The following is a 57,671-nucleotide window of genomic DNA, read 5'->3' on the forward strand; positions in this document are numbered from 1 at the left end:
AGAACGTGTTATTGTTAGTAATATTGCAGGGACAACACGTGATGCGATTGATACGCCTTATGCATATGATGGACAGGAATATGTCATTATTGATACGGCGGGTATGCGTAAAAAAGGAAAGATCTATGAAACAACCGAGAAATATTCTGTGTTACGTGCGCTACGTGCTATTGAACGCTCAGACGTTGTTTTAGTAGTGCTGAATGCAGAAGAAGGTATTCAAGAGCAAGATAAAAAAATCGCTGGCTATGCACATGAGGCTGGAAAAGCTGTGATCATTGTTGTGAATAAATGGGATGCCATTGAAAAAGATGAAAAAACAATGAATGTCTTTACACAGCAAATTCGTGAGCATTTCCTATTTTTAGATTATGCCCCAATTATTTTTGTATCGGCGAATACAAAACAGCGTGTGCATCAAATTTTACCGATTATCCAACGTGTCAGCGAGAATCATGCGATGCGTATTCAGTCCTCTATTTTAAATGAAGTGATTGAGGACTCAGTGGCTCGTAATCCTGCACCGACAGATAAAGGTCGTCGTTTACGTATTTACTATGCTACTCAGGTAGCGATTAAGCCACCAACATTCGTTATTTTTGTGAATGAACCTGAGCTTATGCATTTCTCATACGAACGCTTCTTAGAAAATCGTATTCGCGAAACATTTGACTTTGAAGGGACGCCAATTCGTTTAATTACACGTGCGCGTGCTTAAGGCAATAGCTATACACATACAATACGCCAACCCGACATTATTGTTGGGTGGCGTCTTTTTACAAGAAAGAACTTACTTAATAGACAACCCAGCAAAGGGAGGATTTTGTTATGGAAAAAGTTTGTGTGTTAGGGGCAGGCTCATGGGGTACTGCACTGGCAATGGTACTAGCGGAAAATGGACATGATACGCTTGTATGGACACATAGAGCTGAGCAGGCAGAAGAAATCAATCAACTGCATACGAATAAAAAATATTTACCAGAAACCATTCTACCTGTAAATTTACATGCGACGAGTGATATGGCGAAGGTAGCTACTCATGCAGAAACCATTGTTGTGGCTGTTCCAACCAAAGCGATTCGTGAAGTATGCGAGAAACTAACGGCTGAATTAACAAAAAAAGTGTTGTTTGTCCATGTTTCGAAAGGAATTGAGCCTGACTCATTAAAACGAATATCTGAAATTTTAGCAGAGAGCTTACCAGCTATGTATGTGGAAGAAATTGTTGTTCTTTCTGGGCCAAGTCATGCAGAAGAAGTGGTGCTGCATCATCCTACTACGGTTACGGCAGCTTGTGCCAATATTGATGCTGCTGAAAAGGTACAGGATTTATTTATGAATCAGTTCTTTCGCGTCTATACAAATGAAGATATCATTGGTGTGGAAATAGGAGGAGCGTTGAAAAACGTTATCGCTTTAGCGGCAGGTATTACTGATGGCTTAAATTATGGAGACAATGCGAAAGCAGCACTTATCACGCGAGGTCTTGCAGAAATTTCACGGTTAGGTGTAAAAATGGGTGGTAATCCATTTACGTTCTCAGGGCTTACAGGTATGGGGGATTTAATTGTAACCTGTACAAGTGTTCACTCGCGGAACTGGCGTGCAGGAAATATGTTAGGGCAAGGTATGAAGCTACAAGAAGTGCTGGATCAAATGGGCATGGTCGTTGAAGGTGTCCGTACTACGAAGGCAGCCTATCAATTAGCAGAGAAATATGGTGTCGCCATGCCGATTTCCACAGAGCTCTATAGTGTGCTATTTAATGATGTTGAACCGAAAGTGGCAGTAGATGCCTTAATGATGCGTATGAAAAAACGAGAAATAGACGATATGAAGCATTAATATTAATTTTTTGATTAGACTTGTCATAAAATGGACATAAATAAGGTGTCTCAACGAATCTGTTGAGACGCCTTATTGTGTGCCACTAGTTGAATAGAAATACATGCTAAAAGAGTTGTCCATTTCTTGATAGTTATAGGACAACTATTTCTTTTTAGCAAAAGCACATAGTATAATATACTTTGATTGTGTCTTGACATTCAAAGAAAGGTGGTTTTTTGAAATGGGCCCGTTAGCTCATATGCCTGCGCTTGATGTAATGTGGGTGTCGTTTTATTGCATCGCATTTATGATTATATCAGTCGGCTTAATTTATTTAGCGCGAAATAAGATTTCAAATGTATTTTTACGAACAGTCGTAAATTTATGTGCATACATACTGTTTGGACTTGGCACATTTTTAATGGTACTTGTAGTTGCCACTTGGCCAGCATAAAAAATAATGAGGTGTCAGTAACATGAAAAAACTAAGTGCTTTGCTGTTGGTATTTGCAACCGCCATACTGTTAGTAGGATGTGCGTACCCAGAAGACGAAAAAAGGGCTAAGGTCACACCTGATGTCGATCAACTAGCTGCAGTTCAACGTGCCGTGGATGAATATCGTGAAACAACAGGTGGACTAGTACCAATTAAAAATAGCGAGCTAGATACGGATATCTATATCAAATATTTAATCGATTTTGAAAAACTTATGCCGAAGTATTTGGCGACAATCCCTGGAAATGCCTATGAAAAAGGTGGTATATATCAATATATCATTTGGGACCCTGAAAATGAGGCAACCGTCAAATTAGTAGATTTAAATGCGGCAGAGCGTATACGTGAAATAGGTATTCGTAAACTATCTACACAGTATTTACCAATAAAAGGGTCAATTTCAGATAATGTTTATCAGATCAACTATAAAGATTTGGGTTATAAAACAGAGGTAACTGTAAAAAGTCCCTATTCTGGCGTCGAGTTACCACTTTTCATGACTGGTGATGGTGAATTACATGTAGACTATGCTGTGGATTTAGGACAGCTATTAAAAGAAGATAAGCCAAATGTAAAGCCAGGCGATGATATTCGCCAACTGCTTGTCGACAAATTTCCAGTGGTCCCTGCCTATTCTATTCCCTATACAGTGGACGAGAATGGAGAGCCTATCTATGATATGAAAACATATAATGCGGATGTCAAAAAGGCGAAAGAACAACAAAAACAAGAGGCAGAAGCCGCCGAGAAAAAAGAAAAATAGCAAACAAGCTCCTTACATTTGTGAGGGGCTTTTTCATATTTGTCTACAGGCTCGCATATAGTGAAAAAGCGTAGATAAAGGAGGCAGAAACCTTGAGTGAAGCAGTATTTAGAGAAATTGCAGAGCGCACAAATGGCGATGTTTATATTGGTGTTGTCGGTCCAGTACGTGTAGGTAAATCAACATTTGTAAAAAAGGTAATGGAATCAGTCGTGTTACCAAACATTGTGGATGAAACGGAAAGAATGCGAGCACAAGATGAGTTGCCACAAAGTTCTCCGGGGCCAGTCATTATGACTGCTGAGCCGAAGTTTGTGCCTGCCCAAGCAACCCGTATTGTGGTCGGTGACGATGAAATGCCATTTCAAATTCGATTAGCAGATTGTGTGGGTTATATTATTGATGGGACAAAAGGCTATGAAGATGAAAATGGACCTAAATTTGTTCATACTCCTTGGCATACGGAGCCAATTCCATTTCAGGAAGCCGCTAAAATTGGCACAGATAAGGTGATTCGCGATCATGCGAATATTGGTATTGTCGTAACGACTGATGGTACAGTGAACGGAATCAGTCGACGAGCAGCAGAGAAGGCAGAAGAGGAAATTGTAGAGCAATTAAAAGAAATCGGCAAACCATTTGTCATCTTACTCAATTGCCAAATGCCTGCGAGAGAAGAAACGGTTCAGCTTCGAAATGAATTGTTTGAACGTTACAATGTACCTGTTATTGCAATGTCCATTGATCAAATGAGAGAAGCGGATATTCAATATATTTTACAAGAGGCGTTATTTGAATTCCCAATTCGTACCATTGAAGTGGAAAAACCAGACTGGCTGGATGTATTAGATGCTACACATCCATTAAATGTTGCATTGATTGATTCGATGGAGGAAGTCCTATCTTCTGTGATGAAAATTCGAGATGTGCAACAGGCGTCAGATGCCTTCAAAGCGATTGACTTTATTGACCAAAGTGAGGTTGTTCATGTAGATGCAGGTGTAGGAACAGCTGTAATCCGGGTATCCCTACAGGGTGAATTGTATAAATCAGTTTGTAATGAATGGCTAGAAGAACCAATTGAAACGAAAAAAGATTGGTTACTCTTTATCAAAGAGGCGGCAGAGGCAAAAGAGGCCCAAAAACGCTTTAAAAGTGCTATTCACGATGCTGATACGACAGGATATGGGGTGACATTGCCAATGATGCAGGAATTTGAGCCAACAGCCCCAGAGCTCATTAAACAGAATAATTTCTTTGGTGTACGAATGAAGGCAAAAGCACCATCCTATCATATTATCCGGGTTGATATGGAGTCAGAATTTGCACCGTTAATTGGCTCAGAGTTCCATAGTCAGCAACTTTTAAAAGATTTAAATCATGCTTATTTACATGATCGTGATGCCTTATGGAATACACAATTATTTGGCACACCATTGCACGAAGTATTAAAAGAGGGAATTCGCTATAAAATGGATGCAGTTCCACATACTGCTAAAAAACGTATGCGTCAGACGATTGAACGTATGGTTAATGAAGGGGATCGTGGTTTAGTAACATTTATTTTATAGTGATAAAATTCAGAAAAAATGCAAAAAATATACGCAGGGCTTTTCGTTTTTATGCGAAAAGTCCTTTTATTTTTGTTTTTTGGGTGAAAAACTGATTTTTTGGTTATAATCATGTATGAATACAGTTGCGTAGCGGTTTTCTATGTGTTACTCTTTTTACAGAATTGGTTCATGACCCTTTGAGAGGAGGTGAATGGTGTGAATAAAACAGAATTAGTAAACTCTGTTGCTGAAGCTGCAGGTCTTTCTAAGAAAGACGCTTCTAAAGCAGTTGAAGCTGTATTTGATACAATTCAAGATGCTCTTGCAAAGGGTGACAAAGTACAATTAATTGGTTTTGGTAACTTTGAAGTACGTGAACGTGCGGCTCGTAAAGGTCGTAACCCACAAACTGGTAAAGAAATCGAAATCGCTGCTAGCAAGGTGCCTGCTTTCAAACCAGGTAAAGCGCTTAAAGACGCGGTAAAATAATACACGTCTAGTAGTTACATAGAGCAGTCTTCATGTTAACGAACATGAAGACTGCTCTTTTTAGCTTCAAAATTTGTATTTTACATAATAATATACAGTGATTTGCTTATCTAGAAGCGAATTTCTGATGAATCAGGTAAGTCATTTTGCGCTTACCTTTTGGATGTGCTACGATGCATAGGGAAATGTGTAATGTTTTGATATGCAGGAGGTTTTTTTGATGTCGAATATTGATTTATTGAAAATAGAGGAAGCGGTAAAAATGATTTTAGAAGCGGTAGGTGAAGATGTTAATCGTGAAGGTTTATTGGATACGCCGAAGCGTGTAGCAAAAATGTATGCAGAAATGTTCAGCGGCTTGCATGAGGATGCTAAAGATTACTTTAAAACGGTGTTTCATGAAGATCATGAAGAACTGGTGCTTGTCAAAGATATACCTTTTTATTCGATGTGTGAGCATCATCTAGTACCTTTCTATGGCAAAGCACATGTTGCATACATACCAAATGACGGCGTTGTTGCAGGACTGAGTAAGTTAGGACGTGCAGTGGAGACGATTGCCCGCAGACCACAACTACAAGAGCGTATTACCTCTTCAGTAGCGGACACAATTATGGAGATGCTTTCGCCAAAAGGTGTTTATGTTGTGATCGAGGCAGAGCATATGTGTATGACAATGCGTGGATTGAAAAAACCTGGTTCCAAAACGGTGACATCTGTTGCACGTGGTATTTATGAGGAAGATGAAGTGAAACGTAGAGAAGTGCTGTCATTTATTCAAATGTCTTAAATTGCGTGTCTAATTATGTTATGATGAACTAAGAATTTGTCGGATTTAAGGAGTGTACAAAGATGTCACAAGATTATATTGTTATTCAAGCAGAAGAAGATGGTGTACATGTCATTGGATTAACACGTGGAACAGATACGAAATTCCATCATTCAGAGAAATTAGATGCCGGCGAAGTAATGATTGCTCAATTTACAGAACACACATCTGCAATGAAAATACGCGGTAAAGCGCAAATTCATACAGCACATGGCGTGATTAATAGCGAAGCGAAAAAATAAGAGACTTTGTTTCTGACGATAGGTTTTAATGCTGTTCAACGTTCTACAGCACATATAAAAACACTAGATGTGAAAAACTGAGTATAAGGTCTATGGGCAGTTAGCATTCCAACATTCAATTTTGGGAGAGCTTTACTGCCTGTGCTATGAAGAAAGCAAATTTTTTTTATTCCGCATCGTTGCGTATGCTATAATGACTCAGTAAGCAAGCGTTTAGCCTTGTACAGGGCTAACGTATCTGAAAGTGAAATGGAGTAAGGTCTATGAATGCAACATACATTCAAAATTCAATTGCACAGTTAAAAACAGAGATTTTCATGGATGTTCGTCATAGAACTTTGCAAAAATACACAGGTGTACCTGTGCTAGATGAAAATCAACTGTTTTATTTGTTAATCCCGTTTTTGAATGGTGAAGAGTGGCAACAAGAGCAACAAGAGGCTGCAATTACTGTTGGCATAGTGTACGCAGCATTAGCGGCTCACGATCATATAAAAGAATTAGACGCAACATCAAAAGAACAGCAGCTTACCGTTTTAGCTGGGGATTTTTATAGTGGTCGTTATTATGAAATATTAGCAATGTCAGGGAATGTCGCATTGATTCGAAACTTGTCACAAGGTATTGTGGCACGATGTGAAAACCAAATTAAAGTTTATGAAAATAAACAACGAACAATGGAACAGTGGTATACGTCGATGAGTACGATAGAATCAGGGTTAATTGCTCAATTTTTTGATCTTTATTCTTTCGGTGAATATATACCACTTATAGAAAAAAGCTTATTAATCTTGCGTTTAGAAAAAGAATGGACAGCTTATCAACGTGGGCAAATGTCTTTAATGGGTAAGGCACTAGAAGAAAGTGTCAGACGTAATGGCGCAACCTTTAATAGCGTCATCCAAGGGAAAATTGTGCATTTAAAAACAGAGCTATCACAGATCATTAATCAGGCATCCTTTTTACAAAGTGATATCAAACAAGCTTTACATGCACATGTAGAGGCATCCATTGCTTCTACTAACGGATAAGAGAGGTTTTTCAAAATGGCTAAAACGAAAGAAGAACACGTTCACGAAGTATTTGAAAGTATTTCGGAAAACTACGATAAAATGAATGGTGTAATTAGTTTCCAGATGCATGTTGGCTGGCGTAACGATACGATGAAGCACATGGCTGTAAAACCTGGATCAAAAGCACTTGATGTATGCTGTGGCACCGCAGACTGGACAATCGCATTGGCAGAGGCTGTTGGTGAAAGTGGAGAAGTAAAAGGGCTAGACTTTAGTCAAAACATGCTGAAAGTTGGCGAAAAAAAGGTAGAGCCATACCCACAAATTGAACTAGTTCATGGAAATGCGATGGAGTTGCCTTTTCCAGATGATACGTTTGATTATGTGACAATCGGCTTTGGTCTTCGCAATGTACCTGATTATTTACAAGTTTTGAAGGAAATGCATCGTGTTGTTAAACCAGGTGGAATGGTGGTTTGTTTAGAAACATCTCAATCTGAAATTCCTGGTTATCGTCAGTTGTTCCGTTTTTATTTTAAATATATAATGCCGATATTTGGTAAAATATTTGCGAAAAGCTATAAGGAGTATTCTTGGCTTCAGGAATCTGCGAATGATTTCCCAGGTATGAAAAGGTTAGCGGCATTGTTTGAGCAGGCAGGATTAGAAAAAGTAACGTACAAAGCATACAGTGGCGGGGCTGCGGCAATGCATATGGGCTTTAAAAAGATACGTTAATGGGGGAAGGTTTTCACACGTGGAAAAGATGAAGTTAAAACTACTCTATTCCGATTTGAAATCAGATATCGAAATCATTGAACAAGAGTTAGAAAAAGCGGTGGACTCGTCTTCATATTTGATCAACGATGCTTCTCTCCATTTATTACAAGCTGGTGGCAAACGGATAAGACCAATTTTTGTGTTACTAGGCGCAAAATTTGGTGATTATGACATTGAGAAGATGAAGGATGTAGCAGTACCTTTAGAACTCATTCATATGGCATCGCTTGTACATGATGATGTCATTGACGACTCCAATATGCGAAGAGGGCGCCCGACTGTCAAATCACAGTGGAATAACAGGGTAGCAATGTACACAGGCGATTTTATTTTCGCACGTGCGCTGGAATATATAACAAAGTTAGAAGACCCACTTGTACATCAAATTTTAGCCCGTACGATGGTGGAGATTTGTAACGGTGAAGTCATTCAAATTGAAGATAAATTTAGATTAGATCAAGGTTTAAAAGATTATTTTAGAAGAATCAAACGCAAAACAGCATTACTTATTTCCTCAAGCTGTGAGCTAGGAGCTGTGGCAGCGGGGGTTGATAGTAAAACAGTTCGGCATTTAAAGCGCTTCGGCTACTTTGTAGGCATGAGCTTCCAAATTATCGATGATGTTTTAGATATTATGGCAACCGATAAAGAACTAGGGAAGCCAGCAGGTAGTGACTTACTACAGGGGAATATTACTTTACCGATTTTATTATTGAAAGATGATCCCGAGATGCAACCATACTTAGTTAAAGTGTTTGCAGGCACGTTAACAGAATCGGAACGTCAAAATATGTTGCAATATGTGCGTAAATCCCATGCAATTGAGCAAGCTAATCGTATGAGTGATAAATATTTGAAAAAAGCCTTACAGGAAATTGATGCTTTACCAAAACATCCCGTTAAGAAAAAATTACGTGATGTAGCATTGTTCATGGGTAAGCGCAAATTCTAGCTTTTTGTTGTACAAAAGCTCATTTTTTGTTAATATTTATCGGTAGGTGTAAAACCTGTTAGACGAATTTAAGGAGTGTTTTAAACATGGCAATTGAACAAACTTTTTTAATGGTTAAGCCTGACGGCGTTGAACGTCAAGTAATTGGAGACATCGTTGATCGTTTCGAACGTCGCGGTTTTGTAATGAAAGGTGCTAAATTAATGGTAATTCCTAAAGAATTAGCAGAAAAGCACTATGCTGAGCATGCTGAGCGTCCATTCTTCGGTGAATTAGTTGATTTCATCACTTCTGGTCCTGTATTCGCTATGGTATGGGAAGGCGAGAACGTAATCAAGCTTGCTCGTACAATGATGGGTGCAACAAAACCTGAAGAATCTAACCCAGGTACAATCCGTGGTGACTACGCAACAACTGTTTCTCACAACATCATCCACGGTTCAGACTCTCTTGCTTCTGCAGAGCGCGAAATCGGCTTATTCTTCGGTGAAGATTTAGTTTAATTTCGAATCTAAGAAGCGTAGCGAAAATAACTACGAATAGAACTCAATAAAAAAATCATCTATTTTTCCGATGTAACTTTTACCTTCTAACAAAAAATGTTAGGGGGTTTTTTATTTGTCAAAATCATTCAATAAAGTTAACACAAACATTGATTTAAGCTTATTGACTATCAAAACTGAAAAAGAACCAAAGAAAGAAATGGTGACAAAAATCAATAACTCAATAGTTAAAATGGATACTTATGATGAATTGGACAACAGAAATATTGCCATTAAACACGCCATACAAATTTTAAATAAACAATGGCGACTAAACGGATTAAGACCAAGGACAATTGATAGTTACAACTATAATTTTAAGCGATTTGTTGAAGTTACTAAAGTTGAATATCTCCATGAAATCAACAATGAAAAAATTTATCAATATTTATCAAGTTTCAAAAATGCAAAGGACACATCTCTACATGGTCGTTTAAAGCAAATTAAAGCCGTTTTAAGCAAGTGTCACGATAATGGTTGGTATAACTCAAAGTTTTGGACAAACATCAAAATAAAAGTAAATACAAGCGTTAAGGAAGCTACTACGGAAAGAGAACTGGCACTTTTGTTATCACTTTTGGATAAATCAACGTATTCGGGATTACGTGATAGTATAGGAATTTTACTTTTATACAAAACAGGTATTCGAATTAAAACATTGGGAGCGTTGAGAGAACAGAATATTGATTTTGAAAATATGCTTTTGAAATTACAAGGAGAGATAATGAAATCGCATAGACCATTGATTCTCCCTTTAGATGATGAAATGTGTACTTTATTAAGAGAGTTAATTTCAATAAATGATGATATTAGGAAAGAACATAGAGAAAAGAATGATTATATTTTTCTTTCAAACATAGGCGTACCAATTTCAAATACAGTTTCACCGTCCAATTTAATTGCGAAAAATTTATGGGTATACAGTAAAAAGTGGAATTTAAAGAACGTTAATCCTCACTCTATTAGAAGATTGTATGCCCAGAATTTGGTGAAACGTGGAGCAGATATAAACTTAGTATCTCATGCTTTAGCACATTCTGACTTATCAACAACTACGAGATATTTGGGGTTAGATGTTGATACAGTAGCAAAGAATTTACGTGATTTTTTATAACATATACTTCTTCTCAGAGTTAGTTTAAAGCGATAGCGAAAAGCTTATATTTGCCCCGCTTCTAGAACTACTTGTATATGTGTCTAAACGAGATGAAAAATAGGGCTACTATTGATAGCCCTATTCCTTAGTTTGTTTATTTTTCCAATTATTTTGGATTTGCAATAGCTCGTTAATTTGTTTTAACACAAACTCTTGATAATCAGGATTTAACTCTTTGAAAATTGTCATAGCCATTTCAAATTTAGTATCAGCAGGGCTTTTAAACATCTCACCTTCACCAGTATTTAGCCAATTTTCATTCACATTGAAAGTGATACAAATCAATCTGATGATGCGGTCATTTACCTTTCGATGCTCTAATTCAATGCCTGCTATATGACTATTGGATATTGAAATAGCTTTAGCAAATTTGGCTTGCGATAAATTCAGTTCAGTTCGTACTTGTTTAACACGTTGATTGATAGTAGTAGACAATAGATATCACCTCGTTAGTATTCAAAATATCATATATCCACTCACATTGAAAGTAAATATAAATAAAATGCAGTTGAATTACTCTCTATGTAATTATATAATACTCTCATAAGGTGTGAATAAGGAGGGGTTTCATGGAAAACGAAGACCAATACAAGCAACTAGAGTCCAGCTTTAAAAGGTTAGATGAAGAAGGAAAGCGTTATATACTTGGTATTTTACAGGCACTAGAGTTTGCCCAATCGAATCAAGTTGTGGGTGTAACCAAGCCTAAGAAAAAAGATGGCGAGAAAGAAGATTGATGGTACATATACAGCTATATGAGTGATTATCTTAATTGAAGCGGGTCATAGGGTTTTCAATAATGCAAATTATAGGAGGGGAATAATGTTAAAAAAAGTAGGAGTTCTATTATTACTAGGTGCGACATTAACAGGGTGTTCTGATAAATTGGATGAAACCACAGAAGAAGTAAATAAAAAAGATGAAGTTGCGTTATCTACAACCAAGATGATTGCGGAAAGCGATAGTACAGCTAATATTGAGGAATATCTCAGCGATGTGCAAAGATTTAAAGAAAACATATATATAGAATTAAAAGCTATGGAAGCGTTGAGTCAGAAAATGGCTGATAATCCCTTAATAATAGAAGATAAAGAATTTGTATCAAGGGTAACTGGCATAGCTAAAGAAGTTAGAGATAATTACAAATTTATTAAAGAGATGGATGTACCTGATGAATTATTAAATTATCATTCACGAATGTTAGAGGTATTTAAGGAGTTAGAATTAGGTGCAAATTTATATGAAAAAGGTTCATTAGAAAAAAATGCTGAAACGGTACTTGAATCATCAAGGCATTTTGTAGTGGCTGTGAATTTACTTGATTCAGCTACGACAGAATTGAACACAATTTATAAAGCTAGTGATGATGAGATTTATGACTTTATGGTGCAGTCATACAATGCATTAACTAATAATGGGGAAAATTATATTCCTGAAATACATGATGGACAGGTATCTAAATTAGCAAGTGAGAAATATGGAATAAGTGAAGAAGAGGCAGATCGAATATACATTCAGAAAGAAATGTCACGTTAAAATATTTGTCAAAGGATGAAGTAGAGTGAACAAATTAATCTTAGTAATAATGTCGCTGATTTTTATTCTTAGTGCTTGTAGTGGTAGAGATTTATCCAATGTGAAAACATCTCTTTATGGTCAGTGGATAGATGAAGAATCTGAAACACAGTACTATATTAGTGCAGACAGCATTATACAAGTTAATGAAGAGGGTCAAAAAGATAAAACCTATAAAGTATTAGATTATGATGAAGTAATGAACATGATAAGGATACGAGAAAAAGACGAAGAAGGTAATAGCTTTGTTACGGAAATTGTATTCAATGATGATAAAAGAGAATCAGCACAGATATTACTAGATTTGTCTACACTAGAATTTGCTAACGAGGATATTGACTCCGATATGTTGGGCACAGTTGAGATGTTGCAACAAAAAATCATTCAAGCGAATGCAAAGTCATTTGAATATCGGTGGGAGTATGTTGATGATAAACAAGAACCATAAAGATGAAGAGAACAGGGAGAGAAATCCCTGTTTTTTATTTATATTAATATCATGAACAGTGAAAATGAGTGTGTTAGCCACGCAATTGAATGAAAAATACTTCACGTGCGATATTGAATAAAATAATGTTAATAGAGATGATTTCTACGTGTGAGTAGTACGGGGCTATTAAAAACCAAGAAGGTTAGCTAAATATTTATACTACCTAGTAGCACTATTATCCCTACGATCTTTAGCAATTAATTAAATAATTAAAATCAATACTACCTGGAGGTAATTTCTATTTGAAAATAATAACAAAGAAAAATGTATGTACATTGATAAGGGCGAAAAAGATTGTATTTGTGTATCGTTTCAGTTTTTTTAGAGTTTTATTGCTGGATATATTTGTACATTAGCTTTAAAAAAGTTAATGGTTAAAAGAAATATAAATAATAAGTTATTGAGATTTCTTTTTGACTGGTAATTTGTTACTATTGTATAAGGCAAACTATAGTAGGGGAATTGGAGAAGAAAATTATTTACTTAGTAAAACAGGAGTTATTTCTATGTCAAATAATATGTTCGATTGGTTTGTAGGAAATTTAAATGAAATTGGTTTTGGGATAACGACAGTTGGGACAATAGCAGGGGTTATATCACTCGAATTAACAAGGAGAGTAAACAAAAAAACAAATATAATAAATAAAAATATAGACCAGTTTGAAATCAAAGCTATATTTAATTCTCAAAGATTAATTGCGATTTACAAACTAAAAGAAATATATTCAAAATATGTAGAAAGAAAAGGGTATAAATTGAATGAGATTGAAGAAGTTCTAATTGACTTAGAAGAATTTGAAAAAGAGTATACTGATGATTTTAAAGATCTATTATCAAAGCTAAAGCTATTAGTAGACAAAACAAAATCAACAAATAAACCCTCTCCAAAAAGACTAGATGAGGTTATAAACATAGTTTACAAAATTACTAGGAAACTAGAGAATAATCTTGAAGTTATAAAAAAGGAGAAGATATGAATGAATAGTGATAAAGTATCGAAGTTTCTTAGAAAATTAGAAGAAAAGACTGAAAATCAAAATATAATATGGGAAGAATTGGACATAGAGGAGATTGCACAGATTTTATCTAAACTCTCTAGTTATACGAATATTATTGGGGCATATGGTACTTTAAATAGCAAACAGCGTAAATATTCTATTATTGGTAAATATAAAATGAAAGTATATTATGAAGAGGATATACCTTCAATTATTGAGTATGTTTTTTTTGCTATAGCAGATAATGATTTTAATCATAGTATTGTTTTCACTGAAGATGATTTAGATTATCTAGATTGTGAAAGAATTAGTAAAATGTATCGGTATATAGAAACCAGTGAAGTCCCTGATATATTAGATTCTTGGTTTGAAGAAGATTAAATAAATTTATATTTCTTATTTAATAAAAAGCTTCCTTGATACGATCAAAGAGAACCGTACCACAAGTTAGCACAATATTAAAGCGTCAAAATACAATTTCATGTATTTGACGCTTCTTTTATTATACAAAAATCATTAGAAAACTAACAGATAAAATAATGTTTTTATCAAAGCACTTACAAAAAACATTCTAAAAACACTATTATGAATTAGTTAATATCACTTTTTGTTTTGAAAGTCAATAGGTATGTAGCATATTTTTTGGACAGAATTAGAAAAATATGATATAATTTAAGAGTAAATAGTTGACGAATTTATGTTTTTAGTATCTATGTCAATGGGGTTTGGATGAAGGGAGTATATAGATTTAGGTATATGGATTTAAAGGGTGTATAAATTACATGTCAAAATATTTGAAATAGTCACATTGGTAATGGTAAATTATGTACCTTTTTACACAAGCACTTTAAAAAATTCGTTACGCAAGCTCCACGAATTATTTCAAAGTGTTGCGATGCAAAAAGGTACGCCAAAAACATCGCTAAAAACAATTAGAATTGTTATCGCCCTTTGCGTACTTTGGGCGAGGTCTGGTGAAAGTGCATTTTTTGCACTTTTAACAGAGATGGTGGCAAAGTACATGATTAACAAAAGAAAGATTTATGAAAAAGGACGTATAATCGCTCCTTAATATTATTAATATATTAGAGGGCAATCTTACGTACTTTTAAAATGTTAGAATTATGAATGGAGTTTTAAAAGTGAGAAAAAGAAGTCTAGTAGAAGTAGTAATGGAATTTGGGACTGATAAGCAGAAGGCTTGTGTATTAGAGGGGAAAAAATGGAGAAAAGAAAGCCATGATGCACTAATAAAGGTGTTGGATTCTAAATTTGGCTTTGTAGATGTTGTAGGTAAAGGATACAAAATGGAATTTATCTTAGATGAAGAGTTTGATTTTGAAAGAGATATTATTGACGGTCGTGCTTCAAATGGTCAAGGTCAGGTGCCATTAAAGTATGAACAAGCATTTCCGATTATGGTAATTGTACATCTACTTAATAGAAGTGGAAGTAAGCCATTAACCGTAAATAATTGGTTGCTTAATATTGGGATAATCACAGAGGAAATGTTTCAAGCGTCAAAGTTAAGATATTCATTGAGCGCCTTAGAAAAAGAATCTGATAAGTTAGTAAAAAATAAGGTGATAGAATCGGGACAAGGGTATTTAATTGATGATTATATTAAACGTGAAATTGAAAGACTTCAAAAATATTTCATGGGGGTGATTCAAAAATTGGTGAAAGCTAAAATCATCACACACCAACCTTATAAGATGGCTAAATGTGAAGTACCTTATCTGAATGAATACTTTGATGAAGAACTTGGTGAATGGGTTAGACAAGAAACAATAGAAACTAAATATATTGAATTATCATCACATGTTGTTAGCAAGATTGCAAAAATGGAGTGTAACTTACAAAACTCAACTAAATTCAGAGAATTAACATTAGATGAAATCAGGCGTTACAGAAATAAACCTATTGTTAAGGAGTATTGGACAGAATATAAAAAGCAATTGAATCTAATTACTAATGAGCAAGGTGAAAGACTATACATAGTAATCCCATATGAAGCACATGCATTATTCGTTAGAGCAGGTATAAATCCTATTTTCAAGTGGTTGGAGAAGAACAACAAAGAAGCATTGGTATACTATAATTCTGATGAAACAAAATATTTTTTGGAAAATAGAGTTGATTTTCATAGAGCTTTGAGTAAATATGTTGTGGATTTAGCGGAAGATAGACAAGACAAATTCCAAAAAAAATTTGTAAATGAATTTGGTGGCAAAGCAAACATACATAAGTTTGAAGATAATAAATATAAGGTCGCACATGATTTAATGATTAAAGGGTTGTATGTAGAAGCATATTATAAATTGCAAGAATACTATGGGCAGACTTTTAAATAAAATGATTATATCTTGAAGTAACTAAAAAGGAAAAATAAGGTTTTGGAATTTTTGATTAGCCTTATATAAAAACACAAAAAACATATATAATGCAAATCAAGCATTTCAAACACAAAGTAAGAAAAGTGAAACCTCATTTTAATGGGGTTTCTTTAAATTGAAGGTCTACTATCCACACGATGAGGTTAAATAGTTAGCTACGTGTGAATGTGCTAATAAATCCTCTCAGTAGAGGTGTTTTTCACGTATGATATGTCGTGCGATATACATGTAAAATATAATAGGGGTTTTTGATAAAATGATATATACCTACATATTGTATTAAATTAATAAAATAGCATTATCTTGGATAAAAGTTATAATATAGTTAAGAAGAATATTGAGAATTAGCGTTTATGGCAAAAAAAGTTTGAAGGAGTTCTTTATATGGAAATTAAAGTATCAGTTTTAGCTATTCAGGCTTTAAAAGAAGCACTTTGTAACATCTATTGGTTTAAAAGTGATCTAAAAAGTTTTCTTGCAAATTGTATATCTGAGAGATCTATTGTACATATGGTGAATTGGGAGAATAATCCTAAAAGACAAACAGTTTCTGATATTATAGATGAGCTTATGGTTGACCAAGAGAAGCATTTAGGATCGATTAGGAAATTACTTTATGAAGTATCTAATATGGATAATTTTAGACATCTAGAACAACTTGAAGATGGTAAGAAAAAAGCAGATAAGGCAAGAATAGCTGTATCAGATCTAAAGAACTTGATTGAAGAACATGATAAAAAGTTAAAGAAAGAAAAAGAGATCGTAAATAATCGAATTATAAATCATGCGAAGATTAGAGAGAAAAAAGCAATAATAACACAGTTAGATGAAATTAAAAGCAGATATTCAAAATTAGTTATTTCAAAAGAATATCAAAGGAGAGGTTTTGAGTTAGAGAAAATACTTTATGACATCTTTGCATTGTTCGACCTTGATCCTAAGGCCTCCTTTAGAAACATTGGTGAGCAAATTGATGGTGCATTTACGCTTGAGGGTACAGATTATTTATTTGAAGCAAAATGGCAAAGTTATTATGTAAATGCATCAGATTTGGATGCTTTTTCAGGGAAAATTGGAAGAAAATTAGATAATACATTAGGTTTGTTTCTATCTATAAATGGTTTTTCGGAGGAGGCAGTAAAGATATATTCTTCTGGAAGAAGCTCTATATTATTAATGGATGGAAGGGATCTCTTAGCGGTATTAGAAAATCAAATAGATCTTATAACATTAATAATAAGAAAGAGACGCCATGCTTCTCAAACTGGAAATATATACTTAACTATAAGCGAAATTTTAAACTAAATTTATCTTGGTTGCATAATTAGAGATTGTCTTTTGATAGGGGGTACTTATGACCAAATCCATAACATTGACTATATTAATGCTTGGTAGCAGAACAACCCCCGCAAACTGTCTTGCTTTGTACCTAGTTTAAAATTGTTCATACCTAAAGATGCTACCGAAGATAATTTTAGATTAACTCGCAATAGAACGGAATAAAAAAAAAGGATAATTAGATGAATTATTATATTGTAATGCAGGGGCATACCTATTTAGAAGAAAAAGAAGCGGGCATTATTTGGTCACCGCAAAAGGATAAATCTGGTAAAGTACCACACTCATGGAATCGAATGAGAGAAGTATTAAAAGGGGATTGTATATTTCATTATGTACGTGGAGAGTTAGTTGCTATTAGTATAACCCAGTCAAATTATTATGAAGCTTCAAAACCAGGAGAGATGCAAAGTTATTTACAATGGGAAGATGCAGGTTATTTAGTAGATTTAAAATATCATGAGTTAGACATACCGCTAAATATAAAGGCAAATTTTGATGTGATTTTACCGCTTCTACCCATAAAGTATTCTCCTTTCCAGCAAGATGGAAATGGCAATCAAGGTTATTTATACCCATGTAATGAAACGCTTGCAATTAAGTTATTAGAATTGACTAGTGACTTAAATATCTATGAAGAAAATCAGGAGCAATTAGAGTTTGCAATTGGTTCTGTTGTAAATAGAGAAAGTAATAAACTTGTACCAATCCTAGCTGAGACAGAAGCGGAAGCAAAAGTGAAAATTCGTAAAGGCCAGCAGAGATATAAAGAGGCGTTAGCTCCTTTATGGAATCATCAATGTGCATTGTGTGGCATAGATTTACCTGCCATGCTAAGAGCAAGTCATTCAAAGCCTTGGAAGGATAGCGCACATGAAGAACGATTGGATGCTTATAACGGTTTATTGTTATGCTGTAATCATGATGCGTTATATGACAAAGGCTATATTGCATTTGATGGGACAGGTAAAATTCATATCTCTGAACGGATCGATGAGGCGGATTATGTGAAGTACGGTATTCATCCTAAAATGCGCGTGAATCGCCATGAGGAAAATAAGAAGTATTTTAAATGGCATAAGAAGCATATATTTGTATAGTAACAAACCAATCATTTTAACAGGTTTTTTGTCCTGCAAGGTTAGAGTGATTCAAAGTGACAGAAATCTTAAATGAAAATGAAGGTGAGGAATTTATATGCTAAGTCTTGATAAAAAAACGTTTTTCAAACAACGGCAGTTACCCGAGAAAAGCTTTTACTATTCTTACAATGGACAAAACTTTGAAATATCTTTGGACTATATAATTGAACATATTGTTGGCTCGGGCGAGGAGAAATGTCTTTTTCTATTAAATGAATTAAAAGCGACTGACGATTTCTTAGTAAATGTTTATTTGCAGGACCTTGCAGATGAATTTATGCAAAGACATATAAGACAGAGTTTAGGTGAAGAAATCGAACAAAGATTGCTGGATAAACAAGAAAGCTATAGATTCGCTTTGACTAAAAAAGACTGTATATATGAGTATATTGCTTATCAAGATGAACAAGGGAAATATCATGTCGATAAGGTCGAACATGTAGGAAGATATGTTGGATATGAGAGGTTTAGCTATTTCAGTGACAAACTTTATTCATTATTAGGAAGACATACTTTTGATTGCAAAAGGATCGAGATATAATAGAAAGTTAATGATTAATGTGTGAAGAAATATCCTTAAAGTAATGGTTAATAATAAATAAGAAGTATCCATCTCATGCGAGGTGGTCTTTTTTATTTAAATTATCAAGTATAATAGAAATAAAAAGTAATTTAATAGATTACATGTTAAAGGAGTTATAGAATATATGCCTATATATAATAAGTTAGTAAGAGATAAGATTTTAGAGATTATTGAAGCGGATGGTTTAAAGTATAATGCAAGAATTTTAGAACCGAAGGAACTTCTAGTGGAAGTAAAAGCAAAAATGATTGAAGAAGCTAAAGAATTTCATGGAACAGATAATGTACAAGAAAGTATTGAAGAATTAGCAGATATTTTAGAATTAGTACATACAGCTATTAATGCATTAGATGTAAGTTATGATGAACTGGAAGCGATTAGAGAACTGAAGAAGGCTAAACGTGGAGGATTTGAAAAGGCGATTTATTTAATTGATGTAGAGGATAAGTAACCTATTTTCAATGGAGTGTTTAGATGAACAATTACTTAGACAATGATAATACTTTGGAATCGAATTTTCGCTCGATATACTTATTTGGTAGAAATGTTGCAACTTATAAATTTGCGTTTGCTAAAACATTACTTGAATTAGGTGAGAGTAATAAAAGTTTTGTGAGCTTAGAAGAATTATCCCCTATATTTGCAAAGTACATGTTAGAGCATATTAGGAACGGTAAACGACAAATAACAAGTCAGTCATCTAAGTTTATTAGTGCCTTGAATTTATTTCATCAAAACCAAATTATGTGGGAACAATTACTTGAAGTTACTGAAAAAGTAGGGTTTAACAATGTGATAGATGCCTTTCATAACATTCCTAATGGTGAACTTGATAAAAATTTTTATGAGAAGTCCATACAAGGAAAGACTTTAGGAATTACGTTGACTGATAGTATATTTTTGTTGAACGGAAGCGCCCAAAAAGTAAATATATTAAGTGAAATTGAAGGTAGATGGAACTTAGTTGAAAACGCATGGACTGAACGAAATCCAAAACTAGAAGTTCAGTTTGATACAGACCTTGAGCAGTTTTTCTTTATAAAGCCTATGACACCACAGCAGTTCATGTTGTCTCATGAAAGAATAAATCTAACTTCTGCTAGAAAGCCATTAAACGGATATCAAAAGGGAAAATGCTTCTATTGCTACAAACCGATTTCAATTGAAAGTAACCAATTGAATACTTGTGACATAGACCATTTCGTACCGCTATCAACACAGTTCAACAGTACACATGATTTAGACTTAAATTGTGTTTGGAATCTAGTTCTAAGCTGTCAGGATTGCAATAGAGGTGAAGCTAATGGGAAGTTTGCTAGACTACCTGAAGACCCTCTTTTACAACGATTGTATAAGCGTAATGAGTATCTAATTGAAAGCAATCATCCGCTAAAAGAAACGATTATTATGCGAACAGGTAAAAATCCACAGCAAAGAGCAGATTTTTTAAAACTAATGTATAGACTTGCGGAGACCATAAGTAGAGCAAAGTGGAAACCTAAATTAGAGTATGACATTGGATTCTAAAATAGAGCAATGAAAAATATACAGGATGGTATGGTACTGCCTTTATAAAAATGTAAAGAGTCTAAAAGTTTACTTGCAAATAGATGACTTTATTATAGGGGGATTTTTCCACTTCTACTTGCTAACATGGCTAAAAGTAATGTATAGTTACTAATTAATAGAAGGTAAAAGCTCGGTTCTAATTTAGTTTTTTTCGTTTATTTCAGAGAACCCATGATATTAGTGATTTCAGAGACAATAGTTAAAGACTATTTTCTTGGTAGTAACCCAGGTACAATCCGTGGTGACTACGCAACAACTGTTTCTCACAACATCATCCACGGTTCTGACTCTCTTGCATCTGCAGAGCGCGAAATCGGCTTATTCTTCGGTGAAGATTTAGTTTAATTTCGAATAGATCAAGCAATCTCAATTTTTTGAGATTGCTTTTTTATTGCGCAAAAAAGGGGAGGGATCATGCCGACGAATAATCTCTTACTAGAAACATATAGAATTGTTAAAAACTTCTTAGTCATGTACAATAAATAATGTAATATTCTGATAATTAAGTGAGGAATAGTTGAATAGACTCGTCAATAAACTAAGAGGATGACGAGGAAAAGGGGTTATGGACATGAGAGAAGTGGTGATTATAGCAGCTGTGAGAACTGCTATAGGAAGAAGTAAGGGCGCATTAAGTCAAGTTCGAGCAGATGATTTAGCAGCTGATGTATTACAGGAGGTTGTAAAGCGTGCAGGCATTGGTAAGGAACAAGTAGACGATGTCATTTTGGGGTGTGTGACCCAAACAGCTGAACAAGGGGCAAATATTGCGAGGACCTCATTATTAATGGCTGGTTTCCCAGAGAGTGTGCCAGGAGTAACCATTGATCGTCAGTGTGGTTCAAGCCAACAAGCCGTGCACTTCGCAGCACAGGCAATTTTAGCGGGGGATATGGACATTGTCATTGCTGGTGGGGTAGAAAGCATGTCAAGAGTACCAATGGGCTCAAACATGCAACATGCACATGCTAGTAACCGCTTACAGGAAAATTATGATATTATCCATCAAGGATTATCAGCAGAGAAAATCGCTTCCCAATGGTCTTTATCGAAAGAACAGCTAAATAGCTATGCTTATCAAAGCCATCAACGAGCAATTTCCGCCATTAGAGCGGGTCATTTCCAAGCTGAAATACTACCTATTCAAGTTCCACAAGAGGATGGCTCAGTGACAACATTTGCGGTTGATGAGGGTCCTCGTGCAGAAACTACTGTTGATATTTTAAATGGATTAAAAACCGTCTTTCAAGAGAATGGCGCGATTACTGCGGGCAATGCGAGCCAAATGAGCGATGGGGCCTCAGCTGTAGTCGTGATGGCATTGGATAAAGCAAGAGAACTAGGCATTCAACCACTCGCTAAAATTGTGACAAGAGTGGTCGTGGGTTCTGATCCGACATTAATGCTGACAGGGCCAATCGAAGCTACTAGAAAAGCATTAGAACGGTCAGGTCTCAACATAGAGGATATCGACACATATGAGGTAAATGAAGCCTTTGCACCTGTGCCGCTCGTATGGCTGCATGAAATAGGAGGAGACCCACAGAAGCTCAATCCTGATGGTGGAGCAATTGCGCTGGGACATCCATTAGGGGCAACTGGTACAAAATTGTTAACGACTATGCTCTATCGCATGGAGCGAGAGAATTATCGTTACGGCTTGTTGGCGATTTGTGAGGGAATGGGAATGGCCAATGCCACGATCATTGAAAAAATGTAAAAGGGGATATGTCTGATGAAAGAACATGAAGTGGTGGCAGTCGTAACAGGGGGTGCCTCTGGTTTAGGAGAGGCAACCGTTCGGAAATTAATAGGACAGGGTGGCAAAGCAATTATTTTTGATGTCAATGATGAGCGTGGACAAGCTCTAGTGGAGGAATTAGGTCAAAATGTCCTTTATGCACGAGTGGATGTCACAAAGGAAGAGGACGTGGCGGCAGGCCTAGAGCAGGTTGTTGCAGCTTTTGGCAAGATCAATGTCGCAGTGAACTGTGCTGGTATAGCAGATGCAAGTAAAGTTATTTCGAAGCGTGGTATACATGCCCTTGGGTTATTTGAAAAAGTGATTGCTGTTAATTTAGTTGGCACGTTTAATGTCATCCGTCTAGTGGCAGATAAAATGCAACTTAATGAGCCAAATGAAGATGGACAGCGTGGTGTCATTATTAATACCGCGTCTGTGGCAGCATTTGATGGGCAAATCGGACAAGCTGCTTATAGCGCATCAAAAGGGGGCGTAGCAGCAATGACGTTGCCCATTGCAAGAGAGCTTGCGGAAATCGGTGTCCGAGTGATGACCATAGCGCCAGGATTAATTGAAACACCAATGTTTGCTTCGTTACCTGAGCCTGCACGAACAGCTCTTGCTCAAATGACACCATTCCCTAAACGACTTGGTAAACCTTCGGAATATGCTCTTTTGGTTGAAAGTATTATCCACAATGGCTTATTAAATGGAGAGGTCATTCGACTAGATGGTGCCATTCGAATGCAACCGAGGTAGCGTCAAAATCTAGTTCAAATAGTTTTTGTTTTGATTGTTTCTAAAATCGTAGATGAAGGGAAGCGGTATCATGCATATGATGGATACACCTTTATTATTAACAAGTTTTTTGAATCGCGCAGAACGATTTTTTCACTCAAAGAAAATCTATTCTCGAACAAGTGCCACTACTATTCACGAATTTACGTATAAAGAATATGTGAAACGGACTCGCCGATTAGCTGATGCTTTGACGAAACTAGGGATGGAGCGAGGAATGAAGGTGGGCACATTTGCTTGGAACCACCATCGCCATTTGGAAGCCTATTTTGCTGTACCATGTGCAGGAGCAGTATTGCATATGATTAATATTCGATTATCCCCCGAGCATATTGCCTATGTCATCAATCATGCCGAGGATGAAATATTATTAATAGATGATAATCTGGTGCCATTAATTGCACCGATCGTATCTCAACTGAAAACGGTAAAGCATTTTATCATTATGGGTGATGCTGTTGCAGTAGAAACTTTACCGATTCCAAATGCTCTTTCCTATGAATCGCTACTTACGGAGGCAGATGAACATTTCACATTCCCAGAAGATCTAGATGAAAATACACCCGCAGGCATGTGCTATACAAGTGCAACGACGGGCATGCCAAAGGGAGTAGTCTATACACATCGCAGTATTGTACTTCATAGTTTAACAGCTGGTCTCGCTGACAGTATTGCGATTTGTGAGTCGGATGTGGTGTTACCTGTTGTACCAATGTTCCATGCGAATGCATGGGGATTACCATTTGCCAGTGTCGCATTTGGTTCTACACAGGTCTTACCGGGACCTATGTTTACACCACAGCTATTGCTTGAATTATTTGATGTATATAAAGTTACATTGACAGCAGGGGTACCGACTATATGGCTAGGCGTTCTACAGGAGCAGCGTCAAAATCCTCGTGACCTATCGTCTATGCGATTAATTGTTTGTGGAGGTTCTGCTTCACCAATTGGTCTTGTTCGAGGCTTTGAGCGAGAACTTAATATCCCGTACATGACAGGTTACGGTATGACAGAAACCTCACCACTTGTAAGCCTATCCACGTATTTAACACATATGCAGGACTATACGGCTGATGAAAAAATGAATGTTCGGATTACACAAGGTATGACAATGCCTCTTATTGATACAAGGATTGTCAATGAAAATGGTGAAGTGCCTTGGGATGGCAAAACGATGGGAGAGCTTACGATTAGAGGCCCATGGATTGCCAACGAGTATTATCAGGATGAACGAACGGAAGAGGCCTTTAAAGACGGCTGGCTCTATACAGGCGATATTGCTGTGATGACAACAGATGGCTATATAAAAATCACCGACCGTACAAAGGATTTAATTAAGAGTGGTGGCGAATGGATTTCTTCAGTAGAGCTTGAAAATGCATTAATGTCACATCCAAAGGTCTTTGAGGCGGCTGTTATTGCCATTCCACATGAAAAGTGGTTGGAGCGACCATTAGCTTGTGTCGTAGCAAAGCCAGAGTTTAAGGATTCGATTACTAAAGAAGAGTTACTAGAGAGTCTACAGCACCAATTCCATAAAACATGGGTTCCTGATGATATTATCTTCATTGACGAAGTACCAAAAACGTCTGTAGGTAAATTCTTAAAGGCTAAATTACGAGAAGATTTAAAAGAGTATCGCATACAAGTCTAACGATAATGGATAGAATGAGGGTGGTGAAAATCTACCTTCATTTTTTATTGGAATAAATTCCTGAAAAATGAAACTATTTTTTCCGTTTTGCCGTATAATCGTAATAACGAAAGGAAGTGAACGGATTGTCAATTGCCATTGTAGCGATAATTGGAGGCGTTATTATTTCTCTAGCTGGAATTTTTACAGACGCTCATACTAGACAACAAAAAATAAAACTGAAAGCTGTTGAAAAAGAAGTAGAATTAGAAAAGCTTAGGTTAGAAACTTATACGATTGAAACAGAAAAAATGAGACTTGAATTAGAACAGTCGAAAGTATTACTTTTAGAGGAAAAACAAAACGCAAGCAAGTAGATTTGCATGCATGAGAAAGACTATTTCAGGATTGGGACTTTTCCGCTATAATGGTAATACGACGCTAGAGGGGAAGATGACCATATGTCTGATTATGAACAGTTTATAGAAGGTATTAAGCGCAAAACAGGAATAGATTTAGCGTTATATAAAGAAGCGCAAATGAAAAGACGATTAACCTCTCTTTATGAGAAAAAGGGCTATCGTAATTTTGTAGACTTTCTAAAGGCACTCGAACAAGATCGAGATTTAATGAATGAATTCTTAGATCGTATGACGATCAATGTTTCTGAATTTTATCGCAACGGAAAGCGCTGGGAAGTATTACGAAAGAAAATATTTCCGAAACTTTTACAAACTAATAAGCGTTTAAAAATTTGGAGTGCTGCTTGTTCTACAGGAGAAGAACCATATTCATTAGTAATGGTATTATCTCAATTGGTGCCTTTATCTCAAATTCAAATTATTGCCACTGATTTAGATGAGAATGTAATACAAAAGGCGAAGTTAGGTGTCTACCCTGAACGCTCTTTAGCAGAGGTGCCAAGTGATATTAAAGCAAAGTATTTTGAACAAGAAGGCTCCTTCTATCGCGTGAAGGATGAGATTAAGCGTTGTGTAACCTTTAAGAAACATAATTTATTGAATGACTCTTATGACAGCAATTATGATTTAATTGTTTGTCGCAATGTCATGATTTATTTTACAGAAGAAGCGAAAGATCAAATTTATAATAATTTTAGTAAAGCACTGCGTAAGGATGGCGTTTTATTTGTTGGATCGACAGAGCAAATTTTTAATCCAGCACGTTATGAATTTGATGTAGAAGACACATTCTTCTATCGTAAAAATAATTAATAATATGGATGAAAAGCCTTGTACAAATGACACAATTGTACATAAAGTTGACCAAGCATTAAACATAGATAATTCATACGCTTTTCGCTTATCATAAGCAAAGGCGTATTTTTTATAAAATTTAGCTAGGTGTTTTTTATAACTTTCATTCAGAATATTCACATTTAGATCTATGAAAATGGTAACTACTTAAAAGACATTCGTAAAAGGACTGTTTTTTTAAAGAATATATGTTATAGTGAAAAATACATACTTTAGCGAGTTGAAGGGAGAAAGTGTTTATGCGTTACTTAACAGCAGGTGAGTCACACGGACCTCAATTAACGACAATTATTGAGGGTTTACCGTCACTCTTACCCATTACAGCAGAAAAAATTAATCACGATTTAAAACGTCGCCAAGGAGGTCATGGACGTGGGCGCCGCATGCAAATCGAAACAGATACAGTGGAGATTGTAGCTGGTGTTCGTCATGGTCAGACACTTGGATCTCCTGTTGCACTCGTTGTCACAAATGATGACTGGAAGCACTGGACTAAAATTATGGGAGCAGAGCCACTAGCTGATGATATCAATCCTGAAGATATCAAGCGTCAAATCTCACGTCCTCGACCAGGTCATGCAGATTTAGTCGGAGGCATGAAATATGGTCACCGAGATTTAAGGAATGTATTAGAGCGCTCCTCTGCGCGTGAAACAACTGTTCGTGTAGCAGTTGGGTCTGTAGCAAAGGCGTTACTTAATGAACTAGGCATTTCCATTGTTGCGCATGTTACAGAGATAGTGGGAATTAAAGCCGATACATCTTTAATAGAAGGAAAAACAACGGAAGAAATTCGTGCAATTGTCGAAGCGGATCCTTGCTACTGTGTAGATCCAATCGCCTCTGCGAAAATGGTTGAGGCAATTGATGAAGCGAAAAAAGCCGGCGATTCGATCGGTGGTGTTGTAGAAGTCATTGTAGAAGGCATGCCAGCAGGTGTAGGGTCTTATGTACATTATGATCGCAAGTTGGATGCGAAACTTGCTGCTGCTATGCTATCCATTAATGCATTTAAAGGAGTAGAATTTGGACTTGGCTTTGAAATGGCACGTCGAAAAGGTTCTGAAGTACACGATGAAATCATCTGGTCTGAAGAAGAAGGTTATACTCGTGCAACCAATCGACTTGGTGGCTTAGAAGGCGGTATGTCAACAGGTATGCCAATTGTTGTACGTGGTGTGATGAAGCCAATTCCTACTTTATATAAACCATTACAAAGTGTAGATATTGAAACAAAAGAGCCGTTTAAAGCGAGTGTTGAGCGCTCTGATAGCTGTGCAGTACCAGCAGCGTCTGTAGTTGCAGAACATGTTATTGCCTGGGAAATAGCGAATGCAATTTTAGAGCAATTCCATAGTGATCAACTACCACAATTACAAGCTCAAATTGACGAGCATCGTCAATATACAAAGGGGTTCTAAGTTATGCGTGTACCAGTAGCAACAAAATCGCATCAATATGAAGTTGTTCTTGGGCATCAATTTCTAACTGAAGCTGTGGAGGCATTTGCTGATAAACTTCAAAAAGCGGATAAGCTCTTTGTGTTTACTGATGTCAATGTTTGGGCAGCACAGGGAGAGTACTTCAAAGCAAATTTCCCGTACCACTTTGAGGTTTTTATTTTGCCAGGTGGAGAAGCGTGCAAAACCTTTGATCAATACAATGCTGCTCAAACATTTTTATTAGAGCAAAAATGCTCCAGAAAATCCTTCATTTTTGCTTTTGGAGGAGGAGCAGTTGGCGATTTAACAGGTTTTGTTGCGGCAACTTATATGCGTGGGATTCCGTTTATTCAAATTCCAACGACTATTCTAGCGCATGATTCCGCAGTTGGTGGAAAAACTGCCATTAATCATCCACTAGGAAAAAATATGATTGGCGCATTTTATCAGCCAGAAGGCGTGATATATGATACAGCTCTTTTAGAAAGTTTATCAGAGCGTGAGGTACGTTCGGGAACAGCAGAGTTAATTAAGCATGCCATGATTTCTGACCCGAACTGGCTGGAGGAATTAATGACAGGAGATTCGGTGATCCATTTTAATCAAAATGAACTAGCAAAGCAACTAAAAAAAGGAATTGAAGTGAAAGCACAAATTGTTGCTGAGGACGAAACAGAGCAATCCGTTCGAAAGTTTTTAAACCTAGGCCATACATATGGACATGCCATTGAGGCAGCTGCGGGTTATGGCAAAGTGGCTCATGGTGAGGCGGTTATGATTGGACTCGTCTATTGTCTTCTATTGAGTGAACGATATGGAGAACTTGATCGAACGTTCACCCAATCCTTTTTACAGTTTGCGATAAAAAACGGCTATCCTTTTAAGGCTGTGAGTGATTATTCATTTGAACAATTATCTAGCTACCTAATGAAAGATAAAAAAGCGGAATATGGCATTTTACAATTTGTTCTTTTGGATAAAATTGGAAAGCCTTTTGTCAAAGCTATTGATTTAGAAGAATGCCAAGAAATAGATGCTGAATATAGACAGTTATTAGCGGAGGTGCTTGTATGATTCGTGGACTTAGAGGAGCAATAACAATTGAATCTGACAAGCCAGAGCTTGTATGGGATGAGACAGCAAGATTAGTGCGTGAGGTTGTGGCAGCAAATAATGTGGACATTGATGATATCGCATCGATCCTCATTTCAACAACGCCAGATATTACCTCAGCATTTCCTGCTCGTGCAGTACGCTTGATGGATGGCTGGCAATATGTCCCTGTTATGTGTACACATGAGATGGATGTGCCAGAAGCGTTACCATTATGTATTCGTGTATTAATACATGCAAACGTAGAGGTTGCCCAAAAAGATGTAAAGCACTTGTATCTCAATGATGCAGTGAAATTAAGACCAGATTTGGCCCAGGCTAAATAAGTAGAGGAGATGTTTTAGATGAAGTGGAAACAACAATTGGACGGTATGCAAGCATATAAGCCAGGTAAACCAATTGAAGAAGTACAACGTGAATATGGCTTAAAGGAAGTTATTAAATTGGCATCGAATGAAAATCCATTCGGGTGCTCACCTAAGGTAACAGCTTATTTACAAAATAATGCAGTGAATCATGCACTTTATCCAGATGGCTATGCCCAAAACCTACGTACTGCTGTGGCAAATCATCTAGGTGTGAAAGAAACACAGCTTCTTTTTGGTAACGGCTCTGATGACATCATTGCTATTATTACTCGTGCTCTGTTGTATCCAGGGGTAAACACGGTTATGGCCGACCCTTCCTTCTCTCAATACTGGCACAATGCTGAAATTGAAGGTGCTGAAGTACGTAAAGTGCCTTGTCAAGATGGAGCACATGATCTAGAGGCAATGTTGGCTGCAATTGATGACCAAACTTCTATTGTTTGGGTATGTAGTCCAAATAATCCTACAGGAGTTGTCATTCCTGATGCTGCATTGCGTGCCTTTCTAGCAAAGGTTCCAAGCGATGTCCTTGTCGTGCTTGATGAGGCATACATTGAATATGTTACACATCCAGACCACAAGGATACGTTACCAATCATTAATGAGTATCCGAATGTGCTTTTACTGCGTACATTCTCTAAAGCATATGGCTTAGCTTCGTTCCGCGTAGGCTATGCTATTGGCCAACCTGATGTTATTGCTAAGCTTGATCGTGTGCGTGCACCATTCAATAATACAATCTTAAGTCAAGCTGTTGCTGCCATTGCCCTCAGTGACCAAAATTATATTGAAGCCTGCCGTGAAGCCAATGAAAAAGGCAAAAAACAATATGTAGAATTTTGTGAAAAGCATAATTTAAAATACTTCCCATCTGATACAAACTTTATTTTCTTTGATACCCATGCTGATAGTGATGTTGTTTTCCAAGAGCTGATGAAAAGAGGCTTTATCGTGCGCAGTGGTAATGCATTAGGCTTACCAGGATTTATCCGTGTGACAATTGGAACAGAGGCTCAAAATGCAGCATTGCTTAGCCAACTTGATGAAGTGTTAAAACAACAAGGGGTATTTGCATGACACGCAAAGTACTCGTTATAGGGCTAGGATTGATCGGAGGTTCTATTGCCCTTGCTTTGCAAAAAGCACCGGAAACAAAAATTATTGGCTACGACATGGACGCACAAACACGCGAGCATGCGAAAACATTAAATATTGTGCATGAGATTGTCGCAGATCCACTGGTTGTTGCGGCTGAGGTTGATGTTATTATCTTCGGTACGCCCGTTAATGCAACACTGGATTGGATGGAGCAATTAAAATCATGGCCCTTGAAAAATAAAGTCATCGTAACAGATACAGGAAGTACAAAAAAATTAATTATGCAAAAAGCCAGCGAATTACGAGAACTTGGCATAACGTTTATTGGTGGACATCCAATGGCGGGGTCTCATAAAAGTGGTGTGCTGGCTGCTAAGGCGCATCTTTTTGAAAACGCATATTACATGCTTACACCACTTGCTGGGGAAGAAATTGTTCATATGGCACAGCTTGAAAGTTTGCTGAAATTTACCCATGCAAAAGTAGTCAGTGTATCTGCCAGTGAGCATGATCACATGACAGCGGTGGTGAGTCATTTTCCGCATGTTATTGCGGCCTCACTTGTTCATCAATTAGGCGGCGAAAATGGGGAGTACCCAATGACACGTTCTCTTGCAGCAGGAGGGTTTCGTGATGTGACACGAATCGCCTCTTCCAATCCCATCTTATGGCGAGATATTACGCTGCAAAATCGCGAGGAACTCCTCACGCAATTAGATGGCTGGGAAAAAGAAATGACACGCATTAAGGAACTGCTGATGGAGGGTTCTTCACAGGCTATTGAAAACTATTTTGCAGTTGCCAAAGAACTGAGAGATGAATTACCGATTAGTGCAGGGGCTATGTATACACCATTCGATCTATATGTTGATGTTCCTGACTATCCAGGTGTTATTTCTGAAGTGACGGGCTTTTTAGCAGATGAAGCAATTAGTATTACGAATCTTCGCATCGTTGAATCACGAGAAGATGTTTTCGGTATTCTAGTCATTAGCTTCCAAAGTGAAAATGATCGCGAACGTGCTGCAGCCTGTATTCAAAAACGAGCAAATTTCGAAACGTATATTTCTTAGCATAAGAAAGCGTCGGCATTTCGGCGCTTTCTATCTTCATATTGGAGGGAATAAAGTTCATGAGTGAAAAAGTATTGCAATACAACAAGCCTTCTTTACAGGGCTCTTTAACTGTTCCAGGCGATAAGTCTGTATCTCATCGCTCTGTGATGTTTGGCGCCATTGCTAGTGGAACAACGACAGTAGAGGGCTTTTTACTAGGTGAAGATTGTTTAAGTACAATTGATTGCTTCCAGAAACTTGGCGTTCAGATTGAGGTGGAAGGGACAAATGTAACCATTCATAGTCCAGGGATGGATGGCTGGCAGGAGCCGACAGAAGTGTTATATACGGGTAACTCTGGTACAACAACACGCTTAATGCTAGGCATTTTAGCTGGTTCTACTGTTCACTCTGTCATGACAGGAGATGCATCCATTGGAAAACGACCAATGCGCCGTGTTATAGATCCACTGCGTCAGATGGGTGCACAAATTACAGGGCGTGCAGACGGGCAATATACACCACTAGCCATTCAAGGTACAAAATTACAAGCCATTGATTACAAGATGCCTGTAGCAAGTGCACAGGTGAAATCTGCTATTTTACTAGCGGGCTTGCGTGCTGAAGGAACAACTATTGTTAGAGAAATGGATGTTTCGAGAGATCATACAGAGCGAATGCTGCGTCAATTTGGTGCACATGTAGAAGTAGATAATGGCGTAGTATCGATTGAAGGAGGACAAGCTCTCAATGGTACGCATGTTTCTGTGCCAGGAGATATATCATCGGCTGCCTTTTTCTTAGTGGCAGGAGCCATTTGCAAAAATAGTCAGCTAACACTAAATAATGTGGGCATTAATCCAACACGTGATGGCATTATAGAGGTGCTGCAAAAAATGGGCGCCACGATGACGGTAACGCCGAATGATGATAATCAAGCTGAACCGACAGCAACAATCCAAATCGCGACATCTTCTTTAACTGGTACAATAATTGAGGGAGACATTATTCCTCGTTTAATTGACGAAATTCCAATTCTTGCATTACTCGCTACGCAAGCACATGGTCAAACGATCATTAAAGATGCCGAGGAGCTAAAAGTGAAGGAGACTGACCGTATCACGGCTGTTGTGACTGAATTGAAGAAACTTGGTGCCCAAATCGAAGCAACAGAAGATGGTATGATTATTGAGGGACCAACGTCTTTAAAAGGAGCAAACCTTCAAACATATGGCGATCATCGAATCGGCATGATGGGTGCAGTTGCAGCTTTAATAACAGACGGAGCTGTTACACTAGATGATGCACAATGTATTGCTGTATCCTACCCATCGTTCTTTGAGCATATTGAGGCAGTGAAGTAACAATTAAGAGAGGCTCTCCAAGCTTTTGGGGAGTTTTTTCTTGTTTCAGAGGTAAATGTTTTGTAGCATAAAGGTATCAACGAAAGAATAGGTGAATGACTGTGAACAATGCGATGACTGAAATGATGCAAGCACTTGAACAAGGGGATTTAGCATTAATAGATCAGCTACTAGAATCATTTTTAATGAAGGAGCTACCCGAGGAGATCTATGCACTTGCTGAGATTTTTATGCAGTATGGGTACATGAAGGAAGCTGACCGTGTGCTGGAGCATTTACAATTTTTATTCCCAGAAGAAGCACAGTTAAAAATAGATCGTGCCAATGTCCTAATGGAGCTTGGTAATGAAGATGAAGCATTAGATTTATTATTAGAAATTGAAGAAACCTCCCCAGAATATCCACAAGCGTTATTGGTTTTAGCTGATTATTATCAAATGCAAGGGTTATTTGAGGTTGCAGAAAAGCGTATAAATGAAGCATTAGCAATTTTACCAGACGAGCCATTATTACATTTTGCGAAAGCAGAACTTTTATTTGAAACAGGTCGTTTTTTAGAGGCAGCAAGACTGTACGAGGACTTATATGAGCAGCAAAATGAATTTGCTGGTATTCAACTTGTCGAACGACTAGCGGAGGTTTATCGTGCAGGTGCAGCCTATGAGACGGCATTTGATTATTATGTCAAAGCCCTTGAAGATGAAGTAAAGCCCGATATTTTATTTGGAGCTGCTTATTCAGCCTTCCAGTCACAAAAATACGAGATGGCTATTAAACAACTAGAGGAATTGAAAGAATTAGATCCTGATTACTTCTCAGCCTATTTATTGCTTGCGGAAAGCTATGCAATGACAGAGGATAATCAAAAAGCTTATGCTGCCATTCAAGAGGGGTTAAAGCGTGATGAATATGATAAATCGCTTTATTTATTCGCTGGTAAAATGGCATTGAAAAATGGTTTGCCAGAAGAAGCTGAGCAACATCTGAGAGAAGCTATAGCGCTCGATCCTGAATATATGGAAGCGGTACTGGCACTTATTTCAGTGTTTGGACAACAGGAGCGCCATGAGGATGTGATCGAGTTATTTGAGACATTACAGCAAAATGATTTTGAATGGAGCACTTTATATCCATTTGCGGCAGAGGCATATGAAAATTTAGAATTGTACGACCGTGCATACGAATTTTACCGTTTGGCATATAATGATTTTAAGGAAGACGCAACATTTTTAGAAAAATATGTTTACTTCTTATTAGAAGAAGGAAAGCGTTCAGAGGCAAAAGAGGTTCTTGGACAATTAATCAACATTCAACCGGGTGAACCAGAGTGGCAGGAGAAGTTAGAAACCTTAGAATTTGAGTAAAGGAGGGAGTGGGTATGACTGCTTCTGTATCAGTTGTTGATAAAAAAGCATTTGTTCGATGGTTTTTAAAAAATTATCAATTGAAACGTCGTGAGTGTGTATGGATTTTAAATTACCTATTAAGTAATGATGACTTGTTAAAAAGAATCCGGTTTGTGGAAGAAGCTCACTATTGTCCTAGGGCAATGGTGATGTCGACAGTAGACTCAACAGGTGTGCCTTTTCGTTTCTATAAAGGCAATGTGATGACAGCAGATGCTGAGAAGTCTTTCCATGATTTACGCTTACATGAACAAGAAGATATGTATATACAATTGAATTTTCCTAATATACCACCAAGTGCACAATACTTAGCAGTTCTTGAAGAAAACCCTTATATGCCAGAAACACTGCTCGTCAGTGAAAAAGATCGTATACTGGCAGAAGAGCTGCTTTCCAATAGCTTACTCGTATTCCAAGAAGAGAAATTACTCGCACAAATTGATGAAGCCCTCGACCAGGGAGATGAAGCGCGATTTTATGAATTGTCTAATTTGTTACAAGCATTGAAGGAAACGGCTAATTTACGTTAATTATAGGTAAAAATTGAATGTCCTTTATCCATTTCAATATGGTAACATTACTAGTGAATGATTGTTTTCACTTTTAATTGGGTATCCTATCGAAGAGTGGAAAAGGACATTTTTATTTTGCGATAAAAGGAGGTTTGTTGAATGTATTTTAATGCAAACGATGTAACATCGTTTATGGCACAAAAAGATTTTATTGATACCGCGATAGTTCCACTTGTATCCATTGATCTCTCTTCTGAAAAAATGAAACAAAGTGGCGCCGAGGTAGATTTTGTCATGTCTTTAACTTCTTTTATAGAGCAGCAGTTTAAAGGTCGTCTACTAGTCATGCCACCATTTTCTTATATGACAACTTTAAAAAACGATGATTTACCACAGCAATTAGAAGCACAATTACATAATGCTGGATTTAGGCATGTGTTCTTCATTACTTGTGACCATTATTGGACAAAAAGTGGAGAGATAGTCAATATGATTTGGTTACCAGCGATTCCATTAGAAAGTATGGATGCTAGTGTGAAAAAATCCATTCTAGAAGATCAGTTGCGACAAGTGATTCCAATGCTTTCGACTAAATGGGCACAGATTTAACAATTAGTTTCAATAAATGTTCACATTCTCCAGCTTTCCACAGAATGCTATATTGACCAAGCTATGGACTTGATATATCATATATATGTCCTAGTATTACTATTTGTAAAAGTATGTCCGTTGGACTGACCTTTAAGTTAGAGGGGGGAAAATAATGAGTAATAATCGAGTTTCACGTCGTCAATTTCTAAGTTATACTCTTACTGGTGTAGGTGGATTTATGGCGGCAGGTATGCTAATGCCAATGCTTCGCTTTGCAATTGATCCTGTGCTACAAAAGCATGAGGGTGGAGATTTTGTAAAAACAGAGCATAAAATCGCTGACTTGACTGAAGAGCCTGTAAAAGTGGACTTTTCATATGAACAAGTGGATGCATGGTATAAATCACAGGTTACAGATGTAGCTTGGGTTTATAAAAGTGGCGATCAAATCATTGCCCTTTCACCTGTTTGTAAGCATTTAGGATGTATGGTTGACTGGAATGGAGATTCTGCACACCCAGGTCAATTCTTCTGTCCATGCCACGCAGGACGTTATGAGAAAAACGGGAAAAACATTGCAGGTACACCGCCTCTAGGTCCGTTGGATGAATTTGAAGTACAAGAACAAGATGGCTATTTAATGATTGGTCCAGCTAAAGCAAATTCTCTAGTTAAATAAGTAAGGGGGTACGACAACAGTGCTAAATAAAATTTATGATTGGGTCGATGAACGCCTAGATATTACACCGATTTGGCGTGATATTGCCGACCACGAAGTGCCAGAGCACGTTAACCCTGCACATCATTTTTCAGCATTCGTTTACTGCTTTGGTGGATTAACATTCTTCATCACAGTAATTCAAATTCTATCTGGTATGTTCCTAACAATGTACTATGTACCAGACGTTGTGAATGCATGGAAATCAGTTTATTATTTACAAAACGAAGTAGCATTTGGTGAAATCGTACGCGGTATGCACCACTGGGGAGCTTCATTAGTTATCGTAATGATGTTCTTACATACACTTCGTGTATTCTTCACAGGTTCTTATAAAAAACCTCGTGAATTAAACTGGATGGTTGGTGTAGGTATTTTTGGTGTAATGATGGGTCTTGGATTTACAGGATACTTATTACCATGGGATATGAAAGCATTATTCGCTACTAAAGTAGGTATCGAAATTGCAGCATCTGTACCGTTTATCGGTGGGATGATTAAAGTATTATTAGCGGGTGACACAACGATTCTCGGTGCTCAAACGTTAACTCGATTCTTTGCGATTCATGTATTCTTCTTACCTGCAGTATTGTTTGGGTTACTTGCAGCGCACTTTATCATGATTCGTCGTCAAGGAATTTCAGGACCGTTGTGATTGTCTTGACGGTTCGATGATCTTTAAAAGGAGGGGACACTATGCATCGCGGAAAAGGAATGAAATTTGTCGGCGATTCTCGTATTAAAGCGAATCACAGAATGCCGAACGTTCCAAAGGATTATTCCGAATATCCAGGTAAGACGGAAGCTTTCTGGCCGAACTTCTTACTGAAGGAATGGATGGTAGGTGCTGTATTTTTAATTGGATACTTATTATTAACTGTCGCTCACCCGTCACCACTTGAAGGGCCGGCAGATCCAACTAGAGCATATACACCACTACCGGACTGGTACTTCTTATTTATGTATCAACTTTTAAAATACTCATTTGCTTCTGGTCCATACAATGTAATCGGAGCTATTGTAATTCCAGGTCTTGCATTTGGAGCGCTATTATTAATGCCATTTTTAGACAAGGGTCCAGAACGTCGTCCATCTAAACGTCCATTGCCAACAGCGTTTATGTTATTAACTTTAGCTGCTATGTTCTACCTAACTTGGGAGTCAGTTGTTAACCACGACTGGGAAGCTCAAAAAGCTATGGGTGCAATTGTAGAAACAGTTGAATTCGATAAAGAATCAGAAGGTTATAAACTATACGCTGGCTCAGCTTGTATTACATGTCACGGTGAAGGCTTAGAAGGTGGAGCTGGTGCACCATCTCTAATGAACACTGGATTAACAGCTGATGAGATTAAGGACATTGCTCATAATGGTCGCGGTAACATGCCACCAGGATTATGGACAGGTTCAGATGAAGATCTTCAAAAACTTGCTGAATTCATCGAAAGCTTAAAAGCAGAGTAATAGTAAAAGAGTCAGGAAACTGGCTCTTTTTTTCTACCTTGTTATACTATTGGGACTGGAAGCCATACAAAAAGGTTCCCTTGTATAAAGGGTTTTAGCGAAAGATGTCGAAAAAACATTTATTCCTGAAACAAGTTAGCGAATTAAAACAATAAAATAACACATATTGATGGTGAGATACAATTGAAAGGTAGAGTGAAGCTCTAGAATTTCAGAACTATACATAAATAATGGATTGTTTATATCGGAAGGAGTTAACATCATGCAACTAACAAGAGCAAATATTTGGTACCTTCTGACACATAAATCATTCTTGATTGCGCTGCTAATTGTTAATCTACTAGGTACAATTTATGGCTATTATTGGTATGGGTGGCAGCTTGCAATCACAGAGCCTATTTTTTATATTTTTGTTCCAGATAGTCCGACAGCTAGTTTATTCTTTTGTTTTGTGTTGATTGCTTGGATTATAGGGAAAAGCTGGCCACTGATGGAAGTACTTGCCCTTGTTACGTTGGTGAAATATGGCTTATGGGCAGATGTGATGAATATTTGGACATTAATTGAAACAGGTTCTATTGGCTGGCAGGGGTGGATGTTAGTTGGTTCACATTTTGCCATGGCTGTACAAGCTGTACTATATATGAAGAAATATGTCTTCACTTATTGGCATGTAGTGATAGCAGCTGTTTGGACACTGCATAATGATGTCATTGACTATGTATTTGGGCAAATGCCTATGTATCGAGATTTAGCCAATTACACAAGCTATATTGGCTACTTTACATTCTGGTTATCAATTGCATGTATTTTACTTGCCATTTTCTCAATTAGGTGGCGCAAATATTTGCCGAATTAGGGTATAAATTATAGAATTATAGTATCGAGGTAGAAAGGGGTTAGAAAATTGTCAATGAGCATGTATATTGTTTATTTTGCGATTATTATGCTGCTTCCACTTTATGCTCAAATGAAGGTAAAGGGTACGTATAAAAAATTTGCAAAGCAACGTACAATGAAGGGGCAGACTGGTGCTGAGGTAGCGCGTGCGATTTTAGACGCGAACGGCTTATATGATGTACGAGTTGTGCCAACGCAAGGTGTGTTGTCTGATCATTATAATCCGGCAACCAAAACAGTGGCTTTGTCAGAAAGTAACTTTTATGAAGCGAGTGTTGCAGGTGCTGCAGTAGCTGCCCATGAAGTAGGTCATGCCATCCAACATAAAGAAGCTTATTCTATGCTTACATTACGTAGTAAGCTCGTTCCAGTAGCAAACATTTCTTCCAATATGTCTTGGCTTTTTGTAATGATTGGTATTTTTACAAGTATGTCGAATTTATTGCTGTTAGGTATCATATTATTAGCAGCAGGTGTTGTTTTCCAATTAGTGACACTTCCGGTGGAGTTTGATGCCTCAAAGCGAGCATTAGTTCAAATGAATTCACTTGGCATTATTACAAATGAAGAAGAACGACCAGCACGAAAAGTATTAAGTGCTGCAGCCTTAACATATGTAGCAGCGGCAGCGGTAGCTGTACTTGAGTTATTACGTTTAATTTTAATTTTTACTAATATGCGTAGCGACGACTAAGAAAAAACTTGTTATAGTGGTACACCACTATAGCAAGTTTTTTATCTTCGTATGCTTTAATGAAGGGGTTGCTTTTGATCGTCTAGTGTGAAGCCTTCTCCTGCCACATCTCGTACTTCAATGATGGAAACAAATGCGTGCGGATCAACTTCATGCACAATAGATTTTAACCGTACAACTTCATTGCGGCCAATCACACAATAAATCACCTCTTTAGGTTGTTTCGTAAAATGACCATGTCCTTCTAAAATGGTGATACCACGCTCCATTCGAAGAGCAATTGTTTCAGCAATGGCTCCCGACTTTTCCGATATGATAAGCGCACCACGAGCCGCATAAGCACCTTCTTGTACAAAGTCAATAACACGGGCTCCAACAAATACGGCTACTAATGTATACATCATCGAACGAGCATCCAAGAACGTCAGCCAAGAAAGGATGATGACGATGGCATCGAAGACAAACATGGTTTTCCCCATACTCCAGCCAAAATATTTATGTCCGAGTCGGGCCAAAATATCGACACCACCTGTAGTTCCACCGAAACGAAAGACAATCCCAAGTCCCAATCCAACAAAGACACCAGCAAAAAGTGCCACAAGCAACATGTCATCCTCTAAATGGATGGTAAATTGATATTTTTGAAAAATTTTTAGAAAAAGAGATACAGATAAAGTGCCGACAAGCGTATAGACAAATGATTTTTTTCCAAGTAATCGATAACCTATGATAAACATGGGAATATTTAATAACAGGTTCATTAAGGCGGGGTCCCATCCTAATGTAAAATATAGTATGAGGGTAATCCCACTTAGTCCACCTTCACCCAGTTGATTTTGGATGTTGAAGTGAACAAAGCCGAAGCTGAAAACTGCTGCTCCGAGCATAATTGCGATAATATTACGAATTTTAATCTGTTTTAGCATTTGACCTCCTGTAGTTCCAAACAAATGAAGTAGTGTTATCTATTATCTGACATTTTATTGGTTTTGACAACAATGGTGTAAATTTTATACGATGGTAAATAGGAGTGTGATTTTTATGGCAGATCAACTAACAATGCAAGCTTTACAACAGCGTGTCGATGACTATATAGGACAATTTAAAGAAGGCTATTTTCCACCATTTGAATTACTTGCACGTCTAACAGAAGAATTAGGTGAACTATCACGCGAAGTTCAGGATGTCTATGGACAGAAAAAGAAAAAGAGTACTGAGGATATAAATAGTATTGAAGAGGAACTAGGAGACTTTTTCTTTGTACTAGTCTGTTTTGCAAATGCTCAAGGTATAAAACTAGATGAAGCACTTTTACGCGTCATACATAAATTTGAAACTAGAGATAAGGATCGTTGGACTAGAAAGGATGAAGAATGATGTCGATTCGTGTAGCTATTGCAGGAGCAAGAGGAAAAATGGGAGCTGAGGCTGTACATACGGTCATGAAACATGACAAAATGGAATTAGTAGCTGTACTAGATTATAAGGAAGTAGGAAAAACTTTAGCTGATTTAGATATGTTTCCAGCAAGCTATACAGTGCCTATATTTACAGAAATGCATGATCTTGTAGAAGCAACTGCACCAGATGTACTAGTGGATTTAACTAATCCACATGCAGTCTACAAACATACAAAGGAAGCACTGAATTTAAATGTACGACCTGTAATTGGTACAACAGGATTTACAGATGCACAACTAGAGGAATTATCAGCCATGGCCAAAGAAAAAGAGTTAGGTTGCATTATTGCACCAAACTTTGCGATTGGTGCTATCCTAATGATGAAGTTTGCAAAAGAAGCAGCCAAATACTTACCAGATGTAGAGATTATAGAAATGCACCATGATCAGAAGCTTGATGCACCATCTGGGACAGCGGTGAAAACGGCTCAGTTAATACAAGAGGTCCGTACGCCTAAGGCACAAGGACATCTAGAAGAGAAAGAAACCATTAAAGGTGCAAGAGGTGGAGACTTTGACGGTATGCGCATTCATTCCGTACGTTTACCTGGTTTAGTGGCACACCAGCAAGTATTATTTGGAGGGGATGGGCAGCTACTAACGATTCGCCATGATTCATTAAACCGTAATTCTTTTATGTCGGGTGTTGCATTTTGCATAGAAGAGGTTATGAAAATGGATCAGCTTGTTTATGGTTTAGAAAACATCATCTAAAGATTGGGATGGAAGCTATATGAAAATCGCATTGATTGCACATGATCGTAAAAAAGATAATTTAGTACAGTTTGCTATTGCTTACCAAAATATTTTACAAGAACACACACTATATGCTACCGGCACAACAGGACAACGTGTCATCGAAGCTACTGGTTTGGAAGTTACACGTTTTCGTTCAGGGCCACTTGGTGGCGATCAACAAATTGGCGCAATGATTGCCAATAATGATATGGACATGGTGATATTTTTCCGTGATCCTTTAACAGCACAGCCACATGAGCCAGATGTTTCTGCACTAATCCGTCTTTGTGATGTTTACCAAGTGCCACTGGCAACCAATATGGGAACAGCAGAAATATTACTAAAAGGCCTCGAGGAAGGCTTTGTGGATTGGAGACTGATACAAGAAAGACGCAATTAACAAAAGACGTGATTCAGAAAGGATGATCATCGAATGAAAAAGCTAAAAATAGGCATTACCTGTTATCCTACAGTTGGTGGCTCTGGTGTCATTGCAACAGAATTAGGCAAAATGCTTGCAGAAAGAGGACATGAAATTCACTTCATCACCTCAAGCGTACCATTTCGATTGAATAAAATTTATCCAACCGTCTTTTTCCATGAAGTCGAAGTTAATAATTATTCAGTATTTCAATATTCTCCCTACGATATTGCATTAGCGAGTAAAATGGCAGACGTCATCAAGGATGAAGAGTTGGATGTGCTACATGTGCATTATGCCATCCCACATGCAGTATGTGCGGTGCTAGCACGTGAAATGAGCGGCCGAGACATTGGCATCGTTACGACCCTTCATGGCACAGATATATCGGTGCTTGGGCAAGATTCTACGCTCTCACAGGCCATTAAGTATGGGATTGATAAATCTGATATTGTGACAACCGTGTCACAGGCATTAAAAGAACAAACCTATGAACTGATTGATACAGTAAAACCAATTGAAACGATTTATAACTTTGTGGACGAACGCGAATACTTCCCACGAAATTTAGGAAACTTAAAAGAGCAATTTGGTATTCAAGAAGATGAAAAAGTCCTCATTCATGTATCAAACTTCCGTAAAATAAAGAACCTTCCACACATTGTAGACGCCTTTATGAAAATCCGTGCCAACATGAAAGCAAAGCTCTTATTAGTAGGTGATGGCCCAGAAAAGCATCGTGTCATGGATCAAGTAAAAGGAAGTCCTTATATGAAGGATGTTTTATTTTTAGGGAAACAAGAAAACTTAGCTGAACTGTATGCGATTAGTGACCTAAAGCTATTATTATCACAGCAAGAATCGTTTGGACTGGTGTTACTAGAGGCAATGGCTTGTGGTGTACCTTGTATTGGAACAAATGTAGGTGGTATTCCAGAAGTCATTGAGCACGGTGTAGACGGTTATATCGTGGAATTAGGTGATACAGAGGCAGTTGCGGCGTATGCAACCCATTTATTGCAAGATGAGGAACAATTACTGCGCTTCCGAGAAGCGGCCATCCGTGCAGTAAGTGAAAAATTCCACTCATCCAAAATTGTGGAACAATATGAAAATCTGTACGAGAAGGTTGCGGAAAGAAATCATGCAAAACAATAAAGAATGGCAAGCAGCCTATTCAGTCATTGAACAATTAGAACAGGCGGGATTTGAAGCAGTTATTGTTGGTGGAGCTGTAAGAGATGCTTTACTCAATCGTCCTGCCCATGATGTAGATGTGGCTACAAATGCCTTGCCTGAAGAAGTAAAAACTGTGTTTCAAAAGACTGTAGATATTGGGATTCAGCATGGGACGGTACTTGTTATCGTACCCGCTGGACCTGTGGAAGTGACTACCTATCGGACAGATGGGGAATATACAGATCATCGAAGACCACAGAATGTCCATTTTGTTCGATCTCTAAAAGAGGATTTACAACGCCGAGATTTTACGATGAACGCCATTGCCATGCGTCATGATGGCTCTTTTGTAGATTATTATGGTGGACGACAAGATATTGAAAAGCGCGTTATACGAGCGGTAGGAGAGGCAGAAAAACGGTTTGCAGAAGATGCTCTAAGAATGCTGCGAGCAATTCGCTTCTCCGCACAGCTTGATTTTACAATCGAGGCGAATACAATAACAGCCATCCAGCAAAGGGCTGCTGATCTGAGATTTATTGCAAAAGAACGCATTAAAGCAGAGCTTGATAAGCTTTGGATAGGACAAACAGTTTTTGGGGGTATACAAAAACTAGAGGACTGTGGGTTAACGGCCTATTTAACGGGTGATTTTCAAGCTTCACAATGGCGTAATTTTCAAACAAAGGATGCACTTCTTGGCTGGGCATACTTTGCCTTACTGCAAGGAACAGCATGGCGTGAGGTAGTTCGCGATTATCGATTATCTAATAAGGAAATGGCGTTTATTAAATCCGTTTTAACAGCTTATGACGATTTAAAAGATGGTTGGACAAATCGCCATTATTTTAACTACACAGAGCAAGAACTAGTGGCTGCACAATATTTTGCCCAACTTCGCCAATTAGACGCTTCGATACCTCAACAATCTATTCGAGAATTACAGGCAAAATTACCGATTCAACATAAGCAAGAATTAGTGGTGAATGGGGCTGATTTACTGAAATGGTCTGGCAAAAAGGGTGGGCCGTGGGTAAAAGCCGCATTGGAGGATCTGCTGATAGCCATTCTTCATCATGAACTTCAAAATGATCGACAACAGATTAAAAGCTGGCTTGAGCAGCAGGATCTTACTTAAAGCCCAATACATGATAGTCAAAAGCCGTCTCCCATTTCGGGAGGCGGTTTTATTAAATTCCTATCGTTGGTGGTCATTTACGTTAATTTACAGTATGATTAAGACAAATTAAGTTACATAACAAGAGTACAGTTAACTAAAGGATGGATGTGAAGATGACAATTTCCATGAAGGACGAAATTTTAAAAAGAATATTGGCTGCTGATGGAGAAGCGGTTTCAGGTCAGGAATTAGCAAATTCTCTTGGTGTCTCAAGAACCGCTGTTTGGAAGCATATGCAAACATTACAAGAGGAAGGATATACATTCGAAACTATTAAGAAAAAGGGGTATGTATTGACAGGTGTACCAAATAGCTTGAGCCCCACACAGATTGAGCTTTTTTTAAAGACAGAGCATTTTGGACGTGAGATCCATTATTACGATGTAGTTGATTCAACACAAACGATTGCGCATAAGCTTGCACAGGAAGGAGCTCCACACGGTACAATTATTATTGGTGAGGAGCAAACAGCGGGGCGAGGTCGTATGGCTCGTCCTTGGGAGTCTGCCCATGGGACAGGTATTTGGATGACCGTTATCGTTCGGCCAGATGTTACACCCCAGCAGGCCTCATCCTATACACTTGTGGTGGCAGTAGCTGTCACAATGGCCATTAAAACATTATATAAACATGTAGAGCCAGCCATTAAATGGCCCAATGATTTATTGATTAATGGCAAAAAATGTACAGGTATTTTAACGGAAATGCAGGCAGAGGCGGATCTTGTGCAAGCTTTACTTGTTGGAATTGGCATAAATGCGAACCAAGCAGCAGCTGACTTTTCACCTGATATTGCGGATATTGCCACTTCATTACGATTAGAAGCAGGGGAAGAAATCAATCGTGCAGCACTTGTTGCCTCTATCTTACACTATTTAGAACAATTTACAGAATTATACGTCAAAGAGGGTTTTGCGAGTCTAAAGACACTATGGCAGCAATTGTCCTGTACAATTGGTCAACGTATAGAGGTAACGACGATACGTGAACGTTTTGAAGGGGTTGCCAGTGGCATTACAGACGATGGTGTTCTCCAGCTGACGCAGGACGATGGAACGATTCGCACGATCTATGCGGGAGACATCAAAATATTATAAACAAGAAGCTGCAAGTAATGTCCTATACTTGCGGCTTCTCATGTTGTTGCAAAAAGATGATGTCAACGGCAGAAAAAGCAACTTTGCAAGGTGAGGGGTTGATTTCCGTTCCGCCAGCGTCCTTTCCAGGGGGCGTCCGATGAGCCGCTTCACTCACTTACGTTCGCTCCAGGGTCTCATCTGTGACGCTAAATCCCCTAGGAGTGACGCTGGCTCCACTCCAATCAACCATTCTGCAAAAGTGTCTTTGCTTTATCTTTCATACTGGCCGTAGCGAACAAAATAATCCATTATTTGTATTATTAGAGAATAGATAGACTTTTATTTTCAATGTGGGGAAGTCATGCGTAACAGCACCTCTTCATAAAGAGTCGTGAACACCTTCACTTTATTGGGAAACCTTTGCTAAAAGGTAACACTTTTGTAGGTTGAAGTGGAAGGCTACTTGACTCCCGTGGGATCGGCGCTCGCCCACAGGAAAGAAAGTAGCCTGCAAAGGAAACCATTTTCACCTTTCACAAAAATTCTATTAATGGTTTTGTTTTTCAACAATATGAGAAGCTGCAAGTAACGTCCTGTACTTGCAGCTTCTTTTATTGACTATTCTTTATTTTAGTGACACATCTATATCACCATGTGATAAGGAAACATTCAGTTGGTGCTCACCCTTCGTTACCTGAGTCACGGTGCCATTTTGTTCTTCATCATTAATGGTCACATCACCGAAGTCTGTTTTGAGAGCGTAGCCTATATCACTTTGTTTGTTTTGTAAGTGAATCGTTGTATCGCCAAAACTAGAGGTAATGGTTGTTTGCCCATTTAATGTGCCATCTATATCGATATCTCCATGCTCGCTCTCAATAGTAAAGCCGTTACTAGTAAGTTGCTGAAGCGTCAAATCACCAAAGGACTGCCTAATCTCTGTTTTGTCACCCGTCGTGCTGTTGAAAGTAATATCTCCATAATCCTGGATGAGATTAAGCTGCTGATACTGGAGCCCATGAATGGCTGTATCGCCAAAATTACTGTCTATCACAATCGCCTCTATTTTTGTATCTTTTGGGACATAGAGTTTGATTGAAGGGGAAGAGAGGTTACCGAAGCCAAATTGAAAACCATCCTTTTTCTTTGCCATTGTTTCGATGGTTAAAGTTCCGTTATCAATATGATATGTTACATCTTCTTGCTCAAGGACCTTTGTGTCTAATTTATAATCACTATCACTTGCAACAATCTCCACATCTCCATAATCATTTACAATATTAATGCTTGTGAATGCATCTAAAGCATGAGACTGACTTATTAATTTAGTATTACTTGGGACATAAAGACCCTCTGAATCTTTAAGAATCAGCCAGCGACCCCCTGAAAAATAGCCAATCAAAGCGAGTAGAATGCCTAATGCAATCATTGTCATGGCTATAAGGGTATTTTTTGACGTCATTTAGAAGTCCCCCTTTTTTTGATTCTTTGTCATTTTATGGAACAGTCTGCCTAATGTTTCAACAGAGACAACAACGGTTTTCTTGATAACACGAGCAACAACTGGGAACAGTAGGACACCCAAGCCCGTTACGATTAACCCGACACCCATAAAGAGCAGTGCGGTCGGCCAATGCTCTGTTAAAATTAAGAAACCTGAAATGATCGCCACAACGCCACCAGCAAAAATACTAATAACAGTTGCGACAATAGCAAAGATTAAGCTGATAATGACTGCGCCAAATGAAAAAATGAGTGCAATGGCTGTTGCAAGTAATGGCAATGAAAGGGGCGCAGACAGTATAGCTAGAATAATGAGCCAAATGGCAGACATATTCTTTTTTGTTGATTTTGCCGAGGAGGTTTCTAAATCCTTTAATGCGAAATCAGCTAATATTTGTGAGGCAACGTGTGAAGGAGAGCCAAGTTGTGAAATGACCTGATGCTCATTTTCCTCTCCAGCTTCCTCAAAGTATTCTTCATAATAGGCAAGCGCAGCGTCTAACTCATGCGCAGGAAGCCGACGTAATTTTCCTCGTAGCTGTTTCAAATAGCTTGCTCTATCCATCTAAATTCCCTCCTAAAAGTACACAATCAACCTTTTCCTTATACATTTGCCATTCTTTTAATAGCTCTAATAATCGTATACGTCCTTGCTCTGTAATTTGATAATAGCGTCTATTTCTACCTTGATAAGGCTGATCGTACGTTGTTAAGTAATGCGCTTTTTGTAAGCGGCGTAATACAGGATACAGTGTAGACTCTGAAATCTCCATGACTGATTGTACCTGCTGTGTTAAAGAATAACCGTAGGCGTCCTCTTTCTCGACAATAGCCAGTACACAAGCATCAAGTAAAGCTGAACCAAGCTGAAATGTCATCTTTTCACCTCACATGTAATACCTATACTTCATTTTATATTATATGGCATATAGTATGTGGATAGTATATGACGTATAACATTGATTGTCAATTCTAAAAGAAAATTTTTTCCAATGTTGTTAGACGAAGATATTGTAAGAAAATAATATTTGAAGATTAATAGGGAAATCTGTTATAGTATGTGCGAAGGGCAGTATCCATTGTGAACGGCACCTTCAAAACGCAATAGACTATACTACCAAATATCTGCCTTGATCTTTTAGACAGGGACGGAAGAAAACGATACGTTCAAATATAGCTTTCATTTTGCAAGCTATTGCCTCTTTAAGGGGTCTTTTTATCATTGAACGACACACTACCCTTCTGTCTATTTTCGGCCAGAAGGGTTTTTCTGTTTTCTTCCTTTAAAAAAGGAGGACTACAAAATGAAAACGACAACAGATTTTTTAAAGATGAAAGCGGCAGGCGAAAAAATCGTGATGGTGACGGCCTATGATTATCCAGCTGCTAAATTCGCGGAAGAAGCTGGTGTTGAGATGATACTAGTCGGGGATTCACTTGGAATGGTCGTGCTTGGCTATGATTCTACAATGCCTGTAACTGTAACGGATATGGTTCATCATGCAAAAGCAGTAAGACGAGGGGCAAAGGATACGTTTATTGTTGTTGATATGCCCTTTGGTTCTTATCATGGCGATGTCAATGAGACACTCAAAACAGCCATTGCGATGATGCAACAAACAGGAGCAGATGCTTTAAAAGTTGAGGGGGCAGGTGAAGTTATACCTGTCATTCGTAAATTAACGTCAGCTGGTATTCCAGTAGTAGCTCACTTAGGCTTGTTGCCTCAATCAGCTGGAGTGCTTGGTGGTTATAAGGTACAAGGAAAAACAGCTGAACAGGCTGCTACACTGCTTGAAGAAGCAAAACAGTGTGAAGCGGCTGGAGCATGTGCAGTCGTGTTGGAATGTATCCCTCATCAGCTGACAGAGCTTGTTTCAGCTAGTCTTGTTATTCCAACGATTGGCATAGGCGCTGGTATTGAGGCTGATGGACAAGTGCTGGTGTATCATGACATGCTAAGCTACGGTTCGCACCATGTACCGAAATTTGTTCAACAATTTGCTGATATGGGCAAAGAAGCAAGCGCGGGGATGATGGGTTACGTAGAAGCAGTGAAAGCGGGTACTTTCCCAGCTCCAAAGCATTTCTTCACAATGAAAGAGGAAGCATTAGATCAGCTATATGGAGGCGTTAAATGATGAAAGTCATCACGACCATACAGGCATTAGCCACAGAAATTCAAGCAGCTAAGCATGCTCAAAAAACGATTGGACTTGTTCCGACAATGGGCTATTTACATGAAGGTCATTTAACATTAGCACAAACAGCTCGTGTAGAAAATGATGTCGTTGTGATGAGTATATTTGTCAACCCAACACAATTTGGGCCAAATGAGGATTTTGAAAGTTATCCTCGTGATTTGCCTAGAGATACTGCATTAGCTGAATCTGTGGGCGTTGATATTGTGTTCGCACCAAGTGTGGAGGAAATGTATCCTCAAGATGGAGGCATTCGTCTACATGCAGGCGAGCAGGCTACCATTCTTTGTGGTGCGAGTCGTCCTGGTCATTTTGATGGTGTTTTACAGGTCGTCTCTAAATTATTTCATTTAACACTGCCAACAAGAGCTTATTTCGGTCAAAAAGATGCACAGCAGGTTGCGATTATTGCGACAATGGTACGTGATTTTAATTTCCCTTTAGAAATGCGTGTTGTCCCAATTGTACGCGAGGAGGACGGTTTGGCGAAATCTTCTCGTAATGTCTATTTAAGCAAGTCAGAGCGACAAGAGGCTCCAGCGATCAATGAAGCATTACAGTTGGCTCGCGATAGCTTTTTAGTGAATGGTGATGCTGATAGCGCACTTGCTAAAGCAAAAGCTCATATTCATGCAAGAACACATGGCCGCATTGATTATATTGAATTATTAGCATATCCAGATTTAACACCAGTGACAGCTACAACTCAGCAAGTACTGTTGGCAGCAGCTGTTTATATAGGTAAGACACGTTTAATAGATAATTGTATTTTTACCGTGAAAGAGGGAATATAGTATGTTACGTATGATGATGAATAGTAAAATTCACCGTGCAACAGTGACACAGGCAGATTTAAACTATGTAGGCTCTATAACAATAGATGAAGATATTTTAGATGCAGTAGGTATGCTGGCAAACGAAAAAGTACATGTTGTGAATAACAATAATGGCGCTCGTTTTGAAACATATATTATAGCTGGTGAACGAGGATCAGGTGTCATTTGTGTTAATGGCGCAGCAGCAAGACTTGTGCAGCGTGGTGATATTGTCATCATTATTTCCTATGTGTATGTGGATAATCATGAGGCTAAAGACCATCAACCAACTGTAGCCATCATGGGAGAGGGCAATACAATTAAGGAAATGATTGCACACGAGCCAGAAGCAACTGTGATGTAATTCAGCAATAGTATAACTTAATACTAGAGAGGAGGATGGCAAAGCATAGCCAATCCTCCTTTTTTATGATTGAATTTGTTATAAAAGTAACTGGTAAAATTTTGCTTTTATTACTATTAAACTAGTTTATAAAATTATAATTTTACAAATGTTCTAGTATTTTGCGTCATATTTATGTAGAATTTAGTTGTTAGTACATCATTTTACTAGTGGAGGTATCATTTGTCATGGAAAATAAACGTAACAAATTTTTAACAGCAACTGCAGCAGCATTGGCTGTAACAGCGGTAGCGGTAGTACCAGCATCAGCAGCAAGCCCTTTTTCGGATGTAAAGGAAAGTCATGCAGATTTTGAAGGCATTTCTACACTTTATGCAGCAGGGATTATTAGTGGTTACCCAGATGGTACATTCAAACCAGATACTAATGTCACACGTGGACAAGCGGCAAAAATGATTGCAGGCGCATTAAAATTGGATACAAAAGAAGTAGAGGATCCAAAATTTACGGATATTAGTGCATCAAATCCTTATTATGGCTCGATTGCAGCTCTAGTAGGATTAAATGTCATTACAGGCTATGGAGATAATACTTTCCGTCCAAACCAAACAATTACACATGGCGATTTAGCAAAAATCTTAGCATCTATTCCAACATTACCGGAGCTAGAAAGTGCAAAAAATCATGAGGCTAGTGAAAAAGTTACACGTGGACAACTGGCGACATTCATTGCAGAGGCTCTAACAAAGTCAAACCCAGAAACACCAGAAACTCCAGAGACTCCAGAGACTCCTGAAACACCAGAAGATGCCTTCTCATTATCGATTTTACATGTGAATGATACACATGCTCGTGCAAATGAATTACCTAAATTGGCGACAGCTGTAAAAGAACAAAGAGAAGCAAAGAAAAATGTTTTAACATTACATGCTGGCGATGCATTCAATGGTACATTATATTTCAATGAATTCCATGGACAAGCAGATTTAGCGCTATTAAATGAAATTGGCTTTGACGCAATGGTATTTGGTAATCATGAATTTGATTTAGGTGCATCAGCAGAAGGCCATCAAGCATTAGCAGATTTTATTAAAGGTGCTAAATTCCCATTTGTGGATGCCAATACAGATTTCTCAGCAGATGATAAATTCACTGGTTTATTTACAGACTTAATTTCAAGTGAACCTGAAAATGGTAAGATTTACTCTGGTATTGTGAAAGAAATTGATGGAGAAAAAGTTGGTATTTTTGGTTTAACAACAGAAGAAACAAAAGCTGTAGCATCTCCAGATAAAGTAACATTCTCAAACTACATTGAAGAGGCCAAAAAAGCAGTAGCGGCTTTTGAAGGTATGGGTGTTAACAAAATTATCGCCTTAACACATATTGGATTTGAAGATAATGCCAATATTGATAATGACCAATTATTAGCAAAAAATGTAGATGGTATTGACATTATTGTAGGCGCACACGATCATACAAAACTAGACAAACCATTTATCGTAGATACAAATACAGCTGGAGAAGCTAAAGAGGCTACATTAATTGTACAAGCTAATGAGTATGTAAAGTATCTAGGTACACTAGATGTAACATTTGATGGAAATGGTGTTGTGACTGAATATGATGGAGAATTAATCGACCTTGGTAAAGTAGCGGAGGACAAAGCGGCATTAGAAAAACTTGCACCGTTTAAAGAAAAAGTAGATGCAATCATGAAACAAGAGATTGGTGTAAAACTTAATGAAGCATTAGATGGATCACGTGAATTAGTACGTACACAAGAAGCGGCATTAGGTAATATCATTACAGATGGTATGTTAGCAAAATCACAACAATATACAGATAAAAAAGTTGTGATGGCCTTTACAAATGGTGGTGGCATTCGCGAGACGATTCCAGCAGGTGAAATTACTGTAGGTCATGTTATGACAGTACTACCTTTTGGTAACACATTAGCACTTATGGATATAACGGGTGCACAATTAAAAGAAGCATTTGAACTATCTGTGGGACAAGCACCAAATCAATTTGGCGGCTTCCTACAAATCGCAGGTGCAAAATTACAATATGATTCTTCAAAAGAAGTAGGATCTCGCATTGTATCGTTTGAATATTTAGATCAAGCAACAGGTAAGTATGTAGCATTTGAAGATAATAAAACATATACAGTAGCAACAAACGCCTTTACTGCTAAGCAAGGTGGGGATGGCTATGACGTATTTAGAAAAATTTATGAAGAAGGCCGTGTAACAGATTTAGGTTTATCTGACTGGGAAAACTTCCAAGAACACTTATTATCATTAAAAGAAGTGAAAACAACAACTGAAGGCCGTATTGTTGATGTAGCAAAAAAACAATAAGCTTAATGTTTGTTTGAGTAAGTTCTCAATAAGCGATTCCACAACGCAACCTTAGGGGATTTCTCTAAGGTTGCGTTTTTGTATGGATGCGGTGATTCAACAAAGAGGAGAAAGGATGCCGCAGAGCCAATAATATGATAAAATTCAACTTATCTAATGTGAACTGTGAGTTGAGATGTATGATGGAAAGTCAAAAATATGCAATTGTAGATTTGGAGACAACTGGTCATTCACCAGCCAATGGGGACCGGATGATTCAAATTGCCATTGTTATTATGAAGGATTGGGAAATTGAGCGTACCTATACGAAGTTCATTAATCCAGGGAAAGCTATTCCAACTTTCATTCAAGATTTAACGCATATAACAAATGAGGATGTAAAGGATGCCTTCCCATTTGAAGCGCATGCGGATTACATATATGAGCTACTGGCTGACTGTGTATTTGTTGCACATAATGCAGATTTTGACTTAACCTTTTTACAAGCAGAGTTTAAACGTGCTGGACTACCGAAATGGCAAGGTAAAAAAATGGATACGGTGGAGCTAGCTAAAATTTTGTTCCCTATGTCACTTGGTTTTAAGCTAGGGGATTTAGCGGCCGATTTAAATATAGAGTTAGCAAATGCACATCGAGCGGATGACGATGCACGCGCGACAGCTGAGCTATTCAAGCATTGCTGGAAGGAGCTACTAAGTTTACCGCAGCTTACACTTGAACAGATGCATAAGCGTTCATTTCGCTTGAAATCAAATATTTCTCAGCTTTTTTTTGAGGCGTTGCAAATTAAGCGCCAGCATACGACGGGCCGCGAAAATGTACATTATTACCGTAATTTTGCCATTGGTAATGGCCGAAATAAGCATGAGCATGTGACAGAAACGATTGCCTACCCTCAATCAGTAGATGAGAAAATAACTTTAATGGCAAAGGCACTGCCAAATTTTGAGGAACGTCCTGCACAATTTGACATGATGGACACGATTTGGCGGGCATTACATGAACAACAGGAGTGCGTGATTGAAGCTTCTACAGGTATTGGTAAAACTGCTGGCTATTTACTTCCAGCCATCTTATTTGCCCGTGCTGTCAATAAAAAGATTGCCATCAGTACGTATACTTCCTATTTACAAGAACAGCTTGTAGAAGAAGAGCTACCAAAGATCGAAAAAATCCTTGGGACAAAGGTGAATTTGTGTGTGCTGAAGGGAATGCAGCATTATATTGATCTCGATCGCTTTGAGCAATGTATGGCATATGCTGATGAATCCTATGATGATACATTTACTATTTTACAAATACTTGTGTGGTTGACCAAAACAGAGACAGGTGTGTTGAGCGAGCTCAATGTTTCTGGTGGCGGACAACTGTTTTTAGAAAAAATCCGAAAAATACCGAATGACAAGCCTTCAAAGGGCTTTGATTTCTATGAGCAAGCTTTAAAGAACAGTGCAGTTGCTGACTGTATTGTAACGAATCACGCCATGGTTTTAAGTGATTTAGTGCGTCAAACACCACTCTTTACAGAAATAGATGGCTGGATTATTGACGAGGCGCATCAATTTATTCAGGCTGCTATGCAGCAGGATGAAGTAGTCTTCTCCTACACACAATGGAAGTATATTTTTGGACAAATTGGTACGATGGAGGATACGGCTTTATTTCAGCAGTTTTGCCAGGCAGCGAAGAAAAAACAGCGAGTAGCCATGCGAAATTTACAGCATCTTGATGCACAATTTATACGTTTGCAGCGGACATTTGATGATACAATCCAGAGAACAATTCAAAAATTGCAACAGCAAATGAAAGGGAAACAAGCAGGTAGCAAATGTACCTTGTTTTTAGAGGATGTTTCACTTGCGAAAGAATCGTTTGCACAAGTAAGCAAACTAACCCAGCAATGGCTGGATCTCGCTACTACCATTACACAGTCGTTCGAAAATGCGATTGAGCAGCTAGATAAAAACGATCAATATGTATTATCTGAATGGCAATATTGGATTCGCGAAGTGAAGATAAAAATTGCAGAATGGGACGATATTTTTCTGTCCCCACAGGAAGGCAATTCTATTTGGTTAGAATTTGATGTACGAAGTGTCCCAGGCAGTCTCCATGTCTTTAAGAAGCCTGTCAATGTAACGCCGATAATTGAACAAGTATTAGCACCATTACGTCAGCAAGCAAGTATTGTTTGGACATCAGGCACATTAACGGTACCAGGCAATGAGCGCTTTGTTACACGCCAGTTGGGCATTTCTGATGATGTTGAAGTCTTGAAACTACAAGCTCCGCCAGCCTATTATGCTGGAGCTAAGGCATTTATCGTCACCGATATGCCAGATATTCAGCATGTCAGCCAAGAAGAATACATTGAGGCTGTTGCCCATGCAATTACGAGGACTGTTCGAATGACAGAAGGGCGTTGCTTTGTACTCTTTACAGCACAGGATATGCTACGAAAAACAGTCGAGCTTATCCAAGATAGTGAACTATTAGATGATTACATGCTATTTGCACAAGGTGTAACAGGTGGTAGCCGTATGCGCATTCTAAAATCATTCCAAAAATTTAGTCATGCCGTTCTATTTGGTACAAACAGTTTTTGGGAGGGTGTAGATGTTCCAGGAGATGCACTGGCCTCTGTCATTGTCGTACGATTACCATTTTCTTCACCAGAAGAGCCTGTTTTTAAGGCGAGGGCAAAGCACCTAACTACTCAAGGCCGCAATTCCTTTACTGAGCTTTCCCTACCAGAAGCGATCATGAGGTTTAAGCAAGGCTTTGGTCGATTAATACGTTCTTCGCAGGATAAAGGAGCTTTTATTGTCCTAGACCGACGAATTACTAGTAAGTCATATGGGAAAGAGTTTATTAAGGCATTGCCACCTATCGATGTCAAGAAATTGCAGCTACCCGAATTGTTAAAGGAACTAAATCATTGGCAAAAATAATAGAAACCCCTTTTAGCATTGCTAGAAGGGGTTTTTTACATATTGTTGAAGCCATAAAAGAGTGGCGATGTTTATGATTCTCGTTGCTTGTTTTTATTTTGCTCATCAAAAAGATTAGCGTTTTATTATTCAAAAGTCAATGTGTAAACAAGGACAAAGAGGCGTCAAGGTAATGACGCCTCTGTTTTCGTCTCCGGTTTTGTATAATCTAGTAAAAATTCCACACGATTTCTACCATGGTGTTTGGCCTGATATAAAGCCTTGTCACATCTAGATATTAAGGAATGAATTGTATCGCCCATCACAAAGCATGTCACACCAAAGCTTCCTGTTTTGTGACCAACAATTGGAAATGAATGCTGTTCAAGCTGCTGTCTTAGATTTTCAGAGAGCTGCACAGCATCCTTTAAATGAGAATATGGACAAATGACTAAAAACTCTTCACCACCCCATCTACCAACGATGTCTCCAGCTCGTACATTATTTTTCAATAGCTCTGCTACAGTTTGTAATACAATATCGCCTACCTGATGACCATATTCATCATTGACGGCTTTGAAGTGATCGATATCTAACAGAATAATAGAAAGAGGTGTTCCATTTCTTTGAGCTTGTTCTAACTCTTTTTCTAATACATCATCTAGGCGTACACGATTTGGAATCTGTGTTAGATGATCTGTGTTAGCTAATGCTTGAAGCTTCAGCTTCGCTAATTCAAGCTCTTGGGTGCGTTCGTGTACTTTCTCTTCAAGTTGCTCATTTAACGTTTCTTGCATGATTTGATGTTCTTTCTTGATAATATTGATTTTATCTCCTAGTGCTAAAGATAAAAAGATTGATTCAAAAATAGCTCCAATAGCCGGAGCCTCCTCAAATATACGTGGATGGAACGGGATCACACTTAAAAAGGCTAGTGCTTGAACGATAATGGAGCCAAGTAAAACCGTCCAACCAATTAGATAAAATCGAGCCATTTTTTGGCCCTTTACTAATACGAAAATGCCTGACAACCATAAAAAAATAAAGACAATAACAGCAAAGCTAGTTGTAAAATTATTGGTAATAGACACATCAGGAATGATAAAGGAGGCCATTAAAGAACAGATCGTAATCCATAAAAGCAATTTCCCTATTTTATGGAATAGCGGTAGAAATTTTTTTAACTCTAAAAATTGAATGCAAAATAAAAGCATAAATACAAGCAAAAGATTTCCACTGACTGTTAAAGATTTGATAAAGAACGCTTTAGGCAACCATGATCCTAATAATTCGATGTCTAGTGAATTTAACGTAGCTTGATAGAAAATAAAGCTAAGCATATATAGAACATAGAAGAAATATGCTTTGTCTTTTAATGAAAAATATAAAAATAAATTATAAATTAAGAGGGCGGATAAAAAACCATAAAAGATACCTGTTAAAAATTTATATTCGCTGATCTTGTTGATGAAACTGATTTCACTATAAAGATAGGATGTTATACTTAATGGTAATGCCCCGTCTAACTTAAAATAAATTTCACGAATAGTAGGATCATTGATTTGAAATAAATTAGATCGTGAAGGTATCGATTGCTCCCCTAGATTGGTAATTCCTCTTTTTTGTACCTCGTAGGTCCCATCCGCTTTAATGACATACATATCAATGCTATCTAGTTTATCTGTTACCTCTAGCAAATAGGATTCATTTTTATCTATTAAAATATCATCCATGGATAAACGTAACCAAATCGTATCTCTCGTATGCCAAAAGAATGGATACGATTGATTACTAGCCACAAAAGAATGGTCATGGACACCACTCAATAAATCTTCGATAGAGGCCTTTTTGGAAGTGTCTCGAAAAATTTCATAATGCTGTCCTAACACAATAGGATCTAGCAGCTTATCTGTTGGGCTGATTGCACAAACAGAGGGGATAATGGCGAACATAACTAGGATAATAAGTGCGAATAAATTTATTTTTCTGACTATTTTATTTTTCATGTAAGGGTCATAGCTCCTATTCTTCAGTTACTAGATTATATGTAAACAATTGAATAGCCTATTACAAGATATTTGTTACAACATTATTATAGACCATAACAGCAAGATTGAGGACGAAATAAAAGGATAGTTCCTGATAATATAAGGTCTAACAAATAGCATGGAGGCTTATATTATGTCAAAAATTCAGCAATTTTATGATTTACATTTTTCACAAGAGCTATTATTTATTGGAAATGCTTGGGATGTTTTATCAGCATTCACATTAGAAAAGGCAGGTTTTCAAGCAATTGGCACAACAAGCTGGGGCATAGCAAACACACTTGGCTATGCGGACGGTGAACAAATCGATTTTCAACGACATCTAACAATTATTCAATCCATTACAGAGCAAGTCAACATACCCGTATCAGCAGATATTGAAGCGGGGTATGGCCATGATGAACAAAGTATTATCGACAATGTTTTGAGAACGGCAGATGTGGGAGTAGCAGGGATTAACATTGAAGATTCCCTTAA

At 37.7% G+C, this 57,671-nt stretch carries 63 protein-coding genes (2 of these 63 cut by a window edge); 57 read left to right on the forward strand and 6 right to left on the reverse strand.

Annotated features, from left to right (window positions below):
- The 13 genes from der to HCH28_RS08535 form a co-directional block, all read left to right on the forward strand.
- Window positions 1–718: the 3' portion of a ribosome biogenesis GTPase Der gene (gene der, locus HCH28_RS08475; RefSeq protein WP_004232601.1), read on the forward strand. 593 nt of this gene lie to the left of the window's left edge; the window shows 718 of its 1,311 coding nt (coding positions 594–1,311); the start codon falls outside the window, past its left edge; its stop codon occupies window positions 716–718.
- A 110-nt stretch (window positions 719–828) separates the two neighbouring features.
- Window positions 829–1,845, forward strand: a complete 1,017-nt coding sequence (locus HCH28_RS08480) for an NAD(P)H-dependent glycerol-3-phosphate dehydrogenase (protein WP_009370805.1) — start codon at window positions 829–831, stop codon at window positions 1,843–1,845.
- A 223-nt stretch (window positions 1,846–2,068) separates the two neighbouring features.
- Complete coding sequence (locus tag HCH28_RS08485) at window positions 2,069–2,281, forward strand: DUF2768 domain-containing protein (protein ID WP_004232605.1); 213 nt, start codon at window positions 2,069–2,071, stop codon at window positions 2,279–2,281.
- Between the two features lie 22 nt (window positions 2,282–2,303).
- Window positions 2,304–3,086: a hypothetical protein gene (locus tag HCH28_RS08490; protein WP_221680598.1), complete on the forward strand. Its 783-nt coding sequence runs from the start codon at window positions 2,304–2,306 to the stop codon at window positions 3,084–3,086.
- Window positions 3,087–3,178: 92 nt separating this feature from the next.
- A complete protein-coding gene (gene spoIVA / locus HCH28_RS08495; protein WP_004232609.1) occupies window positions 3,179–4,657 on the forward strand; it encodes a stage IV sporulation protein A in 1,479 nt (492 codons plus the stop codon).
- Between the two features lie 198 nt (window positions 4,658–4,855).
- Window positions 4,856–5,128, forward strand: coding sequence for an HU family DNA-binding protein (locus HCH28_RS08500; RefSeq protein WP_004232618.1), 273 nt, complete (start codon window positions 4,856–4,858; stop codon window positions 5,126–5,128).
- Between the two features lie 220 nt (window positions 5,129–5,348).
- On the forward strand, window positions 5,349–5,918 hold the full coding sequence (gene folE, locus HCH28_RS08505; protein ID WP_009370809.1) for a GTP cyclohydrolase I FolE: 570 nt from the start codon (window positions 5,349–5,351) through the stop codon (window positions 5,916–5,918).
- 62 nt (window positions 5,919–5,980) lie between these two features.
- Entirely contained in the window at window positions 5,981–6,199 is a 219-nt protein-coding gene (gene mtrB, locus HCH28_RS08510) for a trp RNA-binding attenuation protein MtrB (RefSeq protein ID WP_004232621.1), read from the forward strand.
- 263 nt (window positions 6,200–6,462) lie between these two features.
- Window positions 6,463–7,230, forward strand: a complete 768-nt coding sequence (locus tag HCH28_RS08515; protein WP_221680599.1) for a heptaprenyl diphosphate synthase component 1 — start codon at window positions 6,463–6,465, stop codon at window positions 7,228–7,230.
- 15 nt (window positions 7,231–7,245) lie between these two features.
- Window positions 7,246–7,950 (forward strand): demethylmenaquinone methyltransferase, encoded by a 705-nt coding sequence (locus tag HCH28_RS08520; protein WP_004232623.1) that lies wholly within the window; start codon window positions 7,246–7,248, stop codon window positions 7,948–7,950.
- 19 nt (window positions 7,951–7,969) lie between these two features.
- Window positions 7,970–8,944 (forward strand): heptaprenyl diphosphate synthase component II, encoded by a 975-nt coding sequence (gene hepT, locus HCH28_RS08525; protein WP_221680600.1) that lies wholly within the window; start codon window positions 7,970–7,972, stop codon window positions 8,942–8,944.
- A gap of 86 nt (window positions 8,945–9,030) precedes the next feature.
- Window positions 9,031–9,447 carry a nucleoside-diphosphate kinase gene (gene ndk, locus HCH28_RS08530; RefSeq protein ID WP_004232627.1) on the forward strand — a complete coding sequence of 139 codons (417 nt, stop codon included), beginning with the start codon at window positions 9,031–9,033 and terminating at the stop codon, window positions 9,445–9,447.
- Window positions 9,448–9,562: 115 nt separating this feature from the next.
- Window positions 9,563–10,600 (forward strand): tyrosine-type recombinase/integrase, encoded by a 1,038-nt coding sequence (locus tag HCH28_RS08535; protein ID WP_221680601.1) that lies wholly within the window; start codon window positions 9,563–9,565, stop codon window positions 10,598–10,600.
- 120 nt (window positions 10,601–10,720) lie between these two features.
- On the opposite strand, the gene HCH28_RS08540 is transcribed toward HCH28_RS08535, so the two are convergent.
- On the reverse strand, window positions 10,721–11,077 hold the full coding sequence (locus tag HCH28_RS08540) for a helix-turn-helix transcriptional regulator (protein ID WP_221680602.1): 357 nt from the start codon (window positions 11,075–11,077) through the stop codon (window positions 10,721–10,723).
- Between the two features lie 134 nt (window positions 11,078–11,211).
- On the opposite strand from HCH28_RS08540, the gene HCH28_RS08545 reads away from it, so the two are divergent.
- From HCH28_RS08545 to HCH28_RS08700, 32 genes are all read left to right on the forward strand, one after another.
- Window positions 11,212–11,379, forward strand: coding sequence for a hypothetical protein (locus tag HCH28_RS08545; RefSeq protein WP_161804059.1), 168 nt, complete (start codon window positions 11,212–11,214; stop codon window positions 11,377–11,379).
- Window positions 11,380–11,464: 85 nt separating this feature from the next.
- On the forward strand, window positions 11,465–12,178 hold the full coding sequence (locus HCH28_RS08550) for a hypothetical protein (protein ID WP_221680603.1): 714 nt from the start codon (window positions 11,465–11,467) through the stop codon (window positions 12,176–12,178).
- A 25-nt stretch (window positions 12,179–12,203) separates the two neighbouring features.
- Complete coding sequence (locus tag HCH28_RS08555; protein WP_221680604.1) at window positions 12,204–12,665, forward strand: hypothetical protein; 462 nt, start codon at window positions 12,204–12,206, stop codon at window positions 12,663–12,665.
- 548 nt (window positions 12,666–13,213) lie between these two features.
- Window positions 13,214–13,684: a hypothetical protein gene (locus HCH28_RS08560; RefSeq protein ID WP_221680605.1), complete on the forward strand. Its 471-nt coding sequence runs from the start codon at window positions 13,214–13,216 to the stop codon at window positions 13,682–13,684.
- Complete coding sequence (locus tag HCH28_RS08565; RefSeq protein WP_221680606.1) at window positions 13,685–14,086, forward strand: hypothetical protein; 402 nt, start codon at window positions 13,685–13,687, stop codon at window positions 14,084–14,086.
- Window positions 14,087–14,474: 388 nt separating this feature from the next.
- Window positions 14,475–14,777, forward strand: a complete 303-nt coding sequence (locus HCH28_RS08570; RefSeq protein ID WP_221680607.1) for a hypothetical protein — start codon at window positions 14,475–14,477, stop codon at window positions 14,775–14,777.
- Window positions 14,778–14,847: 70 nt separating this feature from the next.
- Entirely contained in the window at window positions 14,848–16,059 is a 1,212-nt protein-coding gene (locus HCH28_RS08575; RefSeq protein WP_221680608.1) for a hypothetical protein, read from the forward strand.
- Window positions 16,060–16,485: 426 nt separating this feature from the next.
- Complete coding sequence (locus HCH28_RS08580) at window positions 16,486–17,406, forward strand: rhoptry family protein (protein WP_221680609.1); 921 nt, start codon at window positions 16,486–16,488, stop codon at window positions 17,404–17,406.
- 215 nt (window positions 17,407–17,621) lie between these two features.
- Window positions 17,622–18,539: an HNH endonuclease gene (locus tag HCH28_RS08585; RefSeq protein WP_221680610.1), complete on the forward strand. Its 918-nt coding sequence runs from the start codon at window positions 17,622–17,624 to the stop codon at window positions 18,537–18,539.
- Between the two features lie 97 nt (window positions 18,540–18,636).
- Window positions 18,637–19,122 (forward strand): hypothetical protein, encoded by a 486-nt coding sequence (locus tag HCH28_RS08590; RefSeq protein ID WP_221680611.1) that lies wholly within the window; start codon window positions 18,637–18,639, stop codon window positions 19,120–19,122.
- Window positions 19,123–19,288: 166 nt separating this feature from the next.
- Window positions 19,289–19,615, forward strand: coding sequence for a nucleoside triphosphate pyrophosphohydrolase (locus tag HCH28_RS08595; protein ID WP_221680612.1), 327 nt, complete (start codon window positions 19,289–19,291; stop codon window positions 19,613–19,615).
- A gap of 23 nt (window positions 19,616–19,638) precedes the next feature.
- Window positions 19,639–20,691, forward strand: a complete 1,053-nt coding sequence (locus HCH28_RS08600; RefSeq protein ID WP_221680613.1) for an HNH endonuclease domain-containing protein — start codon at window positions 19,639–19,641, stop codon at window positions 20,689–20,691.
- 213 nt (window positions 20,692–20,904) lie between these two features.
- Window positions 20,905–21,078 (forward strand): nucleoside-diphosphate kinase, encoded by a 174-nt coding sequence (locus HCH28_RS08605; RefSeq protein ID WP_221680614.1) that lies wholly within the window; start codon window positions 20,905–20,907, stop codon window positions 21,076–21,078.
- A gap of 226 nt (window positions 21,079–21,304) precedes the next feature.
- Window positions 21,305–22,453, forward strand: a complete 1,149-nt coding sequence (locus HCH28_RS08610; protein ID WP_221680615.1) for a thiolase family protein — start codon at window positions 21,305–21,307, stop codon at window positions 22,451–22,453.
- A gap of 15 nt (window positions 22,454–22,468) precedes the next feature.
- On the forward strand, window positions 22,469–23,236 hold the full coding sequence (locus HCH28_RS08615) for a 3-hydroxyacyl-CoA dehydrogenase (RefSeq protein ID WP_221680616.1): 768 nt from the start codon (window positions 22,469–22,471) through the stop codon (window positions 23,234–23,236).
- Between the two features lie 70 nt (window positions 23,237–23,306).
- On the forward strand, window positions 23,307–24,932 hold the full coding sequence (locus HCH28_RS08620; RefSeq protein WP_221680617.1) for a long-chain fatty acid--CoA ligase: 1,626 nt from the start codon (window positions 23,307–23,309) through the stop codon (window positions 24,930–24,932).
- A gap of 125 nt (window positions 24,933–25,057) precedes the next feature.
- A complete protein-coding gene (locus HCH28_RS08625; protein ID WP_004232641.1) occupies window positions 25,058–25,288 on the forward strand; it encodes a hypothetical protein in 231 nt (76 codons plus the stop codon).
- 84 nt (window positions 25,289–25,372) lie between these two features.
- The gene (locus HCH28_RS08630; protein ID WP_221680618.1) at window positions 25,373–26,146 is read left to right on the forward strand and encodes a CheR family methyltransferase; all 774 of its coding nucleotides are present in this window, start codon (window positions 25,373–25,375) and stop codon (window positions 26,144–26,146) included.
- A gap of 281 nt (window positions 26,147–26,427) precedes the next feature.
- A complete protein-coding gene (gene aroC / locus HCH28_RS08635; protein WP_004232644.1) occupies window positions 26,428–27,609 on the forward strand; it encodes a chorismate synthase in 1,182 nt (393 codons plus the stop codon).
- Between the two features lie 3 nt (window positions 27,610–27,612).
- A complete protein-coding gene (gene aroB, locus HCH28_RS08640; RefSeq protein WP_054550711.1) occupies window positions 27,613–28,704 on the forward strand; it encodes a 3-dehydroquinate synthase in 1,092 nt (363 codons plus the stop codon).
- Window positions 28,701–29,069, forward strand: coding sequence for a chorismate mutase (gene aroH, locus HCH28_RS08645; protein WP_004232646.1), 369 nt, complete (start codon window positions 28,701–28,703; stop codon window positions 29,067–29,069). The genes aroB and aroH overlap by 4 nt, the downstream gene beginning before the upstream one ends.
- A gap of 18 nt (window positions 29,070–29,087) precedes the next feature.
- Window positions 29,088–30,188: a histidinol-phosphate transaminase gene (gene hisC / locus HCH28_RS08650; RefSeq protein WP_221680619.1), complete on the forward strand. Its 1,101-nt coding sequence runs from the start codon at window positions 29,088–29,090 to the stop codon at window positions 30,186–30,188.
- Window positions 30,185–31,282 carry a prephenate dehydrogenase gene (locus HCH28_RS08655; RefSeq protein WP_221680620.1) on the forward strand — a complete coding sequence of 366 codons (1,098 nt, stop codon included), beginning with the start codon at window positions 30,185–30,187 and terminating at the stop codon, window positions 31,280–31,282. Before hisC ends, HCH28_RS08655 begins: the two co-directional genes overlap by 4 nt.
- A gap of 59 nt (window positions 31,283–31,341) precedes the next feature.
- Window positions 31,342–32,628 (forward strand): 3-phosphoshikimate 1-carboxyvinyltransferase, encoded by a 1,287-nt coding sequence (aroA, locus tag HCH28_RS08660; RefSeq protein ID WP_112117664.1) that lies wholly within the window; start codon window positions 31,342–31,344, stop codon window positions 32,626–32,628.
- A gap of 95 nt (window positions 32,629–32,723) precedes the next feature.
- A complete protein-coding gene (locus tag HCH28_RS08665; RefSeq protein ID WP_004232654.1) occupies window positions 32,724–33,992 on the forward strand; it encodes a tetratricopeptide repeat protein in 1,269 nt (422 codons plus the stop codon).
- A 14-nt stretch (window positions 33,993–34,006) separates the two neighbouring features.
- Entirely contained in the window at window positions 34,007–34,564 is a 558-nt protein-coding gene (locus tag HCH28_RS08670) for a ReoY family proteolytic degradation factor (protein ID WP_004232655.1), read from the forward strand.
- 141 nt (window positions 34,565–34,705) lie between these two features.
- A complete protein-coding gene (locus tag HCH28_RS08675) occupies window positions 34,706–35,155 on the forward strand; it encodes a DUF2487 family protein (RefSeq protein WP_004232658.1) in 450 nt (149 codons plus the stop codon).
- Window positions 35,156–35,309: 154 nt separating this feature from the next.
- Window positions 35,310–35,816, forward strand: a complete 507-nt coding sequence (locus tag HCH28_RS08680; protein ID WP_004232660.1) for a QcrA and Rieske domain-containing protein — start codon at window positions 35,310–35,312, stop codon at window positions 35,814–35,816.
- A gap of 19 nt (window positions 35,817–35,835) precedes the next feature.
- Window positions 35,836–36,510: a menaquinol-cytochrome c reductase cytochrome b subunit gene (gene qcrB / locus HCH28_RS08685; protein WP_004232663.1), complete on the forward strand. Its 675-nt coding sequence runs from the start codon at window positions 35,836–35,838 to the stop codon at window positions 36,508–36,510.
- A gap of 41 nt (window positions 36,511–36,551) precedes the next feature.
- Complete coding sequence (locus HCH28_RS08690) at window positions 36,552–37,319, forward strand: menaquinol-cytochrome c reductase cytochrome b/c subunit (protein WP_004232669.1); 768 nt, start codon at window positions 36,552–36,554, stop codon at window positions 37,317–37,319.
- Between the two features lie 262 nt (window positions 37,320–37,581).
- Entirely contained in the window at window positions 37,582–38,178 is a 597-nt protein-coding gene (gene lhaT, locus HCH28_RS08695) for a lipoprotein heptaprenylglyceryl N-acetyltransferase LhaT (RefSeq protein ID WP_221680621.1), read from the forward strand.
- Between the two features lie 54 nt (window positions 38,179–38,232).
- Window positions 38,233–38,913, forward strand: a complete 681-nt coding sequence (locus tag HCH28_RS08700; RefSeq protein ID WP_225341019.1) for a zinc metallopeptidase — start codon at window positions 38,233–38,235, stop codon at window positions 38,911–38,913.
- Between the two features lie 56 nt (window positions 38,914–38,969).
- Here the strand turns inward: HCH28_RS08700 and HCH28_RS08705 are convergent, their stop codons facing one another.
- Window positions 38,970–39,839: a YitT family protein gene (locus HCH28_RS08705; protein ID WP_004232676.1), complete on the reverse strand. Its 870-nt coding sequence runs from the start codon at window positions 39,837–39,839 to the stop codon at window positions 38,970–38,972.
- A 115-nt stretch (window positions 39,840–39,954) separates the two neighbouring features.
- Between HCH28_RS08705 and HCH28_RS08710 the strand changes: the two genes are divergently transcribed.
- From HCH28_RS08710 to HCH28_RS08735, 6 genes are all read left to right on the forward strand, one after another.
- Complete coding sequence (locus tag HCH28_RS08710; protein WP_054550714.1) at window positions 39,955–40,290, forward strand: nucleotide pyrophosphohydrolase; 336 nt, start codon at window positions 39,955–39,957, stop codon at window positions 40,288–40,290.
- Window positions 40,290–41,087 carry a 4-hydroxy-tetrahydrodipicolinate reductase gene (gene dapB, locus HCH28_RS08715; RefSeq protein WP_004232679.1) on the forward strand — a complete coding sequence of 266 codons (798 nt, stop codon included), beginning with the start codon at window positions 40,290–40,292 and terminating at the stop codon, window positions 41,085–41,087. Before HCH28_RS08710 ends, dapB begins: the two co-directional genes overlap by 1 nt.
- Before the next feature lie 19 nt (window positions 41,088–41,106).
- Entirely contained in the window at window positions 41,107–41,511 is a 405-nt protein-coding gene (gene mgsA, locus HCH28_RS08720; RefSeq protein ID WP_221680622.1) for a methylglyoxal synthase, read from the forward strand.
- 33 nt (window positions 41,512–41,544) lie between these two features.
- Window positions 41,545–42,690 carry an N-acetyl-alpha-D-glucosaminyl L-malate synthase BshA gene (gene bshA / locus HCH28_RS08725; RefSeq protein ID WP_221680623.1) on the forward strand — a complete coding sequence of 382 codons (1,146 nt, stop codon included), beginning with the start codon at window positions 41,545–41,547 and terminating at the stop codon, window positions 42,688–42,690.
- Window positions 42,677–43,849, forward strand: a complete 1,173-nt coding sequence (locus HCH28_RS08730; RefSeq protein WP_221680624.1) for a CCA tRNA nucleotidyltransferase — start codon at window positions 42,677–42,679, stop codon at window positions 43,847–43,849. Before bshA ends, HCH28_RS08730 begins: the two co-directional genes overlap by 14 nt.
- A gap of 155 nt (window positions 43,850–44,004) precedes the next feature.
- Window positions 44,005–44,988, forward strand: a complete 984-nt coding sequence (locus HCH28_RS08735; protein ID WP_221680625.1) for a biotin--[acetyl-CoA-carboxylase] ligase — start codon at window positions 44,005–44,007, stop codon at window positions 44,986–44,988.
- 607 nt (window positions 44,989–45,595) lie between these two features.
- Here the strand turns inward: HCH28_RS08735 and HCH28_RS08740 are convergent.
- From HCH28_RS08740 to HCH28_RS08750, 3 genes are read right to left on the reverse strand one after another with little or no spacing between them, the layout of a single operon-like run.
- Complete coding sequence (locus HCH28_RS08740; protein WP_221680626.1) at window positions 45,596–46,432, reverse strand: DUF4097 family beta strand repeat-containing protein; 837 nt, start codon at window positions 46,430–46,432, stop codon at window positions 45,596–45,598.
- Window positions 46,433–47,038 (reverse strand): DUF1700 domain-containing protein, encoded by a 606-nt coding sequence (locus HCH28_RS08745; RefSeq protein WP_221680627.1) that lies wholly within the window; start codon window positions 47,036–47,038, stop codon window positions 46,433–46,435.
- Window positions 47,031–47,351 (reverse strand): PadR family transcriptional regulator, encoded by a 321-nt coding sequence (locus HCH28_RS08750; protein ID WP_004232706.1) that lies wholly within the window; start codon window positions 47,349–47,351, stop codon window positions 47,031–47,033. The genes HCH28_RS08745 and HCH28_RS08750 overlap by 8 nt, the downstream gene beginning before the upstream one ends.
- A gap of 426 nt (window positions 47,352–47,777) precedes the next feature.
- On the opposite strand from HCH28_RS08750, the gene panB reads away from it, so the two are divergent.
- The 5 genes from panB to dinG all read left to right on the forward strand — a co-directional run bounded on the left by panB (window position 47,778) and on the right by dinG (window position 55,167).
- Complete coding sequence (gene panB / locus HCH28_RS08755) at window positions 47,778–48,614, forward strand: 3-methyl-2-oxobutanoate hydroxymethyltransferase (RefSeq protein ID WP_221680628.1); 837 nt, start codon at window positions 47,778–47,780, stop codon at window positions 48,612–48,614.
- Window positions 48,614–49,468: a pantoate--beta-alanine ligase gene (gene panC / locus HCH28_RS08760; protein WP_221680878.1), complete on the forward strand. Its 855-nt coding sequence runs from the start codon at window positions 48,614–48,616 to the stop codon at window positions 49,466–49,468. Before panB ends, panC begins: the two co-directional genes overlap by 1 nt.
- Window position 49,469: 1 nt before the next feature.
- Complete coding sequence (gene panD, locus HCH28_RS08765; RefSeq protein ID WP_009370842.1) at window positions 49,470–49,853, forward strand: aspartate 1-decarboxylase; 384 nt, start codon at window positions 49,470–49,472, stop codon at window positions 49,851–49,853.
- A gap of 227 nt (window positions 49,854–50,080) precedes the next feature.
- A complete protein-coding gene (locus HCH28_RS08770) occupies window positions 50,081–52,216 on the forward strand; it encodes a 5'-nucleotidase C-terminal domain-containing protein (RefSeq protein ID WP_221680629.1) in 2,136 nt (711 codons plus the stop codon).
- 179 nt (window positions 52,217–52,395) lie between these two features.
- A complete protein-coding gene (dinG, locus tag HCH28_RS08775; RefSeq protein WP_221680630.1) occupies window positions 52,396–55,167 on the forward strand; it encodes an ATP-dependent DNA helicase DinG in 2,772 nt (923 codons plus the stop codon).
- Window positions 55,168–55,331: 164 nt separating this feature from the next.
- Here dinG and HCH28_RS08780 read toward each other — a convergent pair whose 3' ends face one another.
- Entirely contained in the window at window positions 55,332–57,152 is a 1,821-nt protein-coding gene (locus tag HCH28_RS08780) for a sensor domain-containing diguanylate cyclase (protein ID WP_255600995.1), read from the reverse strand.
- A gap of 175 nt (window positions 57,153–57,327) precedes the next feature.
- On the opposite strand from HCH28_RS08780, the gene HCH28_RS08785 reads away from it, so the two are divergent.
- Window positions 57,328–57,671 carry the 5' end (the start) of an isocitrate lyase/PEP mutase family protein gene (locus HCH28_RS08785; protein ID WP_221680631.1) on the forward strand. The gene runs 424 nt beyond the window's last position, so 344 of the gene's 768 nt are visible here — the first part of the coding sequence; it begins with the start codon at window positions 57,328–57,330; the stop codon falls past the right edge of the window.

Source organism: Lysinibacillus sp. K60 (genome assembly GCF_019731275.1).
Taxonomy (GTDB): Bacteria; Bacillota; Bacilli; order Bacillales_A; family Planococcaceae; genus Lysinibacillus; species Lysinibacillus capsici.

Excerpts from the sequence above, each read along its gene's own strand:
- HCH28_RS08705 (WP_004232676.1), bottom strand. The coding sequence starts at position 39,839 with ATGCTAAAACAGATTAAAATTCGTAATATTATCGCAATTATGCTCGGA.
- HCH28_RS08680 (WP_004232660.1), top strand. The coding sequence starts at position 35,310 with ATGAGTAATAATCGAGTTTCACGTCGTCAATTTCTAAGTTATACTCTT.
- folE (WP_009370809.1), top strand. The coding sequence starts at position 5,349 with ATGTCGAATATTGATTTATTGAAAATAGAGGAAGCGGTAAAAATGATT.
- HCH28_RS08580 (WP_221680609.1), top strand. The coding sequence starts at position 16,486 with ATGGAAATTAAAGTATCAGTTTTAGCTATTCAGGCTTTAAAAGAAGCA.
- HCH28_RS08585 (WP_221680610.1), top strand. The coding sequence starts at position 17,622 with ATGAATTATTATATTGTAATGCAGGGGCATACCTATTTAGAAGAAAAA.
- HCH28_RS08780 (WP_255600995.1), bottom strand. The coding sequence starts at position 57,152 with ATGAAAAATAAAATAGTCAGAAAAATAAATTTATTCGCACTTATTATC.
- HCH28_RS08550 (WP_221680603.1), top strand. The coding sequence starts at position 11,465 with ATGTTAAAAAAAGTAGGAGTTCTATTATTACTAGGTGCGACATTAACA.
- dapB (WP_004232679.1), top strand. The coding sequence starts at position 40,290 with ATGTCGATTCGTGTAGCTATTGCAGGAGCAAGAGGAAAAATGGGAGCT.
- bshA (WP_221680623.1), top strand. The coding sequence starts at position 41,545 with ATGAAAAAGCTAAAAATAGGCATTACCTGTTATCCTACAGTTGGTGGC.
- HCH28_RS08515 (WP_221680599.1), top strand. The coding sequence starts at position 6,463 with ATGAATGCAACATACATTCAAAATTCAATTGCACAGTTAAAAACAGAG.
- HCH28_RS08605 (WP_221680614.1), top strand. The coding sequence starts at position 20,905 with ATGATATTAGTGATTTCAGAGACAATAGTTAAAGACTATTTTCTTGGT.
- aroC (WP_004232644.1), top strand. The coding sequence starts at position 26,428 with ATGCGTTACTTAACAGCAGGTGAGTCACACGGACCTCAATTAACGACA.
- HCH28_RS08600 (WP_221680613.1), top strand. The coding sequence starts at position 19,639 with ATGAACAATTACTTAGACAATGATAATACTTTGGAATCGAATTTTCGC.
- HCH28_RS08730 (WP_221680624.1), top strand. The coding sequence starts at position 42,677 with ATGCAAAACAATAAAGAATGGCAAGCAGCCTATTCAGTCATTGAACAA.
- HCH28_RS08770 (WP_221680629.1), top strand. The coding sequence starts at position 50,081 with ATGGAAAATAAACGTAACAAATTTTTAACAGCAACTGCAGCAGCATTG.
- HCH28_RS08545 (WP_161804059.1), top strand. The coding sequence starts at position 11,212 with ATGGAAAACGAAGACCAATACAAGCAACTAGAGTCCAGCTTTAAAAGG.
- HCH28_RS08630 (WP_221680618.1), top strand. The coding sequence starts at position 25,373 with ATGTCTGATTATGAACAGTTTATAGAAGGTATTAAGCGCAAAACAGGA.
- aroB (WP_054550711.1), top strand. The coding sequence starts at position 27,613 with ATGCGTGTACCAGTAGCAACAAAATCGCATCAATATGAAGTTGTTCTT.
- HCH28_RS08700 (WP_225341019.1), top strand. The coding sequence starts at position 38,233 with ATGAGCATGTATATTGTTTATTTTGCGATTATTATGCTGCTTCCACTT.
- HCH28_RS08590 (WP_221680611.1), top strand. The coding sequence starts at position 18,637 with ATGCTAAGTCTTGATAAAAAAACGTTTTTCAAACAACGGCAGTTACCC.
- HCH28_RS08520 (WP_004232623.1), top strand. The coding sequence starts at position 7,246 with ATGGCTAAAACGAAAGAAGAACACGTTCACGAAGTATTTGAAAGTATT.
- HCH28_RS08560 (WP_221680605.1), top strand. The coding sequence starts at position 13,214 with ATGTCAAATAATATGTTCGATTGGTTTGTAGGAAATTTAAATGAAATT.
- HCH28_RS08710 (WP_054550714.1), top strand. The coding sequence starts at position 39,955 with ATGGCAGATCAACTAACAATGCAAGCTTTACAACAGCGTGTCGATGAC.
- hisC (WP_221680619.1), top strand. The coding sequence starts at position 29,088 with ATGAAGTGGAAACAACAATTGGACGGTATGCAAGCATATAAGCCAGGT.
- HCH28_RS08615 (WP_221680616.1), top strand. The coding sequence starts at position 22,469 with ATGAAAGAACATGAAGTGGTGGCAGTCGTAACAGGGGGTGCCTCTGGT.
- HCH28_RS08655 (WP_221680620.1), top strand. The coding sequence starts at position 30,185 with ATGACACGCAAAGTACTCGTTATAGGGCTAGGATTGATCGGAGGTTCT.
- mtrB (WP_004232621.1), top strand. The coding sequence starts at position 5,981 with ATGTCACAAGATTATATTGTTATTCAAGCAGAAGAAGATGGTGTACAT.
- HCH28_RS08745 (WP_221680627.1), bottom strand. The coding sequence starts at position 47,038 with ATGGATAGAGCAAGCTATTTGAAACAGCTACGAGGAAAATTACGTCGG.
- aroH (WP_004232646.1), top strand. The coding sequence starts at position 28,701 with ATGATTCGTGGACTTAGAGGAGCAATAACAATTGAATCTGACAAGCCA.
- lhaT (WP_221680621.1), top strand. The coding sequence starts at position 37,582 with ATGCAACTAACAAGAGCAAATATTTGGTACCTTCTGACACATAAATCA.
- mgsA (WP_221680622.1), top strand. The coding sequence starts at position 41,107 with ATGAAAATCGCATTGATTGCACATGATCGTAAAAAAGATAATTTAGTA.
- HCH28_RS08740 (WP_221680626.1), bottom strand. The coding sequence starts at position 46,432 with ATGACGTCAAAAAATACCCTTATAGCCATGACAATGATTGCATTAGGC.
- HCH28_RS08595 (WP_221680612.1), top strand. The coding sequence starts at position 19,289 with ATGCCTATATATAATAAGTTAGTAAGAGATAAGATTTTAGAGATTATT.
- HCH28_RS08480 (WP_009370805.1), top strand. The coding sequence starts at position 829 with ATGGAAAAAGTTTGTGTGTTAGGGGCAGGCTCATGGGGTACTGCACTG.
- aroA (WP_112117664.1), top strand. The coding sequence starts at position 31,342 with ATGAGTGAAAAAGTATTGCAATACAACAAGCCTTCTTTACAGGGCTCT.
- HCH28_RS08490 (WP_221680598.1), top strand. The coding sequence starts at position 2,304 with ATGAAAAAACTAAGTGCTTTGCTGTTGGTATTTGCAACCGCCATACTG.
- panC (WP_221680878.1), top strand. The coding sequence starts at position 48,614 with ATGAAAGTCATCACGACCATACAGGCATTAGCCACAGAAATTCAAGCA.
- ndk (WP_004232627.1), top strand. The coding sequence starts at position 9,031 with ATGGCAATTGAACAAACTTTTTTAATGGTTAAGCCTGACGGCGTTGAA.
- panB (WP_221680628.1), top strand. The coding sequence starts at position 47,778 with ATGAAAACGACAACAGATTTTTTAAAGATGAAAGCGGCAGGCGAAAAA.
- HCH28_RS08750 (WP_004232706.1), bottom strand. The coding sequence starts at position 47,351 with ATGACATTTCAGCTTGGTTCAGCTTTACTTGATGCTTGTGTACTGGCT.
- HCH28_RS08565 (WP_221680606.1), top strand. The coding sequence starts at position 13,685 with ATGAATAGTGATAAAGTATCGAAGTTTCTTAGAAAATTAGAAGAAAAG.
- HCH28_RS08690 (WP_004232669.1), top strand. The coding sequence starts at position 36,552 with ATGCATCGCGGAAAAGGAATGAAATTTGTCGGCGATTCTCGTATTAAA.
- HCH28_RS08620 (WP_221680617.1), top strand. The coding sequence starts at position 23,307 with ATGCATATGATGGATACACCTTTATTATTAACAAGTTTTTTGAATCGC.
- HCH28_RS08610 (WP_221680615.1), top strand. The coding sequence starts at position 21,305 with ATGAGAGAAGTGGTGATTATAGCAGCTGTGAGAACTGCTATAGGAAGA.
- HCH28_RS08670 (WP_004232655.1), top strand. The coding sequence starts at position 34,007 with ATGACTGCTTCTGTATCAGTTGTTGATAAAAAAGCATTTGTTCGATGG.
- HCH28_RS08735 (WP_221680625.1), top strand. The coding sequence starts at position 44,005 with ATGACAATTTCCATGAAGGACGAAATTTTAAAAAGAATATTGGCTGCT.
- panD (WP_009370842.1), top strand. The coding sequence starts at position 49,470 with ATGTTACGTATGATGATGAATAGTAAAATTCACCGTGCAACAGTGACA.
- HCH28_RS08485 (WP_004232605.1), top strand. The coding sequence starts at position 2,069 with ATGGGCCCGTTAGCTCATATGCCTGCGCTTGATGTAATGTGGGTGTCG.
- HCH28_RS08665 (WP_004232654.1), top strand. The coding sequence starts at position 32,724 with ATGACTGTGAACAATGCGATGACTGAAATGATGCAAGCACTTGAACAA.
- dinG (WP_221680630.1), top strand. The coding sequence starts at position 52,396 with ATGATGGAAAGTCAAAAATATGCAATTGTAGATTTGGAGACAACTGGT.
- HCH28_RS08675 (WP_004232658.1), top strand. The coding sequence starts at position 34,706 with ATGTATTTTAATGCAAACGATGTAACATCGTTTATGGCACAAAAAGAT.